48 protein-coding genes (1 of these 48 running past the window's edge) are annotated in these 57,671 nt (G+C 39.6%); 31 read left to right on the top strand and 17 right to left on the bottom strand.

Features of this window, described 5'->3' with window-relative positions:
* Positions 1–1,099 (top strand): flavohemoglobin expression-modulating QEGLA motif protein (locus H5154_RS13815; protein ID WP_182718637.1); only part of this gene is annotated, 1,099 nt, incomplete at its 5' end.
* Between the two features lie 147 nt (positions 1,100–1,246).
* On the opposite strand, the gene H5154_RS13820 is transcribed toward H5154_RS13815, so the two are convergent.
* The 4 genes from H5154_RS13820 to H5154_RS13835 are packed head-to-tail and all read right to left on the bottom strand — an operon-like array spanning position 1,247 to position 5,882.
* Positions 1,247–2,050, bottom strand: coding sequence for a DUF1338 domain-containing protein (locus H5154_RS13820; RefSeq protein ID WP_149980151.1), 804 nt, complete (start codon positions 2,048–2,050; stop codon positions 1,247–1,249).
* A 47-nt stretch (positions 2,051–2,097) separates the two neighbouring features.
* Complete coding sequence (astD, locus tag H5154_RS13825; protein WP_182718638.1) at positions 2,098–3,579, bottom strand: succinylglutamate-semialdehyde dehydrogenase; 1,482 nt, start codon at positions 3,577–3,579, stop codon at positions 2,098–2,100.
* An 18-nt stretch (positions 3,580–3,597) separates the two neighbouring features.
* On the bottom strand, positions 3,598–4,632 hold the full coding sequence (astA, locus tag H5154_RS13830) for an arginine N-succinyltransferase (RefSeq protein WP_149980153.1): 1,035 nt from the start codon (positions 4,630–4,632) through the stop codon (positions 3,598–3,600).
* 44 nt (positions 4,633–4,676) lie between these two features.
* Positions 4,677–5,882 (bottom strand): aspartate aminotransferase family protein, encoded by a 1,206-nt coding sequence (locus H5154_RS13835; RefSeq protein WP_149980154.1) that lies wholly within the window; start codon positions 5,880–5,882, stop codon positions 4,677–4,679.
* A 204-nt stretch (positions 5,883–6,086) separates the two neighbouring features.
* Here H5154_RS13835 and H5154_RS13840 point away from each other — a divergent pair, with 204 nt between their 5' ends.
* Together H5154_RS13840 and H5154_RS13845 are read left to right on the top strand one after the other, a co-directional pair.
* A complete protein-coding gene (locus H5154_RS13840; RefSeq protein WP_145235943.1) occupies positions 6,087–6,515 on the top strand; it encodes an Lrp/AsnC family transcriptional regulator in 429 nt (142 codons plus the stop codon).
* Between the two features lie 266 nt (positions 6,516–6,781).
* Complete coding sequence (locus H5154_RS13845; protein WP_182718639.1) at positions 6,782–7,807, top strand: GGDEF domain-containing protein; 1,026 nt, start codon at positions 6,782–6,784, stop codon at positions 7,805–7,807.
* Here H5154_RS13845 and H5154_RS13850 read toward each other — a convergent pair.
* Both H5154_RS13850 and H5154_RS13855 read right to left on the bottom strand, forming a co-directional pair.
* Positions 7,804–8,727, bottom strand: coding sequence for a hypothetical protein (locus H5154_RS13850; protein ID WP_182718640.1), 924 nt, complete (start codon positions 8,725–8,727; stop codon positions 7,804–7,806). The two genes, H5154_RS13845 and H5154_RS13850, sit on opposite strands and share 4 nt — an antisense overlap.
* Before the next feature lie 91 nt (positions 8,728–8,818).
* On the bottom strand, positions 8,819–10,732 hold the full coding sequence (locus H5154_RS13855) for a bifunctional diguanylate cyclase/phosphodiesterase (protein WP_182718641.1): 1,914 nt from the start codon (positions 10,730–10,732) through the stop codon (positions 8,819–8,821).
* Positions 10,733–11,381: 649 nt separating this feature from the next.
* Between H5154_RS13855 and H5154_RS13860 the strand changes: the two genes are divergently transcribed.
* From H5154_RS13860 to rluF, 10 genes are all read left to right on the top strand, one after another.
* A complete protein-coding gene (locus H5154_RS13860) occupies positions 11,382–11,681 on the top strand; it encodes an isoamylase early set domain-containing protein (RefSeq protein ID WP_182718642.1) in 300 nt (99 codons plus the stop codon).
* 10 nt (positions 11,682–11,691) lie between these two features.
* Positions 11,692–13,689 carry a 4-alpha-glucanotransferase gene (malQ, locus tag H5154_RS13865; protein ID WP_182718643.1) on the top strand — a complete coding sequence of 666 codons (1,998 nt, stop codon included), beginning with the start codon at positions 11,692–11,694 and terminating at the stop codon, positions 13,687–13,689.
* A complete protein-coding gene (gene glgB / locus H5154_RS13870) occupies positions 13,690–15,918 on the top strand; it encodes a 1,4-alpha-glucan branching protein GlgB (RefSeq protein WP_182718644.1) in 2,229 nt (742 codons plus the stop codon).
* On the top strand, positions 15,902–17,962 hold the full coding sequence (glgX, locus tag H5154_RS13875) for a glycogen debranching protein GlgX (protein WP_182718645.1): 2,061 nt from the start codon (positions 15,902–15,904) through the stop codon (positions 17,960–17,962). The genes glgB and glgX overlap by 17 nt, the downstream gene beginning before the upstream one ends.
* Positions 17,952–20,477, top strand: a complete 2,526-nt coding sequence (locus H5154_RS13880) for a glycogen/starch/alpha-glucan phosphorylase (RefSeq protein ID WP_182718646.1) — start codon at positions 17,952–17,954, stop codon at positions 20,475–20,477. Before glgX ends, H5154_RS13880 begins: the two co-directional genes overlap by 11 nt.
* Positions 20,478–20,491: 14 nt before the next feature.
* On the top strand, positions 20,492–21,793 hold the full coding sequence (gene glgC, locus H5154_RS13885; protein ID WP_149980163.1) for a glucose-1-phosphate adenylyltransferase: 1,302 nt from the start codon (positions 20,492–20,494) through the stop codon (positions 21,791–21,793).
* Positions 21,794–21,825: 32 nt separating this feature from the next.
* Positions 21,826–23,367 (top strand): glycogen synthase, encoded by a 1,542-nt coding sequence (locus H5154_RS13890; RefSeq protein WP_182718647.1) that lies wholly within the window; start codon positions 21,826–21,828, stop codon positions 23,365–23,367.
* Positions 23,368–23,485: 118 nt separating this feature from the next.
* The gene (locus H5154_RS13895) at positions 23,486–24,697 is read left to right on the top strand and encodes an EAL and HDOD domain-containing protein (RefSeq protein ID WP_182718648.1); all 1,212 of its coding nucleotides are present in this window, start codon (positions 23,486–23,488) and stop codon (positions 24,695–24,697) included.
* Positions 24,698–24,713: 16 nt separating this feature from the next.
* A complete protein-coding gene (locus H5154_RS13900; protein WP_259398509.1) occupies positions 24,714–25,799 on the top strand; it encodes a DUF418 domain-containing protein in 1,086 nt (361 codons plus the stop codon).
* A gap of 303 nt (positions 25,800–26,102) precedes the next feature.
* Positions 26,103–27,026: a 23S rRNA pseudouridine(2604) synthase RluF gene (rluF, locus tag H5154_RS13905; RefSeq protein ID WP_149980166.1), complete on the top strand. Its 924-nt coding sequence runs from the start codon at positions 26,103–26,105 to the stop codon at positions 27,024–27,026.
* Between the two features lie 60 nt (positions 27,027–27,086).
* Here rluF and H5154_RS13910 read toward each other — a convergent pair whose 3' ends face one another.
* The gene (locus H5154_RS13910; RefSeq protein WP_182718649.1) at positions 27,087–30,149 is read right to left on the bottom strand and encodes an efflux RND transporter permease subunit; all 3,063 of its coding nucleotides are present in this window, start codon (positions 30,147–30,149) and stop codon (positions 27,087–27,089) included.
* A gap of 1 nt (position 30,150) precedes the next feature.
* Positions 30,151–31,233: an efflux RND transporter periplasmic adaptor subunit gene (locus tag H5154_RS13915; RefSeq protein ID WP_145235892.1), complete on the bottom strand. Its 1,083-nt coding sequence runs from the start codon at positions 31,231–31,233 to the stop codon at positions 30,151–30,153.
* Positions 31,234–31,355: 122 nt separating this feature from the next.
* Here H5154_RS13915 and H5154_RS13920 point away from each other — a divergent pair, with 122 nt between their 5' ends.
* Together H5154_RS13920 and H5154_RS13925 are read left to right on the top strand one after the other, a co-directional pair.
* The gene (locus tag H5154_RS13920; RefSeq protein ID WP_149980168.1) at positions 31,356–32,249 is read left to right on the top strand and encodes a LysR family transcriptional regulator; all 894 of its coding nucleotides are present in this window, start codon (positions 31,356–31,358) and stop codon (positions 32,247–32,249) included.
* Positions 32,250–32,555: an MGMT family protein gene (locus H5154_RS13925; protein WP_145235885.1), complete on the top strand. Its 306-nt coding sequence runs from the start codon at positions 32,250–32,252 to the stop codon at positions 32,553–32,555.
* Between the two features lie 9 nt (positions 32,556–32,564).
* Here the strand turns inward: H5154_RS13925 and trhA are convergent, their stop codons facing one another.
* A complete protein-coding gene (trhA, locus tag H5154_RS13930) occupies positions 32,565–33,203 on the bottom strand; it encodes a PAQR family membrane homeostasis protein TrhA (protein WP_182718650.1) in 639 nt (212 codons plus the stop codon).
* Positions 33,204–33,458: 255 nt separating this feature from the next.
* Here trhA and H5154_RS13935 point away from each other — a divergent pair, with 255 nt between their 5' ends.
* The 15 genes from H5154_RS13935 (at position 33,459) to H5154_RS14005 (ending at position 44,696) form a co-directional block, all read left to right on the top strand.
* Complete coding sequence (locus H5154_RS13935) at positions 33,459–33,749, top strand: hypothetical protein (protein WP_149980170.1); 291 nt, start codon at positions 33,459–33,461, stop codon at positions 33,747–33,749.
* A 213-nt stretch (positions 33,750–33,962) separates the two neighbouring features.
* A complete protein-coding gene (locus tag H5154_RS13940) occupies positions 33,963–34,541 on the top strand; it encodes an LON peptidase substrate-binding domain-containing protein (protein ID WP_182718651.1) in 579 nt (192 codons plus the stop codon).
* A gap of 66 nt (positions 34,542–34,607) precedes the next feature.
* Complete coding sequence (locus H5154_RS13945) at positions 34,608–35,231, top strand: sigma-70 family RNA polymerase sigma factor (protein WP_182718668.1); 624 nt, start codon at positions 34,608–34,610, stop codon at positions 35,229–35,231.
* The gene (locus H5154_RS13950; RefSeq protein WP_182718652.1) at positions 35,224–35,886 is read left to right on the top strand and encodes a ChrR family anti-sigma-E factor; all 663 of its coding nucleotides are present in this window, start codon (positions 35,224–35,226) and stop codon (positions 35,884–35,886) included. Before H5154_RS13945 ends, H5154_RS13950 begins: the two co-directional genes overlap by 8 nt.
* Before the next feature lie 8 nt (positions 35,887–35,894).
* Complete coding sequence (locus tag H5154_RS13955) at positions 35,895–36,848, top strand: DUF523 and DUF1722 domain-containing protein (protein WP_145235868.1); 954 nt, start codon at positions 35,895–35,897, stop codon at positions 36,846–36,848.
* Complete coding sequence (gene phrB / locus H5154_RS13960; protein ID WP_182718653.1) at positions 36,848–38,242, top strand: deoxyribodipyrimidine photo-lyase; 1,395 nt, start codon at positions 36,848–36,850, stop codon at positions 38,240–38,242. Before H5154_RS13955 ends, phrB begins: the two co-directional genes overlap by 1 nt.
* 1 nt (position 38,243) lies before the next feature.
* The gene (locus H5154_RS13965; RefSeq protein WP_145235859.1) at positions 38,244–38,672 is read left to right on the top strand and encodes a nuclear transport factor 2 family protein; all 429 of its coding nucleotides are present in this window, start codon (positions 38,244–38,246) and stop codon (positions 38,670–38,672) included.
* Positions 38,672–39,382 (top strand): SDR family NAD(P)-dependent oxidoreductase, encoded by a 711-nt coding sequence (locus H5154_RS13970; RefSeq protein ID WP_182718654.1) that lies wholly within the window; start codon positions 38,672–38,674, stop codon positions 39,380–39,382. The genes H5154_RS13965 and H5154_RS13970 overlap by 1 nt, the downstream gene beginning before the upstream one ends.
* The gene (locus tag H5154_RS13975) at positions 39,379–40,635 is read left to right on the top strand and encodes an NAD(P)/FAD-dependent oxidoreductase (protein ID WP_182718655.1); all 1,257 of its coding nucleotides are present in this window, start codon (positions 39,379–39,381) and stop codon (positions 40,633–40,635) included. Before H5154_RS13970 ends, H5154_RS13975 begins: the two co-directional genes overlap by 4 nt.
* Complete coding sequence (locus H5154_RS13980) at positions 40,628–41,362, top strand: DUF1365 domain-containing protein (protein WP_182718656.1); 735 nt, start codon at positions 40,628–40,630, stop codon at positions 41,360–41,362. The genes H5154_RS13975 and H5154_RS13980 overlap by 8 nt, the downstream gene beginning before the upstream one ends.
* 26 nt (positions 41,363–41,388) lie before the next feature.
* Complete coding sequence (locus tag H5154_RS13985) at positions 41,389–42,651, top strand: cyclopropane-fatty-acyl-phospholipid synthase family protein (RefSeq protein WP_182718657.1); 1,263 nt, start codon at positions 41,389–41,391, stop codon at positions 42,649–42,651.
* Positions 42,629–43,141, top strand: a complete 513-nt coding sequence (locus H5154_RS13990; protein WP_182718658.1) for a DUF2878 domain-containing protein — start codon at positions 42,629–42,631, stop codon at positions 43,139–43,141. Before H5154_RS13985 ends, H5154_RS13990 begins: the two co-directional genes overlap by 23 nt.
* Before the next feature lie 44 nt (positions 43,142–43,185).
* Positions 43,186–43,677: a chalcone isomerase family protein gene (locus H5154_RS13995; protein ID WP_182718659.1), complete on the top strand. Its 492-nt coding sequence runs from the start codon at positions 43,186–43,188 to the stop codon at positions 43,675–43,677.
* Between the two features lies 1 nt (position 43,678).
* On the top strand, positions 43,679–44,212 hold the full coding sequence (locus H5154_RS14000) for a DUF3833 domain-containing protein (protein ID WP_149980180.1): 534 nt from the start codon (positions 43,679–43,681) through the stop codon (positions 44,210–44,212).
* 208 nt (positions 44,213–44,420) lie between these two features.
* The gene (locus H5154_RS14005; protein WP_145235830.1) at positions 44,421–44,696 is read left to right on the top strand and encodes an HU family DNA-binding protein; all 276 of its coding nucleotides are present in this window, start codon (positions 44,421–44,423) and stop codon (positions 44,694–44,696) included.
* Positions 44,697–44,765: 69 nt separating this feature from the next.
* Here the strand turns inward: H5154_RS14005 and ilvN are convergent, their stop codons facing one another.
* Positions 44,766–45,263, bottom strand: a complete 498-nt coding sequence (ilvN, locus tag H5154_RS14010) for an acetolactate synthase small subunit (RefSeq protein ID WP_149980181.1) — start codon at positions 45,261–45,263, stop codon at positions 44,766–44,768.
* The gene (locus H5154_RS14015) at positions 45,263–46,987 is read right to left on the bottom strand and encodes an acetolactate synthase 3 large subunit (protein ID WP_145235824.1); all 1,725 of its coding nucleotides are present in this window, start codon (positions 46,985–46,987) and stop codon (positions 45,263–45,265) included. Before H5154_RS14015 ends, ilvN begins: the two co-directional genes overlap by 1 nt.
* A gap of 473 nt (positions 46,988–47,460) precedes the next feature.
* On the opposite strand from H5154_RS14015, the gene H5154_RS14020 reads away from it, so the two are divergent.
* Positions 47,461–50,493 carry an immune inhibitor A domain-containing protein gene (locus tag H5154_RS14020; RefSeq protein WP_182718660.1) on the top strand — a complete coding sequence of 1,011 codons (3,033 nt, stop codon included), beginning with the start codon at positions 47,461–47,463 and terminating at the stop codon, positions 50,491–50,493.
* 64 nt (positions 50,494–50,557) lie between these two features.
* Here H5154_RS14020 and H5154_RS14025 read toward each other — a convergent pair whose 3' ends face one another.
* The 6 genes from H5154_RS14025 to H5154_RS14050 all read right to left on the bottom strand — a co-directional run.
* Complete coding sequence (locus tag H5154_RS14025; protein ID WP_182718661.1) at positions 50,558–51,565, bottom strand: isocitrate dehydrogenase; 1,008 nt, start codon at positions 51,563–51,565, stop codon at positions 50,558–50,560.
* Between the two features lie 345 nt (positions 51,566–51,910).
* Entirely contained in the window at positions 51,911–53,599 is a 1,689-nt protein-coding gene (locus H5154_RS14030; RefSeq protein WP_182718662.1) for a hypothetical protein, read from the bottom strand.
* 10 nt (positions 53,600–53,609) lie between these two features.
* Positions 53,610–53,993: a DUF3192 domain-containing protein gene (locus H5154_RS14035; protein ID WP_149980185.1), complete on the bottom strand. Its 384-nt coding sequence runs from the start codon at positions 53,991–53,993 to the stop codon at positions 53,610–53,612.
* A 69-nt stretch (positions 53,994–54,062) separates the two neighbouring features.
* Positions 54,063–54,836, bottom strand: coding sequence for a flap endonuclease Xni (xni, locus tag H5154_RS14040; RefSeq protein ID WP_182718663.1), 774 nt, complete (start codon positions 54,834–54,836; stop codon positions 54,063–54,065).
* Between the two features lie 14 nt (positions 54,837–54,850).
* Positions 54,851–56,194, bottom strand: a complete 1,344-nt coding sequence (ppnN, locus tag H5154_RS14045) for a nucleotide 5'-monophosphate nucleosidase PpnN (protein WP_149980187.1) — start codon at positions 56,192–56,194, stop codon at positions 54,851–54,853.
* Between the two features lie 41 nt (positions 56,195–56,235).
* Positions 56,236–57,671, bottom strand: the 3' portion of a protein-coding gene (locus tag H5154_RS14050; protein WP_404687826.1) for a diguanylate cyclase. 100 nt of this gene lie beyond the right edge of the window; 1,436 of the gene's 1,536 nt are visible here — the last part of the coding sequence; its start codon lies beyond the right edge, outside the window; it ends in the stop codon at positions 56,236–56,238.

The raw sequence follows: 57,671 nt of genomic DNA on the forward strand, positions 1-57,671 counted from the left end.
AGGTTTTGTACCTAGCGAGCTACGCCAAGCATTTTCTGATCTAAACCGTAATATCATTAGCCAGCTTGGGCAACTCAATCCTATCGCTCAATATATGAGTAAAATGTGCAGCGAGTACAAAACAGTATTGAGTATGCTTGAATACCGTGGCACTGCTGAATTTCATGATTTATCTGTAGAGTTGTTTGGTCATCCAAAAGATTTATTTCATGCCGGTGAGCCATCGTTATCAGAGCTTGCAAATATGCTTGAGTTACCGCTCAAAAATCTATTGGCGGCCGATATTTTACCAGATGATCCTAAAAATATAGATGCTGATGAAGCCGTTCGAATTCTTGCTGAACAAGTACGTTTAAGCATGCCAGGTATCGATGTTGAAGTGGTTATTAGTGATGGGATCGTCAGTGATGCAGCTGCTGGTGCTAATAATATTAAGCTAAATCAAGACGTAAAGTTTTCTCAACGTGAGCTTGATATTTTAGAAGTACATGAGGGCTGGATCCACGTCGGTACAACCCAAAATGGTTTAGCTCAGCCATACTTAACCTGTTTAAGTAAAGGCACGCCAAGTTCAACAGTGACACAAGAAGGGCTGGCGGTACTAACCGAAATCATCACCCTTAAATCAACCCCTCGTCGTTTAGCGAAGTTAGTAAATCGTATTCAAGCGGTGACCAAGGTAATTGATGGGGCTGAGTTTGTTGATATATATCGTGATTATGTTGCTCAAGGCTTGAGTAAAGATGAGAGCTATACATTGGCCCAGCGAGTATTTCGTGGCAGTACCGCAACAGGCTTGCCATTTACTAAAGATATCGCTTATATCAAAGGGTTTGTATTGGTTTACAATTTAATTCGGGTTGCGATACAACTTGGTCGCATCGATCAATTACCTTTGCTGTTAGTGGGTAAAATCTCGATTGATGACTTTAGACTAATATCACAATTACATGATTTAGGTGTAATTGAAGACCCTAAGTTTGTTCCACCACATTTTAAAGATTTACGCGGTTTAGCAACGTGGCTTAGTTTTGGCCGTTTTATTGGTGATTTGTCATTTGAACAGTTAGAAAACGACTATAAACCACTATTTATATAGTGACTCATAATCCTAGTATAAAAACAATAAAAACGCAGTTGTAATGAACAACTGCGTTTTTTCTATCGTACAGCTAAGTACTTTATTAAATCAGCCAGTAAGTACCCAGCTGTAAACACATGCACTTATGATCTGAATCTAGATTTATTAACGTGCATTGGTGCTTTCAAAAATTTTATCGGCCGATGCAGCAACGAAACCGGTATATAGTTCACCATCAGGTTTCGCATAACGCAGGGCAAACTCATAAAAACAACTAGGTACGCTCATCGTCGTGTCACTAAACTCTACGGCAAAGTCATCGGCAAGGGTTGATGATTGCTCAAGTAATACCTCAGGTGAGCCTTTTACTTCCCCGCCTGAAATATTAAGGGCAAAACCGGCATCTTTAAGCGCTTGGTTAACGTCTTCAATTTTATCAAATTTGGCAAGTTCATTAATGTTCACGGTGAAATGATTAGCACGGTAACCCCATGCTGACATCCACGCTGCATATTCGCTTTCAGCCAGTAACTGTTTATAAGTTTCAGAGCTTACTTGCCAATGGGTGCCTGAGTATAAGAAGTTTTCTGCGGTTACGGCATCTGCATCTATGCTGGCAACCAGCTCATTAACGATGGCTTGCAGTTGCTCAGAACATTGCTCTACAAGTAATTCAGAAATAAATACTTTTGGTTGCTTTGGATCGCTATGCTCATAATGTTTAGCATACAATTTTTTAGCTTCAAAATGATATTCACCACATTCTTTATAACCGACGGCTAAGAAATGGGCGGCTAACTTTTCCAGACCAATTTTTTCATGATTGAAAGTGCGTAGTGCAATATGGTCGTTGATCACATCATCTTGTTGTGTCGAGCCTAGTAGCTCATGAACTTTTACAGCTGACGGTGTTACCGCTAGGTAGTTTTGCCATAAGTTGTCAAAAAGGGCATTTACATCTGTGTGCATTTTTAATTCCTTAATTTAATTTCTGCAGCCGTTAAGCTGCAGACTGATTATTCAATAATTAAGCCCGGCGCAAGGGTACTTGGTAAACTAACGCTTGGTGCTTCAACAGAGGCTACTGGGTATGAGCAGTAATCTGCGGCGTAATAGGCGCTCGCTCTGTGGTTACCACTGGCACCAATACCACCAAATGGCGCGGCACTTGATGCACCGGTAATTGGGCGATTCCAGTTAACAATACCGGCGCGAATGTGCTTTAAGAAGTGCTCATAATCTTCACTTGAGTCACTTAAAAGCCCAGCCGATAAACCAAATGAGGTATTGTTCGCTTCCACAATTGCACTGTCAAAGTCGCTATAGCGATAAATTTTAATTAATGGGCCAAAGTGTTCTTCATCTGCGATGCTGGCCACATTTGTTACATCGATAATACCAGGGCTTACAAAACCGGTGCCTGGTTTTAAGTGTTTTAGTTCAACTAAAGGTTCAGCTCCCATATCAATCAATTGTTGCTGAGCGGCGACCATCCCAAGCGCGGCTTTTTCGCTGATCATAGCCCCCATGAAAGGTTGTTCTTCGCTAAAGCTGTCTGCAACTTTAATACTTTTAGTTGCGGTGATCAGCTTTTCTAAAATAGCATTACCATTAGCTGTATTTGCAATAAATACCCGACGGGCGCACGTACAGCGCTGACCAGAAGTTATAAAGCCGGATTGGATAATGTCATGCACGGCAGCATTTACGTCAGCCACATCTTTAATTATGAGCGGGTTATTTCCCCCCATTTCTAGCGCTAAAATTTTACCTGGATGTCCAGCAAACTGCTTATGTAATAAATGACCTGTGTTTGAGCTGCCAGTAAAAAACAAGCCATCGGTATCTTGGTGACTAGCAAGTGCAATACCGGTGTCAACTTCACCCTGAACAAGGTTGATCACCCCAGCTGGCAGGCCTGCTTTTAACCATAACTCAAGTGTGTATTGAGCAACAAGAGGGGTTAGCTCTGATGGTTTAAAAACGACGGTATTACCCGCTAAAATTGCCGGCACAATATGACCATTAGGGAGGTGGCCTGGGAAATTATAAGGGCCAAAAATAGCCACTACGCCATGCGGCTTATGACGAATAAAAGCTTTAGCGCCGGGCATTGGATTTTCAGTAGTGCCTGTTCGTTCATTATGAGCTTTTATTGAGATCGCCACTTTGCCTGTCATAGCACCCACTTCGGTGCGTGTTTCCCATAGTGGTTTACCTGTTTCGCGGGCAATGATAGTCGCAAACTCTTCGCTATTTTCTTTTAGCTGGCTGACAAAACGCTCAAGAACCGCAATACGCTCTGTAATTGGGGTATTTGCCCATGTAATGTGTGCCTGACGAGCTGATTTAATCGCTGCGTCTACTTGTTCTTTACTTGCCGCTTTACCTTGCCAAACAATATCACCGTTACTTGGGTTTATTGAACTGAAATCATGACCTAAGCCAGTTTGCCATTGGTTATTGATTAGTTGGCTGTTGTGCGTATTAACGCTCATAGAAACTCCTACAGAGGTTTACAGACGGAAAAACCGCGCTGCATCTCCTTGTTTTAATTTAAGTGCTTTTGCAACTTCACTACTAATAATCAAGGTATGTTTAGCATGATTATAATGTGCATGTTTTGTGAAAGTGGCTCTGAAGTCATTCACGCCTTGATTACAAATAGCTAAGGTGTCGGAACTTTGTTGATTAATATGATCAAGTTCACCTATGGTAATAGGGCATACTTGAGATTCACGGATGCTACGTATATTGCCAAGTTTGGCTTCAACTGTTGGCCCAGCATCAAATAAATCAACGTAACCTCGATGCTCAAAACCTTCTTTTTCAAGCAATTTTAGTGCAGGTTTAGTGTGCTCGTGTACTTTACCAATTACAGCTTGCGCTTTTTTGCTTAACAGGTTGGCGTAAATAGGGTACTTGGGCATTAATTCACTAATAAATACTTTATCGCCTAAGCCGACTAAATGATCGGCTAGTGGGAATTCAATACTGAAAAAATGTTCTTCAAGCCATTGCCAAAATGGAGAATGGCCGTTTTCGTCACTAACGCCACGCATTTCTGCAATGATGGTATCGGCAAAACGCTCACTGTGTTGAGCCATAAACAAAAAGCGTGAACGCGATAAGAAACGTCCTGTTAGCCCTTTGCGGCTATCTTCACGTAAAAACAGTGTGCATATCTCTGAGCAGCCGGTGTAATCATTACACATACTGAGAATATCAACGGTGTTATATACGTTAAGAGTGCGAGAATGATGAACCGTTTTACCTAAATGATAGTGATACAAAGGAACGTTCATACCGACCGCCGCTTCAATCGCGGTAGTGCCGACTACTTGACCTGTTTCACTGTCTTCTAATACAAATAGGTAGCCCTCGTCTTGAGGCTTATTAATGTTTTTTGCAAAGCTCCTTTCTGCTCGTTCAATTTTCTCTAGCAACAAGGCATCATCAACAGGTAATGATGTAAAACCATGGCCTGACTCTATTGCTATTTGTTTTAGTGAGTCAAAATCATTTGCGGTTATAGGACGTAATACTTGCATTTAAAAGTGCTCCATTAACGCCCTAAACAGGGCGTTAAATTAGGTTAACCGTTTACAACGTCTGCTACGGCTTTTTCAAAGCGCGCTAGACCTTCTTTAATGTCCTCAAGTGGGATCACCAGTGAAGGCGTAAAACGAATAACATCAGTACCAGCAACTAAGCTCATTAGTCCTTGTTGAGTACTTGCTACCAAGAAGTCGCGAGCGCGCCCTTCAAACTTGCTGTTTAGTACGGCGCCTAATAATAGACCTTTACCGCGTACTTCACTAAATACGTCGTATTTTGCGTTGATCGCTGCAAAACCATCACGGAAAAGCTGTTCACGCTGTTTAACGCCGCTTAGCACTTGTTCGGTATTCACGGTATCAAATGCCGCTTCTGCCACTGCACACGCTAACGGGTTACCGCCATAGGTTGAACCATGCGTGCCCACTTTAAGATGTGCTGCAATATCAGTCGTGGTGATCATCGCACCAATAGGGAAACCGCCACCTAACGCTTTTGCTGTTGTTAAAATATCTGGTGTCACGCCTAATTCTTGGTATGCGTATAGTGAGCCTGTACGGCCTACACCCGTTTGTACTTCATCAAAAATAAGCAATGCATTGTGTTTATCACACAAAGCACGCACACCTTTGATAAATTCATTATTTGCAGAGATAATGCCGCCTTCACCTTGCAGAGGTTCCATCATTACGGCACAGGTTTTATCGCTGATCAGTGCTTCAAAAGCTGCTAAATCATTGTAGTCACAATGATCAATTGCGGCTGGTTTAGGACCAAAACCGTCAGAATATGCGGTTTGGCCACCCACAGTTACGGTAAAAAAGGTACGACCATGAAAGCCTTTGTTAAATGCGATTATTTGGCTTTTATCAGCACCATGTACATCCAATGCGAAACGACGCGCGAGTTTTAGCGCTGCTTCATTTGCTTCTGCGCCTGAGTTTGCAAAGTAAACTTTGTCTGCAAATGTTGCGTCGGTGATTTTTTTAGCTAATCGAAGTGCTGGCTCATTAGTCATCACATTGGATAAGTGCCAGATTTTTTCGCTTTGCTCTTTTAACGCATTAACAAGGGCTGGGTGACAGTGACCTAAACAGTTGACCGCAATACCGCCAGCAAAGTCAATATATTCTTTATCGTTTTGATCCCAAACACGAGAACCTTGGCCACGCACCGGAATAACCTCTGATGGGTTATAGTTAGGGACCATTACGTCGTTGAATAATTCTCTTGTTACTTGCATTTGTTACACCTAATTCTGGCTTAATATGAAAAAAACAAATTGCATTTGATGGGTTAATCAAGCCGTTATTACCCTGCAATAATGTGCTTTAATGATTTTTCTTATTTACTACCGCTATTATCTGAGTTCAAAGCTTAAATTTGCAGTGCTATTTTGTGAAAAATGATTAAAATAAAACACAAAATGACGAGGTTAATAATCAATATGATAACTATACAAGACGAAAAGCTACTTTCTATACTTCGCACGAATGCCAGAGCGAGTATTTCTGATCTTGCCAGGGCACTTAACTTATCGCGCTCAACTGTACAAAGTAGGATGTTAAAGCTAGAAGAAACTGGAGTAATAAAGGGCTACAGTGTTGACTATGGCGATGCGTACTTAAGTGCCATGGTATCGGCCCATGTATCAATTAAGGTAAAGCAAAAACTAACCACTAAAACTAACCTTGAACTTAAGCAGATTGATGCTATTTCACAATTGTATGCTATCAGTGGTGAGTTTGATTTGATAGCCGTTGTACAAGCACAAAATTTAGAAAAACTCAGCCATTTACTCGATGACATTGGTAACTTAGATGGGGTTGAACGTACGACTTCCTCTGTTATTTTAGAAACAAAGTTTAAACGCTAAGTTGACCACAAATACAGAATGTCATACTTTATATATATTATTTTTTGCTGTGTAGCGTATTGAGGTTAAATTATTTCCTATCTTTACGACTAAACAAAACAGTATTTACGCACTACACTTACTACTAGCGCTGGGTTTTTTACTCGTTAATGTAATTATGCTCCCTAATTTTATTGGCGTTTTTATTTGGTTTATATTTTCTAGAACTTATGTTCGGGTAATTAATCATAATTAAGAATCTTCAGTTATTTGAATATAGGATCCCTATGGAAGAAAACTTATTAAATTCTGTTATTAAAATAACTAAAAACCGTGATGTAGATTCATTAGAATATAGCTTGATCTCGACGATCCAAGAATTTGTTGGTTGTACAGAAATTGTAGTTTATAAGGATTTAGACGTACACACTGATTTAACGATTGAGCGCAGCATATCGTTAAAAGTAATTAATGGTAATCAGTTTGAATGGGCACAACGTAAAGTAGTCGATTCACCAGAGCCAGAACTGTTGTCATGTTTGCGCTCAGCATGCATTATTACTGTACAATCAGCGGATGGCATTGAGAAGCGTTGGTTACCAATTTCTTTGCAAGATAAGCCGATAGGCGCTATTGCGGTTGTATGTAAAGATTTAAAAAGTGCGGATCAAGTGTTGCTTAATGCCTTTTGCCGTATCTATGAAAATTATTTATTTATCTTGCATGAAAATGAACGGGATCAACTCACAGGTCTGTTAAATAGACAAACATTTGATAAAAAAATAAAGCAGCTAATTGAAAAGCAAGTAATAAAACAGCATAAAACAGCAAAAATGGATAACAATCGCAAGCGTAGGCTCAGCTCAACATCTTGGCTGGCAATGCTTGATATTGATCACTTTAAAAAAATAAACGACAGCTTTGGTCATGTTTGTGGTGATGAAGTTTTATTGCTGCTTGCACAAAAAATGCGCCACTTTCTACGCTCAACCGATTTGATTTTTCGCTTTGGTGGAGAGGAATTTGTGCTCGTGTTTGAACCCACCAATTTTGAGTCGATTGAAAAGAAAATGAATGAGTTTATGGAGATGATCAGAGAAACTCATTTTCCATTTGTTGAAAATATGACCGTTAGTATTGGCATGTGTCGCATCAGCCCTTACGACTTTCCTATTAATGTGTTAGAAAATGCGGACAAGGCACTTTATTACGCAAAGGAAAATGGTCGCAATAGGCTGTGTTTTTATGAACAGTTAATGGAGAACAACTTGATTGACTCAAATGATAAAAGCACGGATATAGATTTATTTTAATCTGACGCCTTTGGTATTTTCTTAATGATAGTTTTTGTTACTTCATCAAGTTTAATGACATAAGCGTTACCGCCAATTCCTTTAAATTCTTCATCGGTAAATACAATGGTATTTTCATCATAGAAAGTAATCGCTTCTTTTTGAGTCACAATCCCCAAATCTATTCGTGATACGTCCCCTGAGAAAAACTTATCACCAGTAAAGTTTTCAAATAACCAAATGCTTGTTGAATCTAATAATACTAACTTTGTACGATCGGGGCTCAGTGCTGCAGAGGTTATCCAGCAAAGCTTTTCCATTGTTGTACAGGTTTTAAATGAATCTATTAACTGCGCATCAAAATTAGCTGCATGATCGCCAACTTTATAAACATTAGTAATGCCATCAAACGGCTCAGTACGGTTTTTAGTAAACAAATATAAGTGACGGCCAAAGGCAACAAATGCTTCTAGATCAAAGTTTCGCTTATCTGGTGTGATAGGGCTACCGTCAAGTTCTGGATAAGTAAACTTGATAATTTCAGCTTCGGTGGTATCAGTTTTGATGTCGATGGGATTTTCTATTTTATAAATAGTGAGCCACTTACGTTCTTGTTTATTATTACCAAAGTCACCTAAAAAGAAGTGCCCAAAGTCATTCTGAGTCATATCTTCCCAATCAATGTTTTTCGCATTAGTAACAAGGACCTCTTTGGCGATAGAGCCATCTTCGTTGAGGCGATAAAGTTTTGGATCATCACCGCTGTCATTTATTGCCCACAAGCGCTTGAATTTATCAAATTCGATCCCCGATATTTCTTTGAGTTTAGGATCAACACTGAGTTTCTTTTTGCTGTATAAGGTATAAATTGAAATGCTGGTAAGTACAATACTCACCAAAATGATGATTGAGATTAATGAATAAATACTTTTTTTAAGCATGGAGGAAGTAGAATCTGATACTAAGTTATTGAGTATTATTATCTATTTTAAGGTGAATTTCCATGCCAATAAGACTATAAATGAATAATCGTTAAGTTTCGAGGCTCCATACGCCAGTGCCTGTCGCCGCTATATGATTAACATTTCCTTGTAGTACTTTGCTGCCAACATTCACAGATGACTGCGGACGACTGACCAAATACCCTTGCACGCAGCTAATACCCATACGCTTCACTAATTCAAACTGGGCGATTTCTTCCACCCCTTCAGCAACGATTTTAAGGCCGAGCTTCGAGCCTAACTCACTGATTGAATTTAATATTTCATTATACTTCGGGTTTTCATTAGCTTGGGCTATGAATAATCTATCAATTTTGATCACATCAATAGGTAGATCAGCTAAGGTGCTTAAAGAACTAAAACCGGTACCAAAGTCATCAATTGCGATAGTGACGCCTTCTTTTCGTAATTTTTCTAATTCATTAATAATAGTGTGACTTGCGGTGATCAATGTTGATTCGGTGATCTCTAACATCAAAGAAGTAGGCGGGAGACCCGTTTTTGCGAGTTTTTTCATTACCCATTCGTGAATAGGGCGATGTTTGAGTTGAATGCCTGAGACATTAACTGAGATTTTAACTTTGCGCATACCAGCATTATGCCAAGCTGCCATTTGTCGACATGACTCTAGCATTATCCAATCACCAAGCTCTAATATAAGGTTTGATTCTTCGGCAATCGGAATAAACTCTACTGGAGAAATAGCCCCTTCAACAGGATGATCCCAGCGCACTAATGCTTCGAAGTAATCGATGGCGCAATCTTCAACATGCACAATAGGCTGAAATGATAAATGAAAATTATGACACGCAATCGCTAAACGCAGCTCTTCGAGTAAGTAGTGGTAGCGACGCATTTTATTGCCCATTTCTGGCGAATAGACTTTAAAAATACCACGTCCATCGGTTTTAGCACGATACATAGCCACATCCGCCATTTGCAACAAAGCATGGGGAGTTGATGCACTCTCAGGATAAACCGCAATACCGACACTGGCACTGATCTTAATTAGTTTATTGCCTAGTACAAAGTCTCGCTCTATTTCGTTTAATACATGCTGTGCAACATCCAAACTTTTAGAACTGGAATCAATGTTATTAATAAAAATAGAGAATTCATCGCCCCCTAAACGTGCTAGATTTTGCTCTAGCAGACTGGTGGGATTGATATCATTAAGCTTGTGATGGCGTAATACGCTGGCGAGGCGTTCGGCTACTTGAATCAATACTTCATCACCAAAACTGTGACCAAAAGAGTCATTTACTTGCTTAAAACCATCTAAATCAATAAATAACAAGGCACAGTGAATGTTTGTGAGTTCAGCACCACTGAGTTGACGGTCTAAGTGCTCAATATAAGCGTGACGGTCAATTAACAAGGTCAATTTATCTTGGCAAATACTGGTTTGAGTTTCACGAGCATAATTGGCTACATGGCTGGTTAAGGCATTAATTGCTTGGCTTAAGCGGGTAACTTCTGTTGCATGCTCAAGCTCAGGAAGTTGAATGTTAAATGACTCGATTACTTTTTTTGTTTGTGTATTAAGTTGTTCTATTAATTGTTTTTCGCGTTTAATGTTTAATTGCTTACCAAAATACCACGTTAAAAATAAACCTATTAAAATCAATAGAATAAAGTTTATGGGTGACAAAATAGTGGCATTGAGCATTGATGACACTTGGGCAGTAATAAATTGTGTGTCTGTTGCTTTAATAAGTAAATAATCCGTACCATCTTTGCGAACAATATAATGGCCATTTAATATAGGATTATACCAAGAGGGCATCGTTAGTTGGGTGGTAGCAGTATCAAAAGCGCGAGTGGCAATACTAGATTGTTGCGGGTTAATGGTATTGACTTGCTTGGTCAATAAAATATTCATGCCGTAGCAAAAAATAAACATAGCAATAAAGGCAATACTGAGTAAGCGAAAAAATTTAGTCATTCCATTAAACCATTTTATCCCAATTATATGAGTTTTTTATTAGGTATTACATAATTTTATCAGTATATAGTTTGTCAGAGTCACTGACAAAACATTTCTTTTACAATAGTCTTGTAAAAGCAACCCTTTTCCTGTTAAGTGTTATTTTATCGATGTTTGCCGAACTTTTACTCAATTTAATCATTAAATAAATTCACTTTACCAGCGGTTATTTGTTAACTACTTTAAAGGTCATAATTCAGACCGTGATTAAACTTGGTTTAGTTCTTGCTCTCATTTAATTGGTGATAATGAGGTGAGTGTTTTGTGTTTATTTGCACATATTTGGTGCGATATTTTTTTAATTGCACTGTCATAAAGCATAAATATAACTTTGTTTAACTAGGGTGTGTTTATTTTTCGAGGTTACTTTTACTGCAGTATGTTTGATTGTTAGGCAAATCAGAGCACATAGTAGTGTTTTATCTACATAGATTGTGCGATAACGTAGCATAACGACCAAGCGCAGTCTGAAAGTTGAACAAATTTCAAGCTTGAAAAGTTACACGCCCTAATAAAAATACATTTTACAGCCCTGCGTATGTTGAGTAGTTGAACGCACTTCTGTGGCAAGGATTAATTGACCTTAAGGTTTAGTTTGGAGCCCACTATGTTAAGTAAACGATTTTTTAAAACTAAAAATGAAGCTGAAGTTACATTTGAATTTCAGCATCCTCAGGCTGAGCAAGTTCAGTTAGTTGGTGAATTTACTGATTGGCAACCTGTTACTATGAAGTTTAATAAAAAAGAGCAATGTTTTAAGTTAAAACAGCGCTTACCGAACGATCAACAGTTTCATTTTCGATATTTAGTTAATGGTACTATTTGGGATAATGATCACCATGCTGATGGATACATAGCAAACAGCTTTGGTACAGAAAATAGTATAGTCAATACACAACGTATTTAAGGCGCGGTAAATGGAGTCTCTTTCACAGCTTTTTTATCTACATGGTATTGGCTATGAATACACCAAATATACCGGTGAACACGTGGTTTTTAGCGATGCAACCCGCAGTGCGGCACTCAGTTGTTGTGGTGTTGATGTTACAGATCACGCTCAAATAGCGCATTTAAATATCAGCTTAGATGCCAATAAGTGGCTGCAACTAGTACCAGAGTGTAGTTTGGTATGTGCTGAACAACCAGCCGTTAAAGTGCGTATTGATAGGCGTATGCTAGGGCAACAATGTACCGTATCATTTGCACAGCTTGATTTGCCCAGCATTACTCACCAATTAGCTGATTTGCAATGCAGTGGCGATTATTTATTTAACGATGTCAATTATTTAGAGCTTATTTTTCCGCTTCCATTATTGCCAATTGGTTATCATGATGCGCATATTAGCGTTGCAGGTTTAACGGCGACAACTCAACTGTGGGTGACACCTAAGTATAGTTTCCAAGTGACAGATAAAAAGCAAAGCGGGCTTTCAATTCAACTTTATAGTTTAAAAAATAATGCAGCACTAGGGATAGGCGATTTTGCCGATTTATTATCGCTGACCGAGCAAGCAGCAAGTCATAAACTGGATTATATTTTACTCAATCCACTGCATTTATTATTTTCCGAGCAACCAGAGCGAGCAAGTCCCTACAGTCCAAATAATCGCGCGTTATTAAACCCACTCTATATATCAATTGATTTATGCGATGACAGCATTAATAACCCCGATATCACTGCGTATTTACAAAGCAGCTATGCGAGTGACTTTAAAAAGCGGACTCTGCAGTCGCAGTATATTAATTACAGTGCAGTGAGTGAATTCAAATACGCAGCCTTTAACTTGCTATACCAGCATTTTTGTATGCATGGGAGTGAGCACCGCAAACAACACTTCAGCGATTTTTGTCAACAGCATGGTTCGACACTTGCGACCTTAAAAGTTACTGACAGCGACTTTGCTTACTACTTGCAATGGCTAGCATATGTGCAATTAAAATTATGCCAAACTACCGCCCGAGAGCAGGGAATGAGTATTGGTTTGATCAATGATTTAGCGGTGGGTTGCGCCGGTGATGGCAGCGAGTTTCTCAATCAACAATCGTTGTTTACCGATTCTGCTTATGTAGGTGCACCGCCTGATCCATGGGCAGAGCATGGCCAGAACTGGGGATTGCCAGCATTGAATCCGATTAAGCTCAGCGATAATAATTTTAGCTACTACCGAGAATTGATCCGTGCCAATATGGAAAACGTTGGTGGCTTACGTATTGACCATGTTATGGCTATCCGCCGTTTATGGTGGTGTTTTGAGCATCAACAGCAACAAGATGGTTGCTATGTGTATTATCCATTTGAGCATTTATTAGCGGTACTGACAATAGAATCCCATTTGAATCAATGTATTGTCATTGGTGAAGATCTTGGGGTTGTTCCACCAGAGGTGAAAGCTGCACTTGCAGATAAAGCAATATTTTCAAATAGCTTATTCTATTTTGAAAAAGATTATCAAGGTGAATTTTTAGCGGCTCAGTCATTTGCGCCACAATCATTGTTAATGGTTGCAAACCATGATGTACCGCCTTTCTTTGGTTGGTGGCAGGGGCTTGATCTTACTTTGAAATTAAAATATCAATTAATTGATGAACAACAGTTAACTCAACTGCATGCAGACCGAGAAATTGAAAAACAACGACTACTGCGTTTTCTGTCAGGATGTGCAGAGCACTCCTTGTTTGTGGACAGTACAGCAAGTGATGTTTATCAGGCGCTGACCTTAGGCTTGGCCGCTGCACCAGCGCGGTTATTTACTATTCAGCTCGATGATTTAGATGAGCAAACATTACCTGTAAACATTCCTGGAACGGATCAAGAATACCCTAATTGGCGTCGGGTATTAACGCATTCAAGTGAACAAATATTAACTCGTCACAGTGCATTTCTCAGTGCTATTAATTCCATAAGGACTAATTAAATGAACAGTATTGTTCGTAAAACCGCAAAGTCACAGCACTATGATCAACAAGTTAATGCTTTAAAGCGCGGCTGTTTTAAAGATCCGTTTAGTTTTTTAGGCGTACATGCAATTACTGACACGCACAGTGAAATACGCTGTTATATGCCCGGGGCAACAAAATTAACGATTAAACTGCCTCAGCAAATGATTGTTAGCATACGCTATGGTGATTCAGATTTATTTATAGCACAGCTTAGTAATCAAGATATTTCAGCTTATCAGCTAGTGGTAGATTACAGCGATTGTCAGGTTATTTGTGAAGATGTGTATAGTTTTGATAGCAGCCTAGATGATAGTGCAATGTACTTATTTAATGAAGGCACATTAGAGCATGCATATCGCCATCTTGGTGCCCACTTTATTGATTTTAAAGGTGTTGCAGGTGTGCGTTTTAGTGTTTGGGCACCTAATGCTAGCAGTGTTTCAGTTATTGGCGAATTTAATCACTGGCAGCAAAGCCAACACTTTATGCGTTTTAACCCTGCGTCTGGAGTCTGGGATTTATTTATTCCAGAGCTCAGTGAAGGTCAGTGTTATAAGTTCTCTATAACAACTCTCAGTGGCGAAGTGCTCGAAAAGGCTGATCCATTTGCATTTAAAATGCAGCAAGCACCAGGCACTGCTTCAGTACTTCAAACTCGGCCCACAGCAATTAAACTAACTGATAAAATGCAACGTCAGCGTGTTAAACGCAACGCGATTGATGCACCTATCTCTATTTATGAAGTGCATTTAGGTTCTTGGCAGCGAGAAGAGGGAGATCGTTATTTAACTTATCAAGAATTAGCACAGCGGTTAATTAATTATGTCACTGAGCAAGGCTTTACGCATATCCAACTTATGCCGATCAGTGAATTTCCATTTGATGGTTCTTGGGGGTATCAGCCAGTTGGCTTATTTGCACCAACGAGTCGGTTTGGCGGTTTGGATGATTTTCGTTATTTTGTAGAGCAATGCCACCAAGCTAACATTGGTTTACTCATTGATTGGGTTCCAGGCCACTTCCCAAGTGATCCGCATGGCTTGCATCGTTTTGATGGCACACATTTATTTGAACATGCCGATGTGCGTCAAGGTTTCCATCCAGATTGGAATACCTATATCTACAACTATGATCGCCCAGAGGTCCGCAGCTTTTTAGTTGCTAATGCAATGTATTGGTTAGAAGAATTTGCCATTGATGGATTACGTGTCGATGCTGTTGCCTCAATGCTATACCTTGATTACAGTCGTGAAGATGGACAGTGGATCCCGAATAAGTTTGGCGGACGTGAGAATCTTGGTGCTATTGAGTGTTTAAAACAAGTTAACTTACGTTGTTATGCTAATAACCCCGGCATTATGATGGTAGCTGAAGAGTCAACGGCATGGCCTGGTGTTACCCGTCAGGTGAATCATGATGGCTTAGGGTTTGGTTACAAGTGGAATATGGGCTGGATGAACGACAGCCTTCACTATATGCAACGCGATCCTTTATATCGCCAACATCATCATCACGAATTAACTTTTTCGATGGTGTATGCCTATAGTGAAAATTATATTTTACCTTTAAGCCATGATGAAGTGGTGCACGGTAAAGGCTCATTAATTGAAAAAATGCCTGGTGATGATTGGCAAAAATTTGCAAATTTACGCGCGTATTATGCATTTATGTGGGCGCATCCAGGCAAAAAATTACTGTTCATGGGCGGTGAGATTGCCCAGCGTAGCGAGTGGAATCATGATCAATCAATTGATTGGCATTTACTTGAGCATCTATCGCATCAAGGTGTACAACGAACTATCGCGCAGCTCAATAAAGTATATCGCGATGTTCCAGCTTTACATCAGCTAGATACTGATCCGTCAGGTTTTAGCTGGATCGATAATCAAAATGCTCAACAAAGTATTTTTAGTTTTATTCGCTTTGCTAAGAAAGCCAGTAATTACGTGGTTGTGGTAAGTAACCTCACACCAACGGTTTATCATGATTATTGTATTGGTGTACCAAGCTCAGGTGAATTTGAAGTCATTTTAAATACCGATGACGAACAGCTATTTGGCTCTGGAGTACAAGTGTGTGGGCAATCAGCTAAAACTACCAGTACAGCAACTCCATGCCACGGGCATCAACATAGCATTAAACTCTCACTGCCAGCGCTTGCGACGGTTTATTTAAGAAGGGTGGCTGATGAGTTTATCGATTGAATTAAATAAAGGGCAAACTTTTCCGCTGGGAGCCAGTGTATTAACAAACGGTGTAAATTTTGCTGTTTATGCGCCATTGGCTAAACAGTTGTATGTGTGTTTATTTGATGCCAGTGGTCATACCGAAGTTTTAAAGTTAGCAATGAATAATAATGAAGGGGGGATATGGAGTTTACATATAACCCCACTGGCTATGGGCACTTTATATGGTTATCGCGCAGAAGGTGAATATCAACCTAAAAAAGGATTGTTTTTTAATAGCCAAAAATTGTTAATTGACCCCTATGCAAAAGATTTATTTGGTGAGTTTACCTGGAGTGAACGCCACTATGGGCAAATGCCTAAAGGTACTTTGAGTACGGTAAACAACGCCATTGATATCCCTAAATCTAAAGTCACACAGCTGCAGCCTTATCAAGGTAAAAAACCGGGCCATAGTTGGGGAGAAACGGTTATTTATGAATGTCACGTTAAAGGCGCCACAGCACGACATCCCTCTATTCCAAGTCAGCTACAAGGTACCTATTTGGGCTTGAGCCATCCCAGTTTTATAGAGCATTTACGTACACTTGGCGTAACCACTTTAGAATTGTTACCGGTACATAGCTTTATTAGCGAACAGTTTTTAACCGCCAAAGGCCTGCAAAACTACTGGGGTTACAATACATTAAATTTTTTTACACCAAATAAAGATTACTTAGTAACTGATGAAATTGGTGAATTTCAACAAATGGTTACTAAACTTCATCAAGCGGGTATTGAAGTGATTTTAGATGTGGTTTACAACCACACCGCAGAGGCTGGTAGCGACGGTCCTTTGTTATCTTGGCGCGGCCTAAATAACCCTGGTTATTACCGTAGTGTTAACGATAACCCTGAAGTTTATATCAATGACACTGGGTGTGGTAATACCTTAAATATAGACGACCCATTTAGCTTGAAAATGGTACTCGATAGCTTACGTTATTGGGTAGAAATAATGGGTGTTGATGGTTTTAGGTTTGATTTAGCAACTATTCTTGGACGGACGCCGCATGGCTTTAGCCAAACCCATAGTTTTTTACAAGCAATCAATCAAGATCCAGTGTTAAGCCAAGTGAAATTAATTGCTGAGCCTTGGGACATAGGCCCTGGTGGTTATCAATTGGGAGCATTTCCTGCGCCTTGGCGTGAGTGGAATGATAAATACCGTGATGTTGTTAGGCGCTTTTGGCAAGGGCAGCACAATATGCTGGCTGATCTTGCAAAACGTTTACATGGCTCTTTTGATTTGTTTGATCATAATCACCGTGGGCCATTAAATAGTATTAATTTTATAACCAGTCATGATGGCTTTACTTTAACCGATTTAGTGAGTTACGAACAAAAGCATAACGAAGCAAATGGTGAACAAAACCGCGATGGGCACAGTGCTAATTATTCGTTTAATTGCGGTGTTGAAGGCTTTACTGATGATTTAAAAGTTACCTCCATGCGGTTACAACAAAAAAAAAACTTTTTACTTACCTTACTACTTTCCAAAGGGGTGCCTATGCTGTCATCAGGCAGTGAAATGGGCCACTCGCAAGGAGGGAATAACAATGCTTATTGTCAAAATAACCGCACTAGTTGGCTGGCATGGAAAGACTCGCAGCGTAGCCACAGCCTCATTCGTTTTATTGACGATGTATTGACCTTACGAAAGCAACACTGTGTGTTTAAACACAGTGTATTTTTACACGATAGCGATAAGCGATTTAGTGTTGATTGGTATACTGAGCAAAGCCAAGCCATGCAAGAAAGTGACTGGCATGATGGTTCAAAACAGTTTTTGATGTACAGCTTAAAAGATACACAACTAAATACGGCATTACTCATTATTTTGAATGCCAGTAATGTGGCTGTTAAATGTCAATTACCCGCGAATCACGATTTATCGGTATGGCGTTTAGCGATTTCAAGTGTTGATCAAGCAATGGTTAAAAATACAGAAAAGTTTGAGGTTGCTGCACAAAGCAGTTGGGTTTTTACAGCCAATTTAGAGGACGAATGTAATGGCGAATAATGGTGAACAAATATGTGTTGCTAAAGGTTGGCAAGATGCCCCTTTAATAGATGAAAGTACCCTTGAAGATGATTTATCACGCCATTTCTATTATACCCTTGGGCGCGATAAGGTCGGAAAGTCTCAACTGTATTTGTATAACGCACTAGCGTTGACAATTCGTGATCGATTAGTCGCTCGTTGTCGAGCAACAAAACAGCAAATGCACAGTGAAAAGCGTCGAAAAACGGCTTATATATCACTTGAGTTTTTAATGGGCCGAGCACTAGGTAATGCCATTTTAAATTTAGATTTAGAAGAGCAAGTCAAACTTGCACTTAATAATTATTGCGCTCACATTGAACATGTTGCGCAAGCAGAGCATGACGCTGGGTTAGGTAATGGTGGTTTAGGCCGCTTAGCTGCGTGTTTTCTAGATAGTTGTGCGAGTTTAGCATTACCTGTAACCGGTTATGGTATTCGTTATGAATACGGCATGTTTAACCAGTCAATTGAAAATGGCCATCAAATAGAGCAGCCTGATAATTGGTTACGTGAAGGGCATCCATGGGAGCTGAGCGCACCAGAGCAAGCCAAGCGGGTTAAGTTTTTTGGCCATGTTGAAAGTTATACTGATAAGAACGGACGCATTCATCGACAATGGTTAGACACTGAAGATGTATTAGCTGTCCCTTATGATGTGCCGATCCCAGGTTATAAAAATGACATAGTTAACACCCTCAGACTCTGGAAATCAGAAGCCACTGATGAGTTTGATTTAGGTGAGTTTAACGCCGGTAGTTACTCAGAAGCCGTCGCGCATAAAAACCTTGCCGAACAAATCACCATGGTACTTTATCCTAATGACAGCAGCGAAAATGGTAAAGAGCTACGTTTAAGGCAGCAATACTTTTTATCGTCGGCGAGCTTACAAGATATTGTTGGTCTATGGGTATCACAGCATGGTGAAAAGTTTAGTGATTTTGCTGATTTTCATGTTTTTCAACTTAATGATACCCACCCAAGTATTGCTGTTGCAGAGTTAATGCGATTGCTGATTGATGATTATGACTTGGATTGGGATGCTGCATGGCAGATCACCACAAAAACCATGGCGTATACTAATCATACGTTACTTCCAGAAGCGCTCGAAAAATGGTCTGTATCATTATTTGCGCGTTTATTACCGCGTATTCTTGAAATAATTTATGAAATAAATGCACGTTTTCTTGCTCAAGTTGCGTTGGCGTGGCCGGGGGATGTTGCAAAACAACAAGCGTTGTCTTTAATTGAAGAAGGCTCAGATCCACAAGTAAGAATGGCGTATTTAGCCATTGTTGGCAGTTTTTCAGTTAATGGCGTAGCAGCATTGCACACAGAATTACTTAAAGAAGGTTTGTTTAAAACTTTTTATGAATTGTGGCCTGAAAAATTCAACAATAAAACTAATGGTGTAACGCCAAGGCGGTGGATAGCTCATTGTAACCCCAAACTAACACAGTTGATTGGTGAAAAAATTGGTCAAGATTGGGTGAGGGATTTTGCGCAAATTAGCCAGCTGCGTCGCTATTATGATGATGTTAAATTCCATAAACAATGGCAAAGCGTCAAACTTGAAAACAAACAACGGCTAGTTGATTTAGTCAAAGAGCGTTGTGGTGTTGAATTTGACACTAGCATGCTATTTGATGTGCAAGTTAAACGAATTCATGAGTATAAGCGCCAATTACTGAATGTATTACACATAATTAACTTGTATGACCGGATCCGTCGTGGCGATACCGCCAATTTAGTGCCACGCTGTGTATTACTAGGAGGAAAAGCTGCACCGGGGTATTACATGGCTAAGCGCATTATTAAGCTAATTAATAATGTTGCAGATGTGATCAACAAAGATCCGCTTGCTCAGCCTTATTTACGGGTGGCATTTTTACCAAATTATAATGTTACAGCAATGGAAACGATTTGCCCCGCAACAGACTTGTCTGAACAAATTTCAACCGCAGGTAAAGAAGCATCTGGTACCGGTAATATGAAGTTTATGATGAATGGGGCGTTGACGATTGGCACTTTAGATGGTGCTAATATAGAAATTCGCGATGCAGTAGGGGCTGATAACTTCTTCTTATTCGGCGCACAAGCGGAACAAATTGAGGGAATAAAACAAAGCTACAACCCATTACACATTATTCATAATACGCCTGACTTACTAAGTGTTATGCAATTACTTGAAAGTGGGCACTTTAATTTATTCGAACCTGGTTTATTTGACGACATTATTGGTGCAATCAAAAGCCCACATGATCCTTGGTTGGTTGCCCACGATTTTGATAGTTTTGTACAAGCACAAAAGGCGGTTGAACACGCTTTTCAAGATCAACAGCATTGGACGCAAATGAGTATTTTAAATACTGCGGCCAGTGGTACTTTTTCAAGTGATAGAACGATCAGCCAATACAGTGATGATATTTGGCATTTGGAAGCATTAACAACATCTAGTTCGGCCGACACAGCCGTAAGCAACAGCAAAGATTAATACGGAGATAAATTATGCCAAGTTATGCAAATCGCTACATAAGTAGTCTGACACGAGAAACCTACGCACTGATTTTAGCAGGGGGCAGAGGTTCACGCTTACATGAATTAACAAACTGGCGGGCCAAACCGGCAGTTTATTTTGGTGGCAAACATCGTATTATCGATTTCCCGCTATCAAACTGTATTAATTCAGGTATTCGTCGTGTTGGGATTGCCACACAGTATAAATCGCACTCGCTGATCCGCCATGTCAACCGTGCATGGGGCCACTTTAAAAAAGAACTGGGTGAATCGGTAGAGATATTACCGGCATCACAGCGTTATGGTGACGAATGGTATTGCGGCACTGCAGATGCGGTGTTCCAAAATATGGATATTATTCGTCATGAGCTACCTAAGTATGTAATGATTTTATCTGGCGATCATGTTTACCGTATGGATTACGGCGGCTTATTGGCAAAACATGTTGAAACAGGTGCAGACATGACGGTGTGCTGTATTGAAGTTCCTTGCGAAGAAGCCGCAGAAACATTTGGTGTGATGACGGTAGATGAAGAGAAACGAGTACGTCGTTTTGATGAGAAACCGAAAATGCCAAGTTCAATTCCTGGTCGTCCGGGCACTTGTTTAGCGTCAATGGGTAATTATGTATTTAATACTGAGTTCTTATTTGAACAACTAAAAAAAGACGCAGAAAACGAAGGTTCAGGCCGTGATTTTGGTCATGATATTATTCCGGCAATTATTGAAGAGCATAATGTATTTGCTTTTCCATTTCGAGAGCCAGGTCATGACGGCCAACCTTATTGGCGTGATGTGGGTACACTTGACTCATTCTGGGAAGCAAACATGGAACTGGTGATGCCAGAGCCACAGCTGGATTTATACGACCCAACTTGGCCTATTTGGACTTACCAAGAACAACTGCCACCGGCTAAGTTTATTTTTGATAATGATGACAGACGTGGCATGGCTGTAGATTCAACCGTATCAGGCGGCTGTATTATTTCAGGCTCGGTGGTTCGTAAATCACTGTTATTCTCTAATGTACATATTCGCTCATACTGCGTCATTGAAGAGTCGGTGATATTACCAGGTGCGATTATTCAACGTAATTGCCGTATTCGCCGTGCTATTATCGACCGTGGATGTGAAGTGCCAGCCGGTGTTGAAATCGGTTTTGATCGTAAAGCAGACGAAGAAAATGGTTTCAGAGTATCTAAAAAGGGTATTGTGTTAGTGACCCGTGAAATGCTCACAGAACTTTCCAAAAAACTTGAGCGCCAAGAGCGTGAGAGTAAACAATTAGCTTAAAATATCATACAGTTGTAGGAAGTAAGAAAAAGATGCATGTATTAATGGTTGCGGCCGAAAATGACGCTTTACCAAATGCCAAAGTGGGTGGTGTTGCAGATGTACTACGAGATTGTCCCAAAGCATTAGCGGAGCTTGGCTTAACCGTTGATGTGGTTATTCCAGATTATGGTTTTACCACGTTAGAGCGTGTGCAATTAGGCACGCTCCATGTGCCCTTTGCCGGATATATCTATGATGTTCAAGTGTGGCAAGTATATGTTGATCAGCAGCAAGTCAGGCAATTAGTACTATCACATCCGTTATTTAGTCAGCACCATGGCGCTGTATACTGTAATGATGATGGTGACCGACCTTTTGCCACTGATGCCACTAAGTTTGCATTATTTAATGCTGCAGTGTGTGAAGCGCTATTGCAAGGTGTGATCACTCGTCCTGATGTGTTGCATTTGCATGATTGGCACAGCGCGTGTGTGGCGGTATTGTTAAAGTTTGATCATCGGTTTGCATCTTTTTCTTCTTTGCGCAGCGTATTTACAGTACACAATATTGCACTGCAAGGGATCCGCCCATTCAAAGGAGATGATTCAAGTTTAGAAGCATGGTTTCCGGCGTTAAGTTATAACGGCGAGATATTATGCGATCCGCGTTATCCTCATTGCTTTAATCCGATGCGCAGCGCTATCAATTTAGTTGATAAGATACATTTAGTATCTCCAAGCTACGCACAAGAAGTATTGCAAGCCAGTGAACCGCATAATGGTTTTTTTGGTGGTGAAGGCTTAGAGCGCGATTTGAATAATGCGATGGCGAACAATAAAGTCGTCGGAATATTAAATGGCTGTGAGTACACTGAGCACAACGCACAGTCAACCAGTACGCTATCACAATTATACTTTGAGATAGAGCAGGCATTGTTTGTTTGGATGGTTAAAGAAGTTAACCTGCAAAGCAGTTACTATATAGCTCATCAACGGTTACAGCAGTTCATTGAGCAGCCAGTTAAAGGGCCTTTAGTCACCAGTGTTGGACGCCTAACCGATCAAAAAGCTTTGTTACTGCGCCAACCCTACGAAAACCAGCAAGTGCTAGATGCATTGTGTGAAAAGTTAAATGAACAGCAAGGACGTATGATCATTTTAGGTTCCGGTGACACGGCCCTTGAAGATGTTATGACAGCCGCCATGGCACGAAATAGTAACTTATTATTTTTAAAGGGTTATGGTAATAGCGTTGGCGAATTACTGTATGAGTTAGGGGACTTATTCTTGATGCCTAGTTCCTTTGAGCCATGTGGTATTAGCCAAATGCTTGCTATGCGAGCAGGGCAGCCTTGCTTAGTACATCAAGTCGGTGGTTTAAAAGATACTATTACTCATTTGGAAAATGGTTTTAGCTTTAGTGGTGACACATTACAAACACAAAGCGAGGCGCTGGTAACGTGTTTTGCTAATACTCTTACTCTGAGACAAGAACAACCCAAACAATGGGATGAAATTGTCAGCAATGCTAAGGCTGCTCGCTTTACATGGTCTTATGTAGCAAAGGACTATATCAGTAAACTTTATAATTAATACTGCTATTTATCATCTTACTAGCTATAATGGATTGCAATAACATTATGATTTAGTTACTTAGTATTGTGTTTTATTTCGTAACTAACCATCAATAGTCGAGTTTAAGGGTGAAAAAGTGCAAGTATTTGTTGCGCGCCAAGCAATATTCAATCGTCAACAACATGTAGTTGCCTATGAATTATTGTTTCGTAATAGTACCAATAATTGTTTTCCAGATATTGACGAAAGCGTCGCAACAGCAAAACTGATCATGGAAAATCAGCTTAATTTTGGCACTCGACATATTACTGCTGGTAAAAAAGCACTGATTAATATCGGTCCTGATTCTTTAAAAATGGATTTATGTGCATTTTTGCCTTCGCAAGATGTGGTACTTGAGTTGCTCGAAACAATTGAGCCGACAGAAGAAAACTACCAGCTATGTCGTGCGCTGTTTCATAAAAACTTTGTGTTAGCACTTGACGATTTTGTATATGAGCCTAAGTGGGAAAGGTTTTTAAAACTTGTTAAATTAATCAAATTTGATATTCAAATAACTCCTTTGCAGCAAATTGAACCGATGATTCGACGGCTGCAAAAATACAAAAAGCTAAAGTTGCTTGCTGAAAAAGTCGAAACTATTGATGATTTTAAAATAGCTCATAAGATGGGCTTTGATTATTTTCAGGGTTATTTTTTTGCCAAGCCGGTAGTCATTCAACAAAAAGACATTGATATAAACTATGCATTAGCATTGACCATCTATGCACAAGTTATGAAAGAGCATCCTGATATCAATGCGATTGCGCGATTGTTTCAATTAGATACAGCGTTAGCATTTAAGTTATTAAGATTGATCAACAGCGGTGTGTTTCCTGTCCAAAAAGAAATAGAGTCACTCAAACAGGCTTTAGTCTATTTAGGCCATGATCATATAAAGAAGTTTGTTAGTTTGATCATTACCGCTCACGTTGGACAAACGAAACCTAACGAATTGATCAAAATGTGTATCATTCGGGCGCGATTTTGTGAGCTGATAGCGAAAAAGATAGCGCCTTCGCAAGCGAATAGTGCCTTTTTAACCGGTCTTTTTTCGTTGTTGGATGCAATATTAGATCGCCCAATGGAGCAATTACTCCTTCGTTTACCATTTCCAGAACCAATCAAAGACGCTCTAATGGAAGAAAAAAACACCCTGTATTATATCCTTGCAACAGTAAAAGCGTATGAATCAGGTAGCTGGTGGGCTATGGAGCAAGCAGTTGTATTTATTAACATAAATAGTGATTTACTGCCGAAGTTTTATCGAGATGCGCTAGACTGGTCAAACATACATAAGCACAACTAATAAGTCGAGCCCAATAATGCGTAATCAAAATATGGATGTTATTCGTGGTGTTGCTGTGCTTGGCTTAATGTACATGAATGCCTATTCCTTTGGTTTATTTGAATTTGGTTACGTACCATTACAGTCCCCGCCTTTTTCGGATCATGTTATTCAATGGGTGAGCCTTAGTGTTATTGACGGCCGCTTTCGCAGCTTATTTTGCTTACTCTTTGGTGCTGGCTTATATATTCAGTGGCAGCGTTACCAGCAGCTTGAGCAATTGCAAAAACGCTTAAAAGTATTGGCCGTGTTTGGTTTACTACATGGCTTTTTGTTGTGGGCTGGTGATATTTTGTTTATCTATGCATGCGCAGGTTGGTTGGTCATACAATACCTTGATGCGAGTGACGAGATGTTATTAAAACGCGGTTGGCAATTTCTATCATTAGCCGCAGCGATAACGTTTTTGATAGCCTTAATTGACCCCACACTGACTATCTATCGAGATTCAGCCGATTTTTTAGCAAGTTATAATGCTTCACGAGGATCGGCATTAACTATTTTTGTCAATAATAGTGTGATGTTTATCGTGATGCTCATTGCACTTCCGCTGATCACTTTGTGGATGGCTGCAGGATTAATGCTATTCGGTATTTATGGCTATAAAAATAAACTGTTTGAGACTGGTTTAACTAAATTAAGCAAAATCAGAGTTTTGTCAATTGCGCTACTGTTAAGTGCGATTAGGATCAGTTTTGAATACCAATCTAGCTTATTTATTAGTGCATTAAAAGAACCCGTAAGCTGGTTTGCAGCATTATTCACAGCCCTATTAATTATTCATTTTGTGGTAATGCTGATGACAAAACATGACTTTCACTTTATTGCATTGCAGCGTGCAGGAAGGCTCGCATTAACTTTATATCTAATGCAAACTATTTGCTTGTTATTGTTGTTTAAAGTTTTTTATCCGCACTGGGTGCTAAGCTTTAATCATTTAGAATATTACGTATTAGTGAGTGGTTTAGTTATTTTTCAACTTAGTTTTAGTGTGATTTATTCGCGTTATTTTAAGCAAGGTCCAATGGAATTTATTTGGCGAAAGTATGCAAATGCTGCTTGAGTTGAAGCTACTGTAAATAGTGTGGTAATTTTTCACTGTCACTGCAGGTTAAAATTATCGCAAACCCATATACCGTAAAACAGAGCAATCGTTTAAGTATAAACAAACAGACTAGATGTTTGCTGTGAAAAGGCTAATTGTTGGTTTAACGGCGCTTTATACTGCGTTATTAATTTTAACAAGTGGCTTCTATTGTTTGCAATCTATGCCTTGTCTAAATCGCTTTTAAATTCAACTGAGCTCGCATCTTAAGGTGGTTTGGGTATACAATATCGGCCTTTAAAATTAATATGAATTTGGCCCATGACAGACTTAAAACGATTAAATAAATTTATTAGTGACACTGGTTTTTGTTCACGACGCGAAGCGGATAAATATATTGAAGATGGTCGTGTTACTGTCAATGGTATTCGACCGGAAATGGGTGTCAAAGTAGCATTGTCTGACACGGTACTGATTGATGGTAAGCCGCTGAAAAAAGTGCCGAAACGCGCGTACATCGCTTACAACAAACCCGTTGGTATAACCTGTACAACTGAGCGTAAAATTCAAAGTAATATCGTCAAAGCGGTTAACTACCCAGATCGTATTTTTCCAATTGGTCGCTTAGATCGCCCATCAGAAGGGTTGATTTTCCTGACAAATGAAGGAGATATCGTCAATAAAATCCTTCGTGCAGGCAATAATCATGAAAAAGAGTATGTTGTTACAGTCGACAAGCCATTAAATCGTCAGTTTGTGAATAAGATGGCAGGTGGTTTACCAATTTTAGATACAGTCACGAAAAAATGCAAAGTTACACAAACAGGACCGCAACAATTTACTATTGTATTAACGCAAGGTTTGAATCGTCAAATTCGTCGTATGTGTGAGTACTTGGGCTATGAAGTGGTCACCTTAAAACGCGTACGTATCATGAATGTCACGTTAAAAGGCTTAAATGTTGGCCAGTGGCGCCATTTAACTGAGCAAGAAATGGCTGAGATTAATAACTCGATTGCCGACTCGGGCAAAACCGAGGAGTTATCAGTGGATGAGAACAAACAATCTGCGAATATCAGCAAGCCTAAACAAGCACGCACGCCTTACAAAGATAACGATAAAAAGCGTGATTTTGCTAAGCATGTCAAACAAGGCCGTTTTGATTCTAAAAATGACCAAACTAACGCCAAACCTGCAAGAAGAAATAGCACCACTCGCACAGGCACATTAAGCCTTAAAAAATAAGATCAAATTGTAAAACCAGGAACAACATAAATTGTGCTCCTGGTTTTATTTAAACCTCAGTTATTTTGCTTTTGGCACCTCAATTTTAAATAGCACGGTATAGAGCACCGGCACTACGATTAATGTCAGCACGGTTGCAAAGCCTAAACCAAACATAATCGTCACCGCCATTGATTGGAAGAACACATCAAATAATAATGGGATCATTCCTAAAATGGTGGTGATTGCTGCCATCGCAACGGGGCGCACACGGCTTACACCGGAATCAAATACTGCTTGATAAGGCTCTTTGCCTTCACTGAGCTCAAGGTTGATCTGATCTACCAACACAATGCCATTTTTAATCAACATACCGCTTAAGCTTAATAACCCAAGTAGCGCCATAAAACTAAATGCGGCGTTCATCACTAGCAAGCCGGCGCTGACACCGATGATTGCTAAAGGTACTGTGGCCCAAATAACCAGAGGTTTTTTTACTGAGTTAAATAGCAACACAGTGACTGCAAACATCGCTAAATAGCCCAAAGGTAACGAGCCAAAAATAGCTTTTTTTGCCTTTGTTGATGATTCAAACTCACCGCCCCATTGTAATTCATAGCCATTAGGGAGTTTAATTGCTTCAATACCTGGCCTGACTCTTGAAAATAGTTTAGCGGGTGTTTCATCGCCTATTACGTCATGATCGGCCATTACTGTAATAGTACGTTTGCGATCGCGGCGCATTATTAGGCTGTCTTCCCACTGTACAACAAACTCATCCACCACTTGAGTAACTGGCACGAATACGCCTAATACTGGGCTGTATATTTGTAGGTCACGGAGGCTTTCAACATTAAGACGCTCTTGTGCCGGTGAGCGGGCAATAATGGGGATCTGTTGAGTACCATCTTTGTAAATGCCGACTTTTTTACCGGAAAAACTGGTTAATAATAGTTGGTCCAAGTCTGTTTTAGCGATACCCAGACGCCGCGCTTTTTGTTCGTTAAGTTGCGGGCGAATGAGTTTTGAGCGTTCACGCCAATCATCACGAATATTATAAGCACCGGCATCTTTTGCTAGCACTTCTTTTGCTTGTTTAGCTAATTGGCGAAGCACTACTGGATCAGCCCCCGAAAAACGCGCTTCTATTTTAGCATCAGTAGAAGGGCCTATTTCCATACGTTTTATTTTAAGCTTGGCATCAAATACATGGTTGTATTCATAGTCGCGAACTTTTGCAATCATCGTCGCCACTGCTTCGCGGTCTTTTACACGGATAATTAATTGACCATAAGCTGGGTATGATTTTTCAGGTGCGTAGGTCAACATAAACCGTGGTGCGCCTTGGCCTATCGTTGATGTTACTTCTTCGACCAGCTCATCTTTTTGTAAGAATGCTTCGAGTTTGGCGACGCCATCTAAAGTGGCATGAATATCAGCCCCTTGGGTATGCCAATAATCTACGTAAAACATTGGCGTGTTAGAAGCTGGAAAAAACGCTTGTTTAATAAACTTAAAGCCAAAAACAGAGCTAGCTAATAAAACGACCATCAACAATAAAGTGGTTTTACGAAAACGCATCGAGGTGCTTAATAAACTTTTATATAGATTAAAGATCACACCTTGATATGGATCTTCATCATGGCTTTGCTGCTTGAGCTCTGTTTCTTTGAACATTAAGTCAGCAAAGAAAGGAGTTAAGGTGATGGCAGTGATCCAGCTTAGTAATAATGAGATAAATAATACCCAAAATAAGCTGCCGGCAAATTCCCCACTAGCGTCAGAGCTTAAGCCAATTGGCGCAAATGCAGTAATCGCAATCACGGTTGCGCCAAGTAAAGGCCACTTTGTTTGCTCCACTATATTAGCCGCTGCTGTTATCTTTGTTTGCCCTCGCTTTAGGTTTATTAAAATCCCTTCGGTGACTACGATGGCGTTATCAACCAACATTCCTAATGCAATGATCAGTGCACCTAAAGAGATACGTTGTAAATCAATCGCAAACAGTTTCATGAAAATGAATGTACCTAATACGGTCAGCAATAAAATTGCCCCGATCAGTACGCCACTTTTAAAGCCCATAAAGACAAGCAGGACAACAATAACGATAGCGACAGCTTCGAGTAAGCTGATGATAAAGCCATTGACTGATTTTTCGACTTCAACAGGTTGGTTATAAACGGTATTTATTTCCATGCCATGGGGGCGCTGATATTCAAGCGATGCTAAATGCGCTTTAATGTTATCGCCTATATCCACAACGTTTACACCACTGCTAAACGATACGCCAACGAGCAAGGCTTGCTGCTGGTTAAAACGGATTACATTATTAGGTACTTCGGCGTATTCACGAAACACCGTTGCAACGTCACCGAGGTAAATCAGTTCATTTTCACCTGGTTTTGAGATCAGTAGATTTTCGAGCTCTTTTACGTCTTTGAATTCGCCTGTTGGGTGCAGTCTAATTGATTCATCGCCTACGCGTATTTTACCTGCATTCGATACGGTATTTTGTGATTGCAATAATTGATATATTCTAGTTGGTGCAATACCAAGCTGCGCCAGCTTACGCGTCGATATTTCAACCATCACCTGTGCTTGTTGTTCACCACTGACGGTCACTTTACCTACGCCGTCAACGAGTACCAGTTCGCGCTTTAAGTAATCAACATAGTTTTTTAGTTCGTCATAAGAGTAACCATCGCCAGTGACGGCATACATTACGCCGTATACGTCGCCAAAATCATCTAAAATGGTACTTGGGTATACACCACTTGGCAGTGATGAAGCGTTATCGTTAATCTTGCGCCGTAGCTCATCCCAAATTTGTCGTAAGTCTTGTTTGCGATAGTTGCTTTTCATTTCAACGGTAATTTGTGATTTCCCTGGAGATGAAATGCTGGTTACGTAATCCACATACGGCAATTGTTGAATTGCATTTTCAATCGGAAAAGTAACTTCATCTTCTACCTGTTGTGGTGAAGCGCCAGGATATAAGGTGATCACCATGGCTTTTTTTATTGTAAATTCAGGGTCCTCAAGCTGACCAAGTCCTAAATAAGATACTACGCCACCGATTAATAGTAATAGCGCGCACATCCAACTGACGACCTTTTGTTTTATGGCAAGTTCAGCAATGCTCATTTTATAAGCCTCGCTCTTTTTGCCACGGACGTACTTGCATGCCTTCTTTAAGGTAGTGAACACCAGCCGCGACCACAGTTTGACCTTGCTCTAAACCAGCAAGCACTTCAATACCACGTCGATGTAATTGGCCAACTTCAACAGCTTGCTTTTTCACCTTGCCAGTCTGTGGATCGTATAGCCAGACATAGCTGTTATTAGTAGGCTGTGTTGGTTCAGAGAACACCGCTTCAACAGGGAGTAAAATATAGTGTGATTGCGAGTGAGTAACTTTACTTAGATCAATATCTACACTGCCGGTCATGCCTGCCAACAGGTTAAAATCCTTAGGCACAGGTAATGAAAATACCACCTTGTAAGTTAATGTGGCTGGATCTGCTTGGGTGTCGAATTCTTTAATCATTAAGGTATATGATTTATTTGGAAAACCGTCAAAAACCACGCTTGGCTGATAGTCAATGTCTTTATCAATACGGGCGATTAGTTTTTCGGGTACTTGAATGATCACATCCATTAAATCACGGGTTTCTAAGCGAAGAATGTTTTGTTTTGCTTGGATATTCTCAAAGTTTTTAACAAACACTTTGGAAACGGTGCCGCTAAAAGGGGCACGTAATTCGCTATTATCTAAGTTGGTTTTTGCAATTTTTAATGCCGACTCAGCTACCTGTTTATTGGCAAGTGCCTGATCAAGTTCGGATTGACTGGTAATTGATTTATTAAATAGTTTTTGTACGCGTTCAAGTTGCGAGTGCGCCAATTCAAAACGTGCTTTTCGCTCATCATATTGCAGTTGAAAATCTTCAGGGTCTAACTTGGCAAGGAGTTGATCTTTTTCAACATGTTGACCCGCCAATGCCGGGAACTCTAATAACTCACCGTTAACTCTAAACGCCAAATAAGAGCCTTGATTTGCCACTACTTCTGCCGGAAAACTGCGTATTGTCTGATCTGAGTTAGTATCAATTTCAAATAGTTTTACTGGACGAATAGCTTGTTCGACGTGAGTGTCGGTATTTGACTCTTTACAGGCGACTAAACTCAGTATTAATGTTGATATAATTAAAACTGGCGACAGTTTCATGGTCTTCTCCGTGGCTATGAAAACATAAATTAGGTGCAGCATACGCCGCGAACATATAAAATAAAAATTATTAAATTTTAAAAAGATCATAAATAAAATTTATAATCTTAAGTTGGACCATTATGAACTTAGTGCAGTTAAAAATGCTTGATGCCATTGTTCGCACTCAAAGCTTGTCGCAAGCTGCTTCAGCACTGTATAAATCGCAACCAGCTTTAACGTTAGCTATTAAGAAACTTGAAGCTGAGCTTGGTTTTGAATTATTAGATCGTAGCCATTATCGATTGCAATTAACTGAAAAGGGTCGTATTTATCATCGCGAAGCAGCATTATTATTAGATGCTCAGGCACATTTAGCACAACTGGCCAGTGAACTTGCACTTGGTAATGAAGCAAATTACAAAATTTGTTATGAGCAGTTATGTCACCAAGCACTGTATAACGATATTATTTGCAATGCTTTTGTTAAACATACCAGCACCGAGTTTAGTGTAACCAGCGGAAAACGCTTTGTTTCTCTTGAGCAAGTTAATAAAGGACAAGCAGACTTAGGGATTGGTCCGTGGTTTGATTTGTTTCATGCTACAGGCGATTTAGAAAGTTTACCGATTGGCAAGCTCGATATTGGTATTGTTAGTGTGACAGGATTAGTGCCAGATAAAGTAACTTATCAACAATTACAGAACTTTCCTTGTTTAGCGATGTTTGAAAGTGATATGAGTTTTGACTCTGATCGTTTATCGTATTCAAAAGGCTCTACCATGATGAAAATTGATGATATATCAACTTTAAAATCGTTTTTATTATCGGGAGCTGGCTGGGCAATGATGAGTTTAGCGCATTGTCAAAATGAACTTGAAAGTGGTGTATTACAACAAATTAAAATACTAGACAGAGAAAATACGTTTAGCGCACAGATCAGAGTATTCCGACAAAATGCCACTCATCATGGACCCGTGGCAAGAGCCGTGTGGCAAGATTTTAAGCAGTTAAGTAAAACGTTTTTAGGGTCGTAAATGCAAGCCAGTAAAGAAGACAAAATTTATACTGTGATGGCGAATATACCGCCAGGAAAAGTAGCTAGTTATGGACAAGTAGCGGCAATGGCAGGATTGCTAAATAATGCTCGGCTAGTAGGGCGGCTATTAAAGTTAATGCCAAAAGATTCAAGCATACCTTGGCATAGAGTGATCAACAGCCAAGGTAAAATTTCTTTTCCTGAAGGGACAGCGCAGTACCAAAAGCAATATCAATTACTGCAAAGTGAAGGCGTAATTTTTAAAAATGGTCGTGTTAATATGCGTCAATTTCAGTGGGACTAATTAAAAAATTTAACCGACCGTAATAATATAGCGGCTGATTGCAATATAGTGACAAACACAGCCTGCAATCACAAATACATGCCAAAGTGCGTGGCTATATTGACGACTTTTAGCACTATAAAAGAGTGTGCCGAGACTATACAAAATCCCTCCACTGAGTAACCACCATAGTGCATTTACTGGCACATTTAAATAAAGCGGGTAGACAATTGCAACTGCAAACCAACCCATTAATAAATATGTTGATAAAGACACCTTTTTGTTTTGTTTTTTCACCATTAATTTATAGCACACTCCGCTAAGTGCTAAAGACCATATAAATACCAGCGTTAAAATCGACCAAATTCCGGTTAATGAGAGTACTAAAAAAGGGGTGTAAGTGCCTGCAATCAAAATATAAATAGCACAGTGGTCACATTTTTTATAAAAAGCCCGCGCACCTATGCTGCTACTGCTGTGATAAAGCGTAGATGATAAAAACAGCAACAATAAACTACCGCCATAAATAATTGCACTGACCGTTGCTTCAATCGTGTGTATCTTGCCGGTAAGCTCCCACAATACAAACAGTGAAAATACAACGCCTGCGCCGTGAGACAAGCTATTAAGTTGCTCTTCTTTTTTAGAATAAGCGGGTTCAACCGACATCACATACTCATCGTAAAACATTAATATGGGTTTGAGTGTACAAGTGTACGCTGAAACTTTCAATGCTTATTTATTGACTATATTTTAGTATTTTTAACCACTTTGAATGGTTTTAAAATTCACATCATCAAAAGGTTATGCACTTATGTGATTTAAAGTGCATAAAAAACAATTGGTTAAAATTTATTTCGTGGTTGGCACAACCTTTGATTAAGTAATAGCGACTAACTTAATAACACAATAGGGAATACCATCATGAAAAGCATTATTAAACTATCTGTTGCAGCACTTTTGGTTGTTGGTTCTACACAAGCAAGTGCAAATGACGGTCAATTAGATATCACTCAAACGCTATCAAACAGCATTGCACATTATATTGAAAGTACGAGTGATGAATTACAAAGCAAATTAAAACAGTCATTGTTTAGTGATTCGCAAAAAATGTTAACTGAACTGCTTTCACAGCATAGTGAGCAATCAGCTAAAGTTGCGGAAAATACATCACAACTCGTTGCAACTAGCAATGCAGTAAAAGTTGAGGATTAAGGCAATGAGCAGCGAATTAGGATTATTAGCTTTAATGTTAGCACCTGTAGTGAGCTTATTAAGTGTGTATGCCTCAGTTGAATTATTACGCAACGTAGGGCAGTGGTTAAACATAGGCTAAGGGGATAGCGATAAGTAATAATCAGTAACGTTGATCTTATTTGCTGCGGTGCACGTAACGTAATGCATAGTTAAACTGATGTAGTAAGCCTTATGAAACGTGCAATCTTTCCATTACCGGTATTTATTCTACCAAGCGGGTATACGCGGTTACGTATCTTCGAACCTCGCTATCTTGATATGGTTAAAGAATCACTTAAAAATGATCATGGTTTCGTACTTTGCCAGTACGATGTTGATAGTTATCTCAACGTTCCTAAGTATGGATGCTTAGTTGATATTATTGACTTTTCACAAGATCAACAAGGACAACTATTAATTGATGTGGTGGCCAAATCTGTGGTTGAGTTAACTGATATAACTCAAGATAAACAGCAACTGCGTTTCGGTCAGCTATCTGCACCTAAAACATCTCTTTGGTTTGAACAACCTCACAACTTAGAGCGCGATGATTCATATTTAGTATCGGCACTAGAGCAGTTGTTTGCTGCTAATCTAGAGTTAACCGATTTATACCGCCAGACACACTTTGATGATCTGAACTGGGTGCTTGCAAGATGGCTTGAATTATTACCTATTTCAATTGATAAAAAACAACAGCTTGCCTTTAAATCGGACTTTGCGAATATCCACTCTTTCCTTCATACTGTGATTAATAACGAATTTTCCTAATTAATATGATCTTATTTTAGTTGCTTTGCGTATTGCATATGCAAGAACACTAATAGGAATATTATGATGGTAAGTCAACAACTTTCAACACGTTGTGAACCTAACACAGGTAATTACATTGCCATGCCACAAACGCCAAGCAAAGAACTTGCAGATGCATTATCTGCGGTTGCAGCTAATCGTGATAAACAGGCTTTTGCTTATTTATTTGCGTACTTTTCACCGAAAATAAAACGCTTCGGTATTAAGCAATTTAATTCAGAAGCGCAAGCGATGGAATTAGTGCAAGACACCCTTACCTCAGTGTGGCGAAAAGCACATCTTTATAATAATGATAAAGGTGCAGCTACAACGTGGGTATATACCGTAATGCGTAACGCATCATTTGATATGCTCAGAAAAATGAAAAGTAACAAAGAAGACAATATTAGCGAAGATATTTGGCCGCTAGTTGAGCAACATGATAATGCCGACCATGAATTTAGTGATCATCTTGAAAACCAGCAAATCAAAAATTACCTCGATAAATTACCTCAAGCTCAACGCGATGTTGTTAAAGGCGTTTATTTTCAAGATATGTCACAAGAGCAACTTGCAGATCAATTGAATATTCCAATTGGTACTGTGAAGTCACGTTTACGTTTAGCGTTACAAAAATTACGCAATGAAATGGGAGACCGCAATGATTAAACATCACCCAAGTGATGCGCTATTAGCGCAGTATTGTAATGCGTCATTACCGGCGAGTATCAGTGTTGCTGTCGCTATTCATCTTGACATGTGTAGTTGCTGTAAAGATAAAGTGCAACGCATTGAAGCGAAAAATGCTGTAGATGTGTTTGCGCATCATAATGAACAACTGCAAACTACAGATTTAGCTATTGATGAACTATCATTACTTGATGCAATTACCGCTGACGATAGTGTTGATGATGTATATAAAGTGACGCCACAAACTATCCTTGTCAATCAGCAAAATTATCAATTGCCCCGTGCTCTTGCCCGTATTTCACATGGTAAGTTTATGCAAATGGGTAAGTTATCACGTTCTCGTATCGCTCTCGATGATGGTGCGCTACGTTCGAGTTTGCTACACATAGATGCTGGTGGGGAAATCCCTGAACATACCCACACTGGTTTTGAACTGACTTTATTACTCGATGGTGAGTTTAGTGATGAAGACGATCATTATGTGCCTGGCGACTTTATGTGGCTCGATGGTCGTCATCAACACACTCCGATCACAGAAAAAGGCTGTTTATGTTACACAGTAGTCAGTAGTGCTCTACACTTTAATAAAGGACTGAGTAAGTTACTCAATCCAATTGGCAATTTGATTTACTAGGAGTGTATATGCAGCAATCGACTATTCAAATAGGCATCAGTGCATGCCTTGCAGGTGAGAAAGTTCGGTTTGATAGTGGCCATAAAAAATCAAATTTTTGCATGGATGAATTCGCAAAACACGTTGAATATAAACGCTTTTGTCCCGAAGTGGCGGTAGGTTTACCGATCCCAAGACCGACAATTAGACAAGTTAAAGTAGGCACAACTATTAAAGTGTGCCGTCCTGACGGCAGTGGTGATGTTGGCCCACAATTGACAGAATATGGTAAAAAAGTTGCCACAGAGCAGGCTGCACAATTAAGCGGCTTTGTTTTTTGTGCTAAAAGTCCAAGCTGCGGCATGGAACGGATCAAAATATACAATGAAGCAGGCACCGGTAATACATCTGAAGGCGTGGGCTTTTTTGCTGCGCAAATTATGGCTCACAACCCATTGTTACCGTGTGAAGAAAATGGTCGTTTAAATGATATGCACTTGCGTGAAAACTTTGTAATGCGAGTGTTTACTTATAAAAACTGGCAATTATTGCGTCAACAACCAGCAACCCTGCATAGGTTAACGCAGTTTCATGCGCAATATAAGTATTTGTTAATGGCTCACAATTATCAGGCATATAAAGATCTTGGTAATTTACTGGGCACCTATGTTGGCGATGATTTTGAGCAGCTTGCTGACGATTATATTGCAGGTTTAATGGCAGCGCTGAAAAGACCTGCCTCACGCAAAAATAACAGCAATACTTTAATGCACTTACAAGGCTACTTTAAAAAACATTTATCCAAAATTGAAAAAGAAGAGTTACGAGATGCAATTGATGAGTATCGCTCAGGTTTAGTGCCGCTGTATGTACCGCTGACACTCTTAAAACATCATTTGAAAGTACATCCAAACGAATACTTAGCAAAGCAAGTTTACTTCAACCCTTATCCTCACGAACTTAAATTACGCTACGGAATTTAATGAACACTGTATTTTGGTTTAGGCGCGATTTGCGCCTTTTTAATAATCATGCCCTTTATCAAGCAATCGACAATGGTTGTAAAGACGCTATATTTTTTATCACTGAGCAACAATGGCAACGCCATGGTGTTGCTTCAATACAAATTGATTTGCTAAAACGAAGGTTAAACTTCTTAGGTCAGTTACTAGCTGATAATGGCATCACCTTGCATATCATTGAAGCGGGTAATTACGCAGGATGTGTGCAGCAGTTAAGCGAATTCTGCCAGCGACATTCAGTAACGCAGTTATTTGCCAATAAAGAATATGAAATTAATGAAGTTGAGCGCGATAACGCATTTTTACATCATACTGATGAACTTAAAGTATCAGTCACCTTGTTTGATGGTGACGTGGTTGCACCGCCTGGAACGGTACTGAATCAAAGTGGTGAGATGTTTAAGGTGTTCACCCCTTTTAAAAATGCCTGGCTAAAGCAATATCAAGATACTCATTTTTATTTTCAAGCCCCCCCGACAATGTTTAGCCCAATACCTTGGCAAGGTTCAGCGTTACTTACCGGTGATGATTCCTCACATAAGTGGCCAGTTGATGATGCGTCATTAAGTCAAATCTGTGCCCGCTTTATCAGCGATAAATTACTCAGTTATAAAGATCAGCGAGATATTCCAAGTATTAAAGGCACATCAGGCTTAAGTCCGTATTTAGCTTTAGGCATTGTCAGCGTTGAGCAATTAATTGCTCTTGTACAGCAACAATATGTCGATGTTTTAAGTAGCTCTAAAAGCAATTTATTTACTTGGGTCAACGAGTTAGTGTGGCGTGAGTTTTATCGTCATTTAATTGTGGCTTATCCAAAACTTAATAAATATAACAATTTTAATGAGAAATATGACCCAGTAAAGTGGCGACCTGATGAGGCTGATTTCACTGCTTGGTGTGAAGGTAAAACAGGCTACCCGCTTGTTGATGCCGCTATGAGACAGCTTATTCAAACTGGCTGGATGCATAATCGCTTACGAATGGTAGTTGCCAGTTTTCTTACCAAACACTTGTTAATTGATTGGCGTAAAGGTGAACGTTTCTTTATGCAGCATTTGATCGATGGCGATTTAGCGTCTAACAACGGCGGTTGGCAATGGGCTGCAAGTACCGGGTGCGATGCCCAGCCATACTTTAGAATATTCAACCCGATTACTCAAAGTGAGCGATTTGATCCTGATGGTGATTTTATTCGTAAATATATACCGGAGTTGGAAAATGTGCCGAATAAGCAAATTCATTTTCCACATGAATATTTAGCGAAAAGCGGCAAAGCAAAAGCAGTTTATTGGCCAGCAATCGTTGATCATAAAACGGCTCGCTTACGAGCGCTTGATGCATTTAAGGTATGATATGAGCAACCACAGAACAGATAAATTTATCGCGATATACCAAAAGCTAAGTAAAGAAAATCTACATTTACTGAGTGATATTTATGCTGCAGACATTCACTTTTCTGATCCATTGCATGAAGTCGATGGTTTAGCTGACTTACATCAATATTTTGCTAAACTTTATAGTAATGTTATTGAATGCACGTTTGATATCAGTGATGCTGTTAGTGTAGGCGATAATGCTTTTGTTTACTGGACTATGTATTATCGCCATCCAAAGCTTAGTAATGGCCAGCAAATAGCCGTAGCAGGCCATAGCAAGTTAACATTTACTGGTGACAAAATCAGCCTTCATAAAGACTACTTTGATGCTGGTGCATTACTTTATCGACATATCCCTATTCTCGGTTCAATTATTAAATACATAGATAATAAGGCAGCGGAATAATGATCACGCTTATAACAGGTGCAACATCAGGTATTGGTGAACAACTTGCGAAACTGTATGCGCAAGCCGGGGATACAGTGATCGCTTGTGGGCGTAACCAAGAAAAACTAAACGAACTTGCGCAACTAACGAATATTGAAAGTTGTCAGTTTGACGCTACTGATTTACAAGAAATACGAAGTAGCACTGTTGCTTATACGCAATTTGATCGCGTTATTCTTAATGCTGGCAATTGTGAGTATATCGATGATGCGCATAATTTTGACAGTGCATTGTTTACCCGCGTTGTTACTACTAATTTGCTTTCGATGGGTTACTGTCTTGAGGCTTTACTACCGAGGATAAAGTCCGGTGGTCAGTTGGTGATTGTCAGTTCAAGCGTAACTTATTTACCGTTACCGCGCTCACAAGCATATGGCGCATCAAAAGCTGGGGTCAGTTACTTAGCAAAAAGTTTAGCCATTGATTTAGCTGATATTGACGTAACCTTAGTGCATCCAGGCTTTGTTAAAACACCGTTGACTCAAAAAAACGATTTTCCAATGCCAATGGCAGTTACTGCAGAAAAAGCGGCAAATTATATTATCAAAGGGGTCGCTAAGCGCCGCAAAGAGGTGCATTTTCCTTATCGTTTTACCCTTATTTTAAAATGTTTACGCATGTTGCCGCTGCCAATTTGGCTCATGCTTGCAAAAGGATTAAGTCGTTGAAAAAAATAGCAATTATAGGTTCTGGAATTGCAGGATTAAGCTGCGCGCATTTGTTGCACAAAAAGTATGATATTACGGTATTTGAAAAAAACAACTACATTGGTGGGCACACCGCAACGATAGATATACAGGTTGATGGTGTTAAGCGTGCTATTGATACTGGCTTTATTGTTTTTAATGATCGCACTTACCCTTATTTTGAAAAGCTGTTAAAGCGCATCGGCGTTGAACGACAACCGACAGAAATGAGTTTTAGTGTGCATAATCAGCAAACTGGTTTTGAATATAATGGCCACACCTTTGCCAGTTTGTTTGCTCAAAAGCGCAATATATTTCGTCCGCGTTTTTGGAAGTTACTTAGTGATATTGTGCGTTTTAACACCTTGTGTAAAAAACTATATCATGACAACGACTACCAAAGTGAGCAGATGCTAGGTCAGTTGCTCGACCAACACGGTTTTAATGATTTTTTTCGTTACCATTATATTTTGCCGATGGGCGCGGCTATCTGGTCAACAAGTATTAAAGAAATGAGTAATGTTGGCGTTGAGTTTTTTGTAAAATTCTTTTTCAATCATGGCTTATTAGATATTACTAATCGTCCGCAGTGGTATGTTATTCCCGGTGGTTCAAGGGAATATATCAATCCATTGATCAGTGGCTTTAAAGATAAAATAAAATTGAACACGGATATACAGTCTATTTTTCGCACCCCGGAGCAGGTGTTGATCCGATTGAAAAATGGTACCGTTGAGCAATTTGATAAAGTTATTTTTGCTTGTCATTCTGATCAAGCTCTCGCTTTACTTGAAAACCCAAGCACAGATGAAAAAGCAATTTTATCAGCCATTCCCTACACTGAAAATTCAGTGATTTTGCATACTGACACTGCTTTGCTGCCAAAACGTAAAGCCGCATGGGCAAGTTGGAATTATCTACTTACCGATAATCTTGATAAAGCTGCTGTTGTAACTTATCAAATGAATATTTTGCAAGGCATAACAAGTAAAACGCAATTTTGTGTCACGCTTAATCACCGCGAGGGAATTGATAAAACTAAAATACTCCGAGAATTTACGTATCATCATCCAGTATTCAATAAAACTTCTATTGCTGCTCAGCAACAAAAACAGCTTATTGATGGAGCCAACAACAGTTATTTTTGTGGCGCTTATTGGTATAACGGATTTCACGAAGACGGCGTGAAAAGCGCTGTAGATGTTGCTCGCAAACTTGGGGTTGAATTTGAATAGTGCACTTTTAATCGGTGATGTTCGTCATCACCGATTAGCAATTAAAGCGCATAGCTTTAATTATCAGTTGTACATGATGTGGGTTGATCTTAATGCTCCTCAGCAACTTGATGGTGTTCACCCTTGGCTTGGTACAACAGGCTTTAAAGCGCTTAAATTTAAACAATCCGATTATCTTAATCGTGATTTAGATACTCAACAACCAATCAAACAACGAGCAATTAATAAAATTGTTGAGCTGGGGATTACTGATCCGTTTAGTAATGTCTATATGCTCGGGCAGCTGCGCTGTTTTGGGGTGTATTTTAGCCCAGTTAACTTTTTCTTCTATGAAACGGCTGATGGCGATTTTCCCTATATGGTTGCTGAAGTGAGTAATACCCCCTGGAACGAGCGACACTATTACTTGGTTGATTTACACAGGAAAGTGAACTTTAAAAAGGCTTTCTCCGTATCACCATTTATGAGTTTAGATATGGATTACCACTGGAAAGTGCGTTTAACAAAGCACAATACTATGATCCATATAGAAAATAAAAAAGATAATACGCTATTATTTACTGCCAGTTTGCGTTTACAACGCCAGTCACTCAGTCGTGCTGCGGTTACTGCGTTACTGAAACGTTTTCCTGCCATGACCATCACTGTGATGAAAGGAATTTACGTACAGGCGTTTAAACTATTTTGTAAGCGAGTGCCTTTTTTAGGTCACTCAGGCAAGAATTGATAAGCTAAAATAATGAAGGTCATGAGATGGAAAAAATATCCAGTTTAGCTGATAACGCATCAAGTAGCTTGTTAAGTAAGCTGTATAAAAAGTTAGTCATTGGTGCGTTTGATAGCATTGAAGTTGGCGCAATTACCCTAGTTGATGGTAACGACGTTCAACACTTTGGTGATCCTCAAAGTCACTTGCAGGCTAAAGTAGTTGTTAATAATCCGGCAATGTATAAAGCATTTGCGCTCTCTGGCAGTGTCGGAGCTGGCGAAGCTTATATTTTGGGCCAGTGGGAATGTACTAACTTAACTCAGTTGATTGAAATTTTTGCCATTAATCAGGCTCAACTGGACCAATTTGAACGTAAGTTTGCGTTTATTAGTAATCTTTACAATCGAATAAATCACCGTAAAAACAAAAATTCTGAGCAAGGTTCAAAGAAAAACATTGTTGCTCATTACGATTTAGGCAATGAGTTGTATTCATCATTTTTAAGCACTGAAATGCTTTACTCAAGCGCTGTCTACCCATCAAAAGATGCTTCTCTTGAGCAAGCACAAAGTCATAAGCTTGATTTAATCTGCCAACAAGTAGATTTACAACCCGGTGAAACGGTTATTGAAATTGGCACAGGGTGGGGAGCGTTTGCCATTCATGCTGCAACACATTATGACTGCCACGTTACTACTACAACTATTTCTGATGAGCAACATGCGTTTGTGGCAGAAAAAATTATCCAGTTGGGGCTTGAAGATAAGATAACCTTATTGAAACAAGATTATCGTTTACTCGAAGGCAGTTACGATAAGCTAGTGTCAATAGAAATGATAGAAGCGGTTGGTCATGAATACCTACCCAGCTTTTTCAAAAAATGTAATGACTTACTCAAAGACAGTGGTGCAATGCTGATCCAAGCAATTACAATTGCTGATCAACGCTATCAACATTACCTGAAAAATTCTGATTTTATTCAGCAGTATATCTTCCCTGGTGGTTGTTTACCGTGTATTGATGAAATGAATAAGCAAATAAAAAGTCAATCAGACATGGTGGTACACAGCATTAACGATATCGGCGTTCATTATGCAAGAACCTTAGCTGATTGGCGCACACGGTTTATCGCAAGCTGGCCAGAAATCGACAAAGTTAAGTTTGACCAGCGCTTTTATCGATTATGGTTATTTTACTTAGCTTACTGTGAAGGCGCATTTAGGGCGCGAGTAACCAGTACAGTGCATTTAGTTGCCCGTAAACCGCGTTTTAACCATTCAAGTGATGACATTGCGCTCAGTTATTAATTTTTTGCTGTTTCAAGGAGTGTGGTTTTTAGCATTATTCCTTGAGCAGCGCGCTATCATACCGATTTTATTAATCATCATAGTGATGTTATGTCTGTCGCAACAAAAGCAACAAGATATGCTGTTACTGTGCTATGGCTTAATGATCTCGTTAAGCTTTGAATATTTGATGGTTGAGGTTGGCTTTTTATCTTTTAGTATATCGCCCTTTCCATTGTGGTTTGTATTACTTTGGTGTGCTTTACTGTTAACCATCAATACATCAATGCAATTTTTGCATCGCACGCCTTGGTATTTAGCGCTGTTGCTCTGTGCAGTTTTTGCCCCCGCAAGTTATATTGCTGGTGCACGCTTTGGGGCGTTAGAGGTTCATCCTGTAGTTTGGCAATTTTGGCTTATATATGGTTTAGCTTGGTCGTTTATGTTCAATTTTATCAGGATTATAAATACATACAGCAAAAAGTACCTGTTAGTTTCTGAACATAAATGAACATACAGGTGTAACTATTTAACTTAGAAATTTGGAGTCCGGTAATGATAGCAAGATTAACTAAAGGGCTAATTATTTTAAGTGTATTGGTATGCAGCCGAAGCTTTGCTGCTGATTTTAAAGTGGTCGGTGAGGCTCGTTTTGAGTATCTATTTTGGGATGTTTATCAGGCGCAGTTAGCAACCCCATCGGGGAGCTATCAGTTTGGCAATCACCCCACTAAACTGACATTGACCTATTTACGCGATTTTGCTGCCAAGGACATAATCAAAGCGACGAACGAACAATGGCAGCATTTGGGCAAAAAAGAGATCATTAAAAAATACGATGCACAGTTAGCTGCGCTTTGGCCGGATATCAAAAAAGGTGAATCGCTATCGTTCATTACGGATGAAAATGGTATTGGCACATTTTATTTTAATGATAAAAAGCTAGGGGCTATAGAGCAAAGTGGTTTTGCGGATGACTTTTTAGCTATTTGGCTTGATGCTAATACCTCTGAGCCACAGATGCGAAAACAACTAATAGGGCAATAACATGAAGCGAATTACTATATTATTTTTACTTAGTTGCACATTTTTATTAAGTAGCTGTGCTGCGCCAGATGTTGAGTATTACCAAGGAAGTCAGCCAGAATTTAATTTTAAACAATTTTTTAATGGCAAATTGAAAGCCTATGGCGTTGTCCAAGACTTTAAAGGTGAAGTAACCCGTAAGATGGTCGTTGACATGAATGCGAGTTGGGATGGCAATAACGGCGTTATAGAGGAAGATTTCGTTTACGACGATGGTGAAACCCAACGCCGAGTGTGGAAAATAACACTCAATGCTGACAATACTTTAACTGGCACTGCAGGTGATGTGATAGGTATCGCGAAAGGAAAAAGTAATGGCAGTGTATTTCATTGGCAATATACCCTTAAATTACCCTATGGAGATGACACCATTGAAGTTAATTTAGATGATTGGATGTATCTGGTAACACAATCGCGCTTGATTAACCGTACAGCTATTGATAAGTTTGGCATTGAGGTTGGGGAAGTGACCTTAGTTATCGAAAAAGTTGAATGATAAACAAATTGTCATATTGATTTATTAAATACTGCTTAAATTCATTGTTGGTTAATCTTTAAATCAATATTTATTTCGGCAATTATTTAAAATTTACTCATTTTTTAAGAATTTACGCGAAAAAAGCATTTTGCTGTTGCCAATACTTAAAAAATGCATAAAGATAGGTTTTGCGAAGGCAAAATAATAACGAATAGGAATTTAACAAATGAATAAAGCTCAATTAGTTGAAAAAATCGCTACTGATGCAGAAATCTCTAAAGCAGCAGCTACACGCGCACTTGACGCATTCACTGGTGCTGTTACTTCTTCTTTAAAAGAAGGTAATTCAGTTGCACTAGTTGGTTTTGGTACTTTCTCTGTAAAAGAGCGTGCTGCACGTACTGGCCGTAACCCACAAACTGGTGCCGAAATCCAAATTTCAGCGGCAACTATCCCAAGCTTTAAAGCAGGTAAAGGTCTTAAAGATCAAGTTAATCCTTAATCAATTAGATTGGTTAAATAAAAAAGGGCTAATTAGCCCTTTTTTTGTATCTGCTCATTAATCTAAGGTTTAAGCTTTTAGTGCTTTATCACCGCGGCCAATACCTACCGCACCAGAGCGTACAACTTCAATTATGTCTGTCTCATGACGTAAGGTATCTAAAAACGATTCAATTTTATCTGTGCTACTAACAAGCTGCAATGTGTAGCTGTTGCGACCCATGTCTAAAATAGCACCTTGGAATACATCGACCACTCGCGTTACTGCCGCTCTTTTAGCTTCATCTTGAGCGAATACTTTTACTAATAGCAGCTCACGTTCAATATGCGCCATTTCAGTTAGATCAATAATTTTTAATACATCAACTAATTTATTAACCTGTTTAGTGATTTGCTCAACCACACGGTCATCACCCATGGTAGTGATAGTAATGCGTGATAAAGAATGATCGTCTGTTGTGCCAACGGTTAAACTATCGATGTTATAAGCTCGTTGTGAGAATAGGCCAACAATACGCGACAATGAGCCTGGTTCATTCTCAAGTAAAATAGATAATATACGACGCATTATGCTTTCACTCCTTTACGTAACCACATTTCATCAACTGCTCCAAGCTTAATTTGCATTGGGTATACATGTTCATTTTCATCAACAAGAATATCTAAAAACACTAAACGGTCAGTGATCGACATGGCTTTATCGATTGCCGGCTGTAGTTCATCAAGAGTATTAACGCGAATACCGACATGGCCATAACTTTCAGCAAGTTTGACGAAATCAGGTAACGATTCCATATACGACGATGAGTGACGACCGCCGTAGACCATATCTTGCCATTGACGCACCATACCCAGAGAGCGGTTATTCAGTGACACCACTTTTACAGCCAAGTTATATTGTAAACATGTCGAAAGTTCTTGAATGTTCATTTGAATCGAACCATCACCGGTGACACACACTGATTCTTTATCCGGGAACGCAAGTTTCACTCCCATTGCCGCTGGCAGACCAAAGCCCATAGTGCCAAGACCCCCTGAGTTGATCCATTGGCGCGGGTTTTTAAACGGGTAGTACTGCGCCGCAAACATCTGATGCTGACCTACATCAGAGCTTATATAGGCATCACCATTGGTAGCTTTATAAATTGCTTCAATGACGGCCTGAGGCTTTATTTTATCGCCCGCAGTGCTGTAGCTTAAACATTTTTGTTCACGCCAGCTAATGATCTGACGCCACCAATCTTCTTGAGCACTACGATCAATTTTGATTGGACTTTTATCTATGGCTGTCTGTAATTGCTCAAGTACGGTTGATAAACAACCGACGACTGGAATGTGGGCTTTGATCGTTTTTGAAATAGAGGTCGGATCAACATCAACATGAACAATCGTCGCATTGGGACAAAATTTCTTCACGTTATTGGTTACCCTGTCATCAAATCGGGCGCCTAGAGCTAAGATCACATCGGCATTTGCCATCGCCTTATTTGCTTCAAGGCTCCCGTGCATACCTAGCATACCAACGAAATTAGGGTGAACCCCGGAAATACCGCCCAATCCCATTAAGGTATTAGTGATTGGTGCATTGAGTGATTCAACCAAATGAGTCAGTTGCTCTGAAGTGTTAGAAATAATAATCCCGCCACCAGAGTAAATGACCAGTTTTTTAGCTTCTAAAATAGCGGCAACGGCTTTGCGAATTTGCTTTGGGTGGCCTTTGGTATTTGGGCTATAGGTTCTCAGCTCTGTGGTTGCTGGAAACTCAAAATCAAATTTAAGTGCAGGGTTTAACATATCTTTTGGCAGTTCTACGACCACAGGACCTGGGCGTCCAGTACTTGCAATATAAAATGCTTTAGCCAAAATTTTAGGAATATCTTTTGCGCTACGACAGTTAAAACTGTGTTTTACGATTGGCCGAGAGCAACCAACAATATCGGTTTCTTGAAATGCATCATCACCAATTAAGTTAGTCGGCACTTGACCGGATAGCACTACCATAGGAATAGAATCCATATAGGCTGTAGCGATCCCCGTGATACAGTTTGTCGCACCTGGACCTGATGTTGCTAATACTACGCCCACTTCACCTGTGGCACGTGCATAACCATCAGCCATATGGGTTGCTGCTTGTTCATGACGAACTAAAATATGCTCAACATCATCTTGCTGAAATAATGCATCATAAAGATCTAATACTGAGCCACCGGGGTAGCCAAATATATATTTTACCTTCAATGCCTTTAATGCCTGAACAACTAGTTCGGAGCCATTATATTGTTGTGTACTCATCCTCATTCCTCTGTGCAATTACCGTATAATTTAAATGCATAAAAAAACCCCCGCTTAGGGCGGGGGTTTTTAAAAAGCTATTTCACCTTCTAATACATCCCCGCTGGGCTTAAAACTAAGACCAGTACGAGTACAGTGACTAGGTGAAATTGATATTTCATAACGTTATTTTTCTTCTCGGTATTTGTTATATAAGTTCAAATGAGTTATTGCGCTGAGATAGCCGAATAACTCATTTAGTCTACAAATTTAATAGTCTTATTTTTAAAGGTTTTGCCAGCTAATGTCAACAGCCAAAACGGCAATGTTGCATTAAAATTCCAAATTAATTGTTTTTATATTTAAAAGTTGCTTTAAATTGCATTTTTAACCGTTAAAAGCAAAGAAATTATGCTTTTTTGAAGCGTGGCGATATTCACTGTATATCTATAAATGTAATGTAAGTATATAAATTATTCGCTATTATTATCGTTATGGAGTTGTTGATAGGTGATCCTGTGAAATACTCACAATTGTTATGTGGCCTGACTTTGGCATTGTTAAGTCAACAGAGTGTGGCAAAACCACAAAATAGTAGCCCAACTGATATTGGGGTCGTTAACAAAGAGCGAATTTTATATTGGTTAGATAAACGCGGGCAGCTTGACGATAAAATAGCGCATGACAAATTATTGTCTGATTATATTGGCCGTGGTGAATCGATGCATTCACGTCGGCAGCTTAACCCTCAAGTTTTAACCCAACAACGAAAAATGGCTCAGCGCTTAGCGAGTGTGTCTTCGCAGTTACCTAACTCGACGCACAATACCGTAAAAGTGTTGGCTATATTGGTTGATTTTCCTGACTTACCTCATGATGATAATGGCTTAGCCGCAGTTGATAGCGATATGTACTACTCAAGCTATAGTCAGCAGCATTACCAACAAATGTTGTTCGCTACTGATGGTTACTCAGGTCCACAGCAGCAACCGTTGCAAACAGCGTATCAATACTATCAGCAAGCCTCAGGGGAAAGCTTAGCATTTACGGGTCAAGTTTATGGCTGGGTAACAGCCGATAATGATGCGAAAAGTTATGGGGCTCGCCAAGGGGGTAATAATGATATTGATGCCCCTAGTTTAGTGCATGAAGCGGTAGAAAAAGCCGTAGCCAAATTTAATATTAATTTAGCCGATTATGATTTAACAGATTTGGATGATCGTGATGGTGATGGGATCACCAATGAACCTGATGGGATTATTGACCATGTTATGATTTTCCACTCGAGTATAGGTGAGGAAGCCGGTGGTGGCGTACTGGGTACTGATGCAATTTGGTCACATCGTTTTTATGTGTACGACCAAAACAATCAGCCAAGTGCGGTTGATGGCAGTAGTATTCGTTTATTTGGTTATACTATAAATCCTATCGATGCTGGTATTGGCGTGGTGGTACATGAGTTTGGTCACGACTTAGGTTTGCCTGATGAATATGATTTAACCGGCAGTGCGCTGGGGGAGCCAGTTGCGCTTTGGTCTGTGATGTCTGGTGGTAGTTGGGCAGGCTCACCTCGTGGCTCACAGCCGGTGATGTTCAGTCCTTATGCACTCGAGTACTTACAAAACCGTTATCAAGGAAACTGGCTTAATCAAACGACGATATCGTTAGACGAAATCGATACCAATCAACAGCAAATACTTCGCCATAGTAGTGGGGTATCAACTGAATTAAACCAGTTAAAAATCACCCTACCAACCAACTTACAACCGTTTTATCAAGCAGTAGAAGGGCACTTGCAATACTACTCTGGCAGTGGTGATAATGTTTCAAAAAGTATGACATTTACAGTTAATATACCTGCAAGTACGCAGCCTACTTATCTTGATTTAAGTGCCTATTACAGCATTGAAACGGATTATGATTATGCTCAAGTATTAGTAAACGCACAGCCTATTGCTTCGCAATATACTCAAGCAGTCAATCCATTTTATGGAGACATTGGTCCATATATAACAGGGTCTTCAAGTTCAGTAAATGACGCTCAGCAGCCGAATAATTATTTACGGCATCGTTTTGACTTATCAGCTTATGCTGGTCAAACAATCACACTTAGTTTTAACTATAAAACGGACACTTATACTCATTATTTTGGTCTAGTGGTTGATGATATGACCATTAGCCAAGGTGATACTTTCGTTTGGCAAGATAATGCAGAGCAGTCAACACAAGCACAACTTGATGGCTTTAGCCGAGTGGGGGATCACATCTATGCAAAACCACACAATTACTATTTACAGTTACGTAGTTATTTAGGAATAGATAGTGGTTTACAAGTTGAGCAGTATTCACCGGGTTTATTACTTTGGTCTGCTAATGAACAGTATACAGATAATAATACTCCTGAGCATATTGGTGAAGGGTTTATATTGGTTGTTGATGCCGATCAAAATGCCATTGCAAAAGGTAATAGCAGCGCACCTGCCAGTACTACGATTCAGTTAAGAGATGCTGCTTTTAGTCTTTATGATCAGCGCCAAGGTTTAGGCGATACGCAGTTAACAGCAATCACTGAGTTTAATGATAATAATGATTACAGTTTTGCCACGCAACCGGCCTCTGGTGTAAAAGTTTCAACGTTTGGTTTTAATTTTTCTATTGTTGAGCAAGCGATTAATAATAGCTCAATTGAATTGAATTTAGGCTATACACCACAGTCTGGGATCAATGTAATTACTAATGATCTCGAAGCGAGTTTTGAAATTAAAGGAATGGCGTTGACCCCAACCGATAGTTTTAACTGGCAGTTTGGTGATGGACAAAGTAGTGATGAATTGAATCCAAATCATAAATTTGCCGATTACGGTAGTTACACTGTGGGTTTTACTCGTACTAATGAACAAGGGCAGCAGTTTCAAGAATCGATGACTTTTGTGCTTACTGCGCCGTTATCAATTTCTAGTGTGGATACCAGTATAGAGAAAGGCAATGTTACTGCAAAAGTCACTGTATCAGGTGGTCAAGCACCTTATGACTATGCATGGCAATTAGGTGATGGCTCAACTGCGAAAGGGCAGAGCATTAACTACCGCTATGAATACAGTGGCGATTATACCTTGAGCGTTATTGTAACTGATGCAAATGGCGCTATGCAGTCTTTTGCAACCCAAGTGTCGGCAAATGTATTACTTACAACACAGGCCAGTTACAGTGCAAAAGATTTACTGGTTAATTTTAACAGTGATACCAAAGGCGGGTTTAATAATTACACTTACAGTTGGGATTTTGGAGATGGCAGTGCTGTAAGCCAACGGGCTAATCCTACACATACTTATAACCAAGCGGGAAGTTATACAGTGACACTGATCGTGACTGATACCTCTGCAAAAGGCATAAAAAACACCTTACCGTCTAGCAAGCTTATGGTAACAGTGCAAAAACAAGTTGCCAGTTCAGGCTCCAGTGGCGGAAGTATATTTTGGTTATTGTTACTGCTACCGCTCAGTTTTCGAACAAAGAGACAAGCATAAACTAAGTGACAAAAAAGCCAGTAAATACTGGCTTTTATTATAATGCTAATAATCTAGGTTTGGTTTATAAACGGTCGATAACAGCTTGAGTGAAGTCAGTAGTACCGTGACTGCCACCTAAATCGCGAGTGGTACGATCACCCGATTTAATTACGTCAGCTACAGCACTGCGAATACGCTCTGCAGTTTCGCCCATTTCTAAATGCTCTAACATTTGAATAGATGCCAAAATAACAGAGGTTGGATTTGCTAAATTTTTACCAGCAATATCAGGTGCGCTGCCATGAACTGCTTCAAAGATTGCTGCATCTTCACCGATGTTAGCGCCAGGTGCCATACCTAAACCGCCTACTAGACCAGCACATAGATCAGATAAAATATCACCAAACAGGTTTGTAGTAACGATAACGTCAAACTCTTCAGGGCTCATTACCAGTTTCATACAGGTTGCATCAACAATCATTTCAGTTGATTCAATTTCAGGATAACGCTCAGCAACTTCACGAGCTACTTTTAAGAATAAACCTGAAGTTGATTTTAAAATGTTAGCTTTGTGAACCGCTGTCACTTTTTTACGACCTTCACGCACGGCTAGTTCGTAGGCAAAAGTAACGATTTTTTCAGCACCTTCACGGGTGATCATAGACATTGCTTGTGCTTCGTTGCCATCTTCTGATGTCACTTGGCCTAAACCTGAATACATACCTTGCGTATTTTCACGTACCGTGATGATATCAATGTCTTCATAACGTGCTTTGGTGCCAACAAATGACTTTACTGGGCGTACATTGGCGTATAAACCAAACTGCTTTCGTAATGTTACATTGATTGAAGTAAAACCTTCACCAACTGGCGTAGTTAGTGGGCCTTTAAGAGTAATTTTATTACGCGCAATAGTATCAATGGTATCTTGTGGTAATAATTCACCGGTCTTTTCTAGGGCTGCAAGACCTGCATCAACGAATTCATAATCAAAATCGCACCCTGCGGCTGTTAAGATCTCAAGGGCTGAATCAATAATACTCGGACCGATGCCGTCGCCTTTGATCACTGTGATGGTTTGTTTGGCCATGAACTTTTCCTATTACGAGTTAGAAATGCACGTAAATGTGACGCATTATTATACCAATCGACTTAAATATTTAACCATTCTAGCGTGCTAAATAAAGCGCTAACTGCGTTATGAATTTCTCAAGTAGAACAACTACATGTCGAAATTTATGCCTTGTTATCACTCTATTTATCTGTCGCTATAAATGGCTAGTAACTTAACACGATTGGTATTAAGCGATTACTTGTTAGATTATTTACGTGAATGAGTTTGAAAATACAAGCGGCTTTTATAGCAATTTATTCAACTTTTTGCCAGTAAAACCCACGAAAACGCACTAAATTAGTCACTATGTCTAATAAATATTCATACGCTATTGCTTAAACCTAGGCTTGGTAGCTGTGCATAAAAATCCTCGCTGGACTGCCAATCTAAGCGTTTTAACACTTGCTCAAAAGTGTGTGTTTGCCAACTACTTTGTATTACGTTGGGTTGATACACCTTAATAACGACGAGTTTTATTGCAACCCATAATTGTGCCTCTGCAGATAAGTGTTGTTTTTTTTGCTGCTCTGCATCTAAGAGCGCTTGTGTCCATGGATTGTCACCAAGCAATTCAAGTAAATAAGCCGATAAATGCCCACTATCATGAACCGTGACACCAAATAGCCACGCAAAGGGCATACTTACATCACTTTTAGGTGAGTGTTCATACACTGTCTTACGGCTAATTGTGGTGCTACAGTATTCAATCAAATAATTAACGTAACCATAAATAGGCAAAGCGAGGTGCTCGAACTGGTTGTGTTGATCACGACTTACCAGCTGGTTTAATAAACTTATTATTGCCTGTAAGCGTAATTGTATATGTTGCATTAATGGATGTGCTTGGTAGTTTACTAATTGCTCAAAGAGCACCCGTTGAATGATCGCTGGTGCATTGTATAAGCCGACCATTGATAAACAATGGCGTAAATCTTTGCCTGCTAGGTGCTCTTTATTATAAGGCTTCACTGCTTCACGAAGTAACTCAATTGTCGCTGGATGATTGTTGAGTAATTTAGCAAGGGCACTGTATGAGTATTCTTTTTGTATTTTAACTTGGCTTATCAGCATCAGTAATTGTTGTTTTTCAAAGTTTACAATTTCAACAGGGGGGGCTATGTGCTCATTGAACCATACGCTAAACAATAATCGCTTGTCTTTACTTGGGCGTTGCTTTGAATGTGATTCTAGCTTTGCCTTAACGCTATACCATTTGGTTTTTTGCTGCTCATGCAATGCAATTAATAAATCCCGTTGCTGGTGGTTTTTACCAATATAAGTGAGCTGCTGATCGCTATAATTAACTAAAGAGCCTGGCAGGTAAGGGCCAAAATGACCGATTAATGCTTTTAATGCTTGTTGGGCAAACAGGTTAGGAGTACGGATATAAATATCAGCCACTGCCTTATAGATATCAATATGATCATTTTGGGTACGATAGGTAATGTTCATCGCAATAATATTTGCTAACGCAACTAACGTCGTTGGTCCATCATAGATCATGATTTTTGGCGTGCTTAGCAAGGCCTGCTTATACTTATTTAAGCGCGCTAAAATACACGCAATATGGTCAGTGGGAACGTTAGCTGATTGCAGTAATTTTACTGCTAGCTGATGACGCGACTGCCATTGCTTTTTTTCTTGTTGGGTAAGAGGTTGGCGCAGGGCCAGCTTATTAGTTTGTGTTTGCACACATAAATAGTTAGTTAAACACACACAAATAAGCAATTGGCTGATTTTACTGTCGTAACTTAAACTGCGACAAAATGCGGCGACAATGACACATTGATTGACCACTAAGTTGGTTGTATAACCTTGTGTTTCTGCATATAGAGTAAGCTGGGCTTGTAGTGCATTTGGATGTGAATCATAGAGTTTATAATATTGCTCAGCTAGTTGTGTCAACAGCGGATAAATTTGTGGCCACTGACTTTTATTATTATAACGCCTTAATATTTGGTGAGTTTTTTCAAATAGGCTGGCAAGATCTTGTGCGCAGAGTGCATCCATAAGTAATTAATTACCCGCGTTGCTCAAATGCATCAAATGCACTTGGGCCCCACAAAATCAATTCGCCATTTTTAAACAGTAAACCAGTACACTCATCCATAGTCGTGATCCCATCTGATTTGATATGTTGAGTACGGTAAAAAATAATTTGCCATACTTCCTCTTTATCACGTTTCGCGAATGTTAGATCAGGACTGCCTAAATACTCTAAAACTGTGTTTAAGTTAGTCGGTGTTTCGACACTTAATTTAGCGATATAACGTTTATTGAACGCTTCTCGGTCTTGCCAGATCATCGCCTGTGGATCATCTTTATAAAAAGTAATGACCAAAGTAGCGATCAAGGCGTATACACCCAAACCTAATATGAGATAGCGAAAAACCTTCTTAAACATTGTGCACTCTTACGCTGAGACTTAAATTTAGTATACGCATAGTTCAAATCCAGTGCTACGTGAATGCGATTAATTGAGCCTTAACTGCTTTAAACTAAAGCCTAAGTTAATATCTGTACGTAAACCAACCAAATGTTTAGAGGTAATATAGTCAGCCATTCCTGTCGCTAACTTTTTACGAACTGCTGTAGAGAGCGTTTCATCCTCTACCGCCAATGTTATATCTGCGTGCTTACTAATAATCTCTTGTGCTGTTTTAGTACCAATTCCCTTAATACCCGGAATATCATTCGTTTTATCACCAGCCATTGCCCAAAAATCAATTAATCGAGCTTGCTCAACACCAAAACGTTGTACGATAGAGTGATGATCTAAATATTCTTTTTTAAAATAATCATACACATTAATATAATTATTTAAGCTAGGTAAAAACCCTTTATCAGTGGAGATAATTGTACTATACAACTGATTTTGCGCCATTTTATCGGCTAATGTCGCGATAATATCATCAGCTTCATCATTTACTGGGGCAAACACCACAATACCCGTTTGCTCAATCGCCTGTTTAAATTTATCTAATGAATTTTTCAGAGTTTCAGGCATGGGGGCACGGCTGCTTTTATATTGAGCGTAATAATGATACCGCCAGCTTTTATCACCATCAAATACAGCAATAGCATGCGTTGCTTGGGTGATCTTTATAAGTTTTTCACAAGCGTGAGCTACCCGCGCGCAGCAGGTATTTATCATTTGCTCATCACTGCCTTTGTTTTGATTACTATCAACTGCATAAATGCGCCTAATTAAATTAAGCGCATCGATTAAAAGTAACTGACCTGACACGAATACATTAACCCTTATGCTTTGACTTCATAACATGGAACATATTGACTGCCTGGGAGCTTCATCCTTCCTTGCTCAACAAATGCTTGCAGCAGTTTGTCCATGGCTTTCATTAAAGTCGGCTCACCGCTAATGATAAACCGGCCATGTTGTTTAATGGCTTGTATGCCTTCGTCTTTAACATTCCCTGCAACAATACCTGAAAATGCACGGCGCAAATTAGCGGCTAGTAATTGTTTTTCTTGGTCTAAATGTAAATCAAGCCCAGCCATATTGGCATGAGTTGGCGCGAAAGGTTGCTGAAATTCATTTTCAATTTTTAACGTCCAGTTAAAGTAATATGCATCGCCCTGACTCTTGCGGTAATCACGAACATTTGCCATTGCAGATTTGAGTTTGATCCCAACTAATTCGGGGTTATCAATAATAACTTCAAATTTATCAAGCGCCTCCTTACCTAACGTCATTTCAATGAACTGGCATAATTCGCTAAAGTAATTTTCACTTTCTTTCGGCCCAGTTAAAATAACCGGTAACGACTGTTTGGCATTATCAGGGTGAAGTAAAATGCCTAGTAAATACAATAACTCTTCAGCAGTGCCAGCGCCGCCAGGGAAAATAATTATAGCGTGGGCGGTGCGTACAAAGGCTTCAAGGCGCTTTTCAATATCTGGTAAAATAACCAGTTCATTGACGATCGGATTTGGTGGCTCTGCGGCAATAATACTTGGCTCTGTTAAGCCCAAATAACGGTTATTGGTGTTGCGTTGTTTTGCATGTCCAATGGTTGCACCTTTCATTGGACCTTTCATGGCACCGGGGCCACAGCCAGTACAAATATTTAAGCCACGTAAACCAAGCTCATAACCTACTTGTTTAGTGTATTTATATTCGTTTTCATTAATAGAATGACCACCCCAGCAGACAATCATACTTGGATCGCTATTAACGCGAAGCGCTGCGGCATTACGCAACATATCAAAGACCATATGAGTAATGGCTTTTTGTTCGGTTAAATCTTTTTCGTATTTTTGACAAATAAATAAAATATCACGAATAACAGAGAAAATATGTTCGTGGATCCCAGTGATTATTTCACCATCAACAAAAGCCGTAGTCGGAGGATTGAGTAGTTCAATTTTTATGCCTCGCTCACGGCTTAATAAGCGAATATCAAAATCTTGATATTTATTGTAAATCTCTGAGCTGGAGTCAGTATGACTGCCAACATTGAGAACAGCTAGCGCACAGTTTCTAAATAACTTATAACGCTCACTGGTAGACGATTGCTCTAATAAATCAACTTCGAGCTGCGACAGTAAATCTAACACACCTGTCGGGTTTAACTGTATTAACATAGGCGTTCTCCTTGCTATAAAAAGCACTAGGTCGGTCGCTGTTATTTATTGATACACAAGCGATCACGACCGGTATTTTTTGCTTTGTAGAGAGCATCATCGGCGCGGTCAAAAGCGCCCAATGGGGTATCACCTTTTTTAAACTGCGTGGCACCGACGGAAACTGTTATCTCTACTTGTTTATCTCTGAACTTAAACGGAATCCCTTTCACCGCTTTTCTTAGTTTTTCAAGAGGTTTTTTGGCATGCTCTAAGGGCATACCTGGCATTAATAAAACAAATTCTTCACCGCCATAGCGGGCTATAAAATCAGATTTACGAATTGACATTTGCAGCGCTTTGGCAATCACTTGTAACGTTTTATCACCCGCGCTGTGACCATATTTATCGTTGATAGACTTAAAGTGATCAACATCAATCACCACTAAGGTGACATCGGATTCTTGTACTGCAAACAAATGAAATTCGTGATGAAAGCGTTCGTCAAATGCGGCTCGGTTTGGCAGTTTGGTAAGGCCATCAAGCAAACTTTTAAAACGTTGCTCATGCAGGCGTTTTTTATATTTAGATAATTTAGTTTCAAGGCTGCCAATGCGTTGATTGATCTCTTGAAAACTGTTTAGCAACATATCGCGATCTTGCTGCTCGAGGCGCTCTTTTTCAATTAAGTCTTCACTTAACGATTTTAATTCGTTATCAACTAAGGCTTTTAATGATGAAATTGAAGTAGCATTTTGGGTTTGTGCTGTCAGATTGTTAATTTTATCTTCAATGCGCTTATTTAATGCAGTAAATTCAGCCCCCATTGCTTCTGAATGTTTACTTGTAGAAACAATTGAGTGGTGTAATTCTTCAAGCGTTTGGTTCAATGACACTAAAAAGCTTTGTGCAGATTGACGCTCTTTACTGATATTGTTGGCAATGATGCGAATAATATCGATTGCAGAGGTCAATAAATCATCCACTGAATCGGTTTCAGAGATATTATTTTTGATGGTTTTTACTTGATCTGCAGCTTCATCTTCAAATACTAAATCATTAGCTAAATTGAGTAACTCTTTTGCTAAATTAGGTTGCACAGCAGTTTGCTGGCATTCAGGAATAGTCAGTTTTACTTGTAAGGCTTGATGATAAATCGTCACTAAACGATTAAGGAGTGGAATGAAATCCCGCGTCGATTGCACATTATTCAGTTCATGATCCAGTAAATGACGCAATGTTCTGCGTGCATCATCTGGTAACCCTTTGGTTTTCTGCAGTAACTTGCCAGCATCGAGCACACTGTTATGAAGTTCACGCTGATGTGTGGCCTGTTGTGCTTCTTGATTTTTTAGCAGTGTAAGAATTTCATCGATCTGTGGCGCGAATAATTCAAAATCGACCCCTTTAGCCAGCGCACTACGAAACTTAGCTAAGCGATTATCAAGTTCAATGTCCATACCTTTACAGCTTAACGATAACTTAGCTGCAAAGTGTG

The sequence above is a fragment of the Pseudoalteromonas sp. SR44-5 genome (genome assembly GCF_014163675.1).
GTDB classification, from domain to species: domain Bacteria; phylum Pseudomonadota; class Gammaproteobacteria; order Enterobacterales; family Alteromonadaceae; genus Pseudoalteromonas; species Pseudoalteromonas rhizosphaerae.

Excerpts from the sequence above, each read along its gene's own strand:
- H5154_RS13820 (WP_149980151.1), bottom strand. The coding sequence starts at position 2,050 with ATGCACACAGATGTAAATGCCCTTTTTGACAACTTATGGCAAAACTAC.
- astD (WP_182718638.1), bottom strand. The coding sequence starts at position 3,579 with ATGAGCGTTAATACGCACAACAGCCAACTAATCAATAACCAATGGCAA.
- astA (WP_149980153.1), bottom strand. The coding sequence starts at position 4,632 with ATGCAAGTATTACGTCCTATAACCGCAAATGATTTTGACTCACTAAAA.
- H5154_RS13835 (WP_149980154.1), bottom strand. The coding sequence starts at position 5,882 with ATGCAAGTAACAAGAGAATTATTCAACGACGTAATGGTCCCTAACTAT.
- H5154_RS13840 (WP_145235943.1), top strand. The coding sequence starts at position 6,087 with ATGATAACTATACAAGACGAAAAGCTACTTTCTATACTTCGCACGAAT.
- H5154_RS13845 (WP_182718639.1), top strand. The coding sequence starts at position 6,782 with ATGGAAGAAAACTTATTAAATTCTGTTATTAAAATAACTAAAAACCGT.
- H5154_RS13850 (WP_182718640.1), bottom strand. The coding sequence starts at position 8,727 with ATGCTTAAAAAAAGTATTTATTCATTAATCTCAATCATCATTTTGGTG.
- H5154_RS13855 (WP_182718641.1), bottom strand. The coding sequence starts at position 10,732 with ATGACTAAATTTTTTCGCTTACTCAGTATTGCCTTTATTGCTATGTTT.
- H5154_RS13860 (WP_182718642.1), top strand. The coding sequence starts at position 11,382 with ATGTTAAGTAAACGATTTTTTAAAACTAAAAATGAAGCTGAAGTTACA.
- malQ (WP_182718643.1), top strand. The coding sequence starts at position 11,692 with ATGGAGTCTCTTTCACAGCTTTTTTATCTACATGGTATTGGCTATGAA.
- glgB (WP_182718644.1), top strand. The coding sequence starts at position 13,690 with ATGAACAGTATTGTTCGTAAAACCGCAAAGTCACAGCACTATGATCAA.
- glgX (WP_182718645.1), top strand. The coding sequence starts at position 15,902 with ATGAGTTTATCGATTGAATTAAATAAAGGGCAAACTTTTCCGCTGGGA.
- H5154_RS13880 (WP_182718646.1), top strand. The coding sequence starts at position 17,952 with ATGGCGAATAATGGTGAACAAATATGTGTTGCTAAAGGTTGGCAAGAT.
- glgC (WP_149980163.1), top strand. The coding sequence starts at position 20,492 with ATGCCAAGTTATGCAAATCGCTACATAAGTAGTCTGACACGAGAAACC.
- H5154_RS13890 (WP_182718647.1), top strand. The coding sequence starts at position 21,826 with ATGCATGTATTAATGGTTGCGGCCGAAAATGACGCTTTACCAAATGCC.
- H5154_RS13900 (WP_259398509.1), top strand. The coding sequence starts at position 24,714 with ATGCGTAATCAAAATATGGATGTTATTCGTGGTGTTGCTGTGCTTGGC.
- rluF (WP_149980166.1), top strand. The coding sequence starts at position 26,103 with ATGACAGACTTAAAACGATTAAATAAATTTATTAGTGACACTGGTTTT.
- H5154_RS13910 (WP_182718649.1), bottom strand. The coding sequence starts at position 30,149 with ATGAGCATTGCTGAACTTGCCATAAAACAAAAGGTCGTCAGTTGGATG.
- H5154_RS13915 (WP_145235892.1), bottom strand. The coding sequence starts at position 31,233 with ATGAAACTGTCGCCAGTTTTAATTATATCAACATTAATACTGAGTTTA.
- H5154_RS13920 (WP_149980168.1), top strand. The coding sequence starts at position 31,356 with ATGAACTTAGTGCAGTTAAAAATGCTTGATGCCATTGTTCGCACTCAA.
- H5154_RS13925 (WP_145235885.1), top strand. The coding sequence starts at position 32,250 with ATGCAAGCCAGTAAAGAAGACAAAATTTATACTGTGATGGCGAATATA.
- trhA (WP_182718650.1), bottom strand. The coding sequence starts at position 33,203 with ATGTCGGTTGAACCCGCTTATTCTAAAAAAGAAGAGCAACTTAATAGC.
- H5154_RS13935 (WP_149980170.1), top strand. The coding sequence starts at position 33,459 with ATGAAAAGCATTATTAAACTATCTGTTGCAGCACTTTTGGTTGTTGGT.
- H5154_RS13940 (WP_182718651.1), top strand. The coding sequence starts at position 33,963 with ATGAAACGTGCAATCTTTCCATTACCGGTATTTATTCTACCAAGCGGG.
- H5154_RS13945 (WP_182718668.1), top strand. The coding sequence starts at position 34,608 with ATGGTAAGTCAACAACTTTCAACACGTTGTGAACCTAACACAGGTAAT.
- H5154_RS13950 (WP_182718652.1), top strand. The coding sequence starts at position 35,224 with ATGATTAAACATCACCCAAGTGATGCGCTATTAGCGCAGTATTGTAAT.
- H5154_RS13955 (WP_145235868.1), top strand. The coding sequence starts at position 35,895 with ATGCAGCAATCGACTATTCAAATAGGCATCAGTGCATGCCTTGCAGGT.
- phrB (WP_182718653.1), top strand. The coding sequence starts at position 36,848 with ATGAACACTGTATTTTGGTTTAGGCGCGATTTGCGCCTTTTTAATAAT.
- H5154_RS13965 (WP_145235859.1), top strand. The coding sequence starts at position 38,244 with ATGAGCAACCACAGAACAGATAAATTTATCGCGATATACCAAAAGCTA.
- H5154_RS13970 (WP_182718654.1), top strand. The coding sequence starts at position 38,672 with ATGATCACGCTTATAACAGGTGCAACATCAGGTATTGGTGAACAACTT.
- H5154_RS13985 (WP_182718657.1), top strand. The coding sequence starts at position 41,389 with ATGGAAAAAATATCCAGTTTAGCTGATAACGCATCAAGTAGCTTGTTA.
- H5154_RS13990 (WP_182718658.1), top strand. The coding sequence starts at position 42,629 with ATGACATTGCGCTCAGTTATTAATTTTTTGCTGTTTCAAGGAGTGTGG.
- H5154_RS13995 (WP_182718659.1), top strand. The coding sequence starts at position 43,186 with ATGATAGCAAGATTAACTAAAGGGCTAATTATTTTAAGTGTATTGGTA.
- H5154_RS14000 (WP_149980180.1), top strand. The coding sequence starts at position 43,679 with ATGAAGCGAATTACTATATTATTTTTACTTAGTTGCACATTTTTATTA.
- H5154_RS14005 (WP_145235830.1), top strand. The coding sequence starts at position 44,421 with ATGAATAAAGCTCAATTAGTTGAAAAAATCGCTACTGATGCAGAAATC.
- ilvN (WP_149980181.1), bottom strand. The coding sequence starts at position 45,263 with ATGCGTCGTATATTATCTATTTTACTTGAGAATGAACCAGGCTCATTG.
- H5154_RS14015 (WP_145235824.1), bottom strand. The coding sequence starts at position 46,987 with ATGAGTACACAACAATATAATGGCTCCGAACTAGTTGTTCAGGCATTA.
- H5154_RS14020 (WP_182718660.1), top strand. The coding sequence starts at position 47,461 with ATGGAGTTGTTGATAGGTGATCCTGTGAAATACTCACAATTGTTATGT.
- H5154_RS14025 (WP_182718661.1), bottom strand. The coding sequence starts at position 51,565 with ATGGCCAAACAAACCATCACAGTGATCAAAGGCGACGGCATCGGTCCG.
- H5154_RS14030 (WP_182718662.1), bottom strand. The coding sequence starts at position 53,599 with ATGGATGCACTCTGCGCACAAGATCTTGCCAGCCTATTTGAAAAAACT.
- H5154_RS14035 (WP_149980185.1), bottom strand. The coding sequence starts at position 53,993 with ATGTTTAAGAAGGTTTTTCGCTATCTCATATTAGGTTTGGGTGTATAC.
- ppnN (WP_149980187.1), bottom strand. The coding sequence starts at position 56,194 with ATGTTAATACAGTTAAACCCGACAGGTGTGTTAGATTTACTGTCGCAG.